Genomic DNA, 57671 nt, shown 5'->3' with positions numbered 1-57671 from the left:
CCCCCCAAACCGCATTCACTCCGGCGCCATCGCCAATTTTGGTGATAAGATTGGCTTTACCTTTAGCAAAACCCACTGTCGTCCCCTCGCCGACATGGGTCATCACATTACCCACATCGGAAATAAGCAGACCGACCGTGGTACCATCTCCTACTTTGGTCAGAATATTGCCTTTGCCAAGCAGGATACCGGCGGTCGTCGCGTCGCCGACATGCGTAATAACATTCGCTTTCGCCGCCGCAACCACCCCCATAAAATCATCACCCACTTTGGTGACAATATTGGCCTCACCCAGTGCCAACACACCGGTTAAACCCTTCCCGACATGGGTCATCAGATTGGCTTTACCAAACATGGCCGCCAGTGTCGTACCCTTACCGACTTTGGTCATCACGTTCAGTTCACCGGCAAACAAACCGATACTGGCGCCATCACCCACATGCGAATAGATATTGGCTTTCCCGATCATTAAGGCGGCGGTCAGATCATTACCGACTTTGGTCAGCACATTGGCGCCTCCAATCATGGCCGCGAAGGTATTGCCATCCCCCACATGGGTAAAGATATTGGCTTTGCCGACCATCGCCGCCAGAGTCATGCCATGACCCACTTTCGTGGCGATATTGCCCTTCGCCAGCATCAGCGCAACAGTTGTGCCATCCCCAATATGAGTAAACACATTGCCCGCGGCTACCATCAATGCCAGAGCGTTACCGTCACCCACTTTGGTAAAGACGTTCACCACTCCCCCCATTAACGCCCACGCATCCCCTTTGCCGACATGGGTAAACAGGTTGCCCGCGCCAATCATGGCGGCAATCGATGTCCCCTCCCCAACTTTGGTGAAGATATTGCCTGCGGCGGCCATCACGCCCAGTGTCAAACCGTCGCCAACATGAGTCAACACGTTGCCGACGCCGAACATGATGCCGGTCGTGTCACCCTTGCCGACTTTGGTTAAGACATTAGCGCCACCGAGCATAACGCCGGTGGTATTGCTGTCGCCGATATGCGTGAGGACGTTCGTACCGCCCCCCATTACCGCCAACGCATTGCCTTTCCCTTTCTTGGTCAAAATGTTGGCACCGCCCAACGCAATGGCGGTAGTGTCGGCTGTTTCGCTCTCATCACTAAGATGGGTGATAATATTGGCGCCGCCGAACATACCGGCAACCAGATCTCCCGCACCGAGTTTAGTCAGTACGTTAGCACCGCCCAAAAGTACAGAGGAGATATCCCCGGTTCCCGCCTGAGTGATGACGTTAAAACCACCCGCACCGAACCAGTTGCCATTGCCATTACCGATTTGGGTATGGGTGTTGTACCCGCCCAACATCAGCACCCGGCTGTTACCGTTGCCTTTGTGAATTGAAATATTGCCATAAGCCAGAAGGTGGGCCAGATATCGTCCATCTCCGACTCGCACAAGGACATTTGCTGCGCCGCCGGCGTCAATATCCATTTCTCCATGCTGGCTTTGGTGAATAAGGACATTGGCTAAACCGGCACCACGGAACAATAGATCGCCCTGTTCACCGTTTTTCACAATCACATTAGCACCACCACCCCCGTCAAAATAGGTATTACCGAATGTTGAACTGTGCAAAATAATGTTAGCTGCCCCCGCTCCGGTAAAATTAATATTACCGTGCGTGATATTGGATGTAATAATGTTTCCACCACCCGCACCGTTGAAATAAATATTACCGGAGCTATTACCGCCATTTCTTGATGATTTAATAAGATCTTGCTCAGAATAACCTTCAAGATCAGTTAAACGATCAGTAATATCATCTATTACATTTAAATCATAGTGAACCTGACTTAACGTATAACCAGCCCCTATTGTTCTATAACCACCAGGATAGGAAAGATTTTCATCAGCTAAACGACCGGTATGGTCACCTGTTTTATACCAAGATCTTGCAATATATTTCAGCTTCCCTGTTTCATAATCATTCGCCAACTTAACCTCAACCACTTTGGTATAAGGAGCCAGAAATGTTGCATATACATAAGTATTCGGTTGTTCGTTTGATTTTACCGGAGAGACATCTATTTTCAGTCCATTAGAAGAGATCGCATATCCTCCTATTTTGGCCCTGCCCAGTGTGACATCTTCCGCCTTAATGTTGGCGCCGCCAGCATAATTTACCCATTTATCGGTTAATAATACCTCCTCAACACCTTGTATCCTGGTTTCTTGTCGATATATAAGGTTAATATTGGCAAGCGTAATAGCACCTTCCCATTTAACCGGGATAAATCCATTATTTACATTGATATTTTCTTTGGCAATATCCTTAAGATGATTACCTTCCTTATACCAACAAGTGGCATAATAACGGAGCTTACCAGTATCAGGATCATTTTGTAGCCGTACAGCGACAACTTTAGTATTAACATTATTGGCAAAGGCAAAGAGATAAGTATCAGGCTCTACTGCGGATTTAATTGCTTTAACTTGCTGAGGTTGTTGAATCCAGCTTCCCTCCATTGTTGCTGATGTCATAACAATATCTTTAGCCTGAGCAAATTCTATTTCATTTTCCGTACCTGCTCGGGTAATTTCATTATAAGCCCCTGCGCCCGTAAAATGAATATTACCGTGGGCGACATCAGAATAGAGTTTGTTATAACCACCCACGCCTTCAAAAGTAATATCGCCCTGTGTCTGTCCATACCCATCTTCACTATAGCGTATACGTTCAATACGATTCGCTGCCCCCGCTCCGTCCAAGGTAATATCACCTTTTCTACCTCTACGTACGACATAATTATCAGCACCAACCCCATTCAAAATGATGTCACCGCTTTCTATCCGCGAGTCGATACTATTTGCCGCGCCTGCGCCGTTAAATGTCACATCGCCTTGAGTGCCTTCATAATGATTATACCAAGTACGGTCAATTTTATTAGCCACTCCTGCACCGGCAAAATAGACATCTCCCTGATCAGTTTCATGCCATAATTTATTGTATCCGCCAGCGCCTTTAAAACTTATATCTCCAGATAAGCCTTTACGAGTCAGTTTGTTATAACCAGCAGCACCCGAATAATATAAATCTCCCGTTTCACCCGTGTGATCAATAAAAGCCGCACCTGATGCACCGGCAAATGACAGACCGCCATTTCCCGTTTTGCTAATACCGGTATAACCTGAAGCCCCCTTTACTGAAAGTTTACCATTTGTATGATATACATCAACTTTTAATGAACCAACCGTAACATCATCATCTCCGCCATAAGCATAAACTTCACCACCGACACCAATAGCAGTAATACTGTTGCCGTCATTATCGTCATAATATTTCCCAGTAAAGAAGTACTCAGTACTTCTATTTGATGATTTTCCCATAAATAGCCCTTTAATTTATTATTGAGGTTAAGCAGAAAACCACTGCACCTAACGGATAGGGCAGTTATTTTGAATATTCAAGTTCTCATCTTCTGAATTTTTAATAGCAGAAAATTAAATAAAGGATAAAACCGCTATTAAAATTAACATCAGATATTGTTTACACGAATTTATCAGACATACTTTTTCCAAAAAGTAATTTATTAATAAAACGGATATAACAAGAAAAACACCCAGTTCAGAGAAGTTTCAATTTGATGCATTTACAAACACCTTAAAACAAATCCATTGAATGAGATAAATAAAAAATTCAAAAAAATCGTTAACGCAGATATTTTTTCCACGATAATATTGAAAATACAGAGAAGATAATAAAGTAATGACTAAACTAAGACATAAAATTTTATCAATTACGATCAATTATTTTATTCCATTTCCATAAATAACCACACAGATTATAACGATTAAAACAATATAAGTAAATGAGATAATAATATCCTACTTTTTTAGTCAGGAAATAATAATGATAAATAAAATTTACCAATAAATATATACCCTATGGATTTCAAGTTGCATCGCGACGGCAAGGGAGCGAATCCCCGAGAGCATAGAGAACTATGTGACCGGGGTGAGTGAACGCAGCCAACAAAGAGGCAGCTTGAAAGATAACGGGTATAACCATTAATCAACAAACAACCAATAATATAATGAACATTCGTTATTTAGCCGTAAAAATAGCTCACCAATTGTGTGAGCCATTTTTATTACTCATTTTACTTTTATTCTAGCGAATTAATTATGCAAACTGCACCTTACCAATAGACGTATCTGACCACGCCGTTGTAATGGCAATTGTCGCCTTATTGTCCAAATTTTCAATAAAACCATTGTCGCCCGCTGTCGGGGCAAAACTGCTCATTGATTGGATCAAAGTATCAACCGCATTATCCGATAGCGCCGTAAACTCACGCTCTCCCGATGCACTCTTATCCCCCATCTGCGCCACCAATTTGGCACGATTACCATTAAAGTAATTGCTAAAAGTGACTGAACCTATTGATTCAAATGCTCCCTGAGCGGTTTTATCCTCAGTATGACGGTTTACTAATAACACCAGATCATATCCGCTACGCTGGAACCACAAGTTTTGCCAGTCAATACCATCAAAGACAATCATATCTTCCGCATTGATATCATCAATCTGGTTGTCAATCACCTTACCGCTGACTACAAAGCTGTCTACACCTGTCCCACCCTGGAAGCGGTTCTGATAACCCCCTAATACCAGCAGATCCTGACCATCACCGCCATTAAACTGGCTGAACTTAGCAATAGTGGCCGCTATCAGGTGGTCATCGCCTTCTCCACCATTAATCATCGCATGGTAGCCCAACAATTTAATTACGTCGTTACCGGCGTTGCCGTCAATTTGGTTGTCATTACCAAATACCCTGGCAAAGTCATTCCCCTCACCTAGCTCAACCCGGTTGTTATTACCAATGGTCACGGCATAATCTTGATCTTCCCCGGTATCCACCCGGTTGTAGTTGCCAGAGGTGACGATGTAATCCTGGCCCTTATCGGTATTAATTAAGCCACCTTCACCAAAGACAAACGTCTGGTCATTACCGTCACCCATAAACACATGGTTAATACGTCCGGCGACCACCGCGGTATCATCGCCATTACCGCCAAACATCCAGTTCTCACGTCCCATCAGGACGCCCAGATCATTACCCGCACCGCCCGCAAAGATGTTGGAAGTACCGATTGAGTAATAAACATCATCTCCGCGACCACCCCAGAAGTTGTTGTTATCGCCCAGATAAGCGCCAAGATCTTTACCATCGCCGCCCCAGTTGAAGTTGTAGTTCCCCAACGATACATGGATATCGCTATCCCCTTGCAGATGGCCGCTGTTACGCAAGAAATCAAACGTTTTCCGCTCCATATTGAGCAAATCTGTGGTTAGATTCTCTTTCAGATTGGTCACTAATGACTTCATCTCTTCTTGTTTATCTTTGCTGAACATCGTCGCAAACAAATTAGGCAAATTCAGCGAATGAAAACCAAATGTACGCTCTGGTTTGACGCTCTCCGTCTCCATAGTCGCTGGCGTACTACTCTGCGCTTTTTCATTTTCATCAGGCTCTTTCTGTTTCAGGCCATGACTTTCAGCAAAGGATTTAATGCCATCTGTCCCCATATTGAGGTGAGATTTCAGGCCGTCGAGCAATTTATCTGGATCAGTGAAAACTTTCAGTTGTTCACCACCGAATTTTCCAATGACTTCAATCATCTCTTTTAGAATAGCCGCACCATCCACCGGCTCATCTCCACGGGAGACAATACAACCATCCGCGGTGTAATCCACACCAAAGATATCGGCTAAAGTGGTATCCGCATTCACACTGGCTAACCGACCAAGCAATTTGTTCTTAAGCTGACGTGGCAAATCCTGCGGATTATAGGTAAACGTTGTTTTCGCTATGCCGGTTGTCGAGTATTGCTGAGTCATTAAACTAAACAAGGAACCCAAGTTAGTGTCCAGAATCGACTGGATATTGTCACCGAACATAAAGTTCCAGTTACCCGTAGTGACCTGAATATCCGCTCCCTGGCCCCCTACCGCAAAGTTGAACGCCAGTTTTTCATTGGCCTGACGGAACTTATCCGCACGGCTCATTTTGCTCATATCAACGCTGTTGCCATTCTTGCTTAGCCACTGGTTGAATTTCTTATTTAGCGCCGCTTCCGTATCACTTCTCAAACCACGGCTACTACGTTCATGTTGAGAACCCAAATCAACCAGCGTCTTATAGTCAACACTGCTGGTTTGGTCCAAACCAGACATATCCTGAACAAATTTTTTCGCACCAGCGATTGTCCATTGCTGATCTTGCGCCGTTAGCCACGCTCGCTCTTCACCAGAATGGGCAATGCTTTGCAATACCCCGGAAATACGAGCCGCACCATCAAACGGATTAACCAACGGCGGCGTTGGCAGGGATTTATCCATCATCACAATAAGATCATTACTACGGCCCTTGTTGAAACTGACGTTACGATTGCCAATAAACATTTGCGCCCCTTCAAGCGCCTGGTAACCGGCAATATCGACGCTGTGTTTACTGTCGCCATTGCCGATGTGCACCATCACATTGTTATCACCAAAGGCCAATGATTTAAAACCTCCAGCACCTACTTTGATACCAACATTCGACGTCCCCCAATTAAGCGCAGTAAATTCACCATTCCCGACATTCACCTGAATATTACCTGAGTAACTTATCTGGTTATTCGATATATGGCTTGAGTCGGTTTCAATTTTATTTTTGCGCTTCTCTGGCGCTGTGAAAATATCTGCATTATCCACAATCGCACCTTTGGCTGGCATATCCGCATCCGCTATACCGACACGAGAAAGATTGATATCGCTTTCAGCAATATTGTGACGAACTCGTTCTGAATGCGTTTCAAGTTCGCCTTTTTCATTCCAACTCAAGATAACTTTGTTATCAGTCAGGTTATTGATCCATTGATTATTTTTATTCTGGGTAAATTTACGGCCAGTGACATCAATGGCAACTTCACTACGACGAGCCGAAACAGTCGTGTGAATATTTTGCTCTTTTAAGGCGGTGATAAAGTGATGAGCAAAACCATCTCGTTTGTCATCATTAATCAGCGAGCAACCCACGATGCTAATGTGGTCTGGTTTACCGACCTGACTAAAGTTCTGAGTAAACTGTTTGAGTTTTATTGCCAGCTCATCGGCACTGTAACCACTCAGACGGGTGTTATTCTGCTCTGATTCGCTACGACCATGCCCGACAATCTGCCAACGCAACTTGTCCGAGGGTTTAAATTGAGCTGAATCCCCATAGACAACACGGTATTTACCCTCAGAATCGAGCTGAACCACTACACTGGAATCTGGATGTTTACCCGCCAAATTTGCTGCTGCTTTAGCCGCTACAGGATCATCCTCCATCTGGATAATGATTTGACCATCAAATCGGGTTTCTCGACCATCGGTTTGTGGTGTGACTGAAATACGCTCCCAAGATTCGACATCTGTGTTTTTTAGAACAACGTCCGATGATAATTTTTCCAATACAGATACCGTAGCATCACCATTCTTCGAGCCTTTTAATGTCAATTTACTGACGGTTGGGTCAGCAAATATCTTATCAAGATTCAACTGTACCAAACTGGCTGCTTGTTTAAAGTTGTTGCTTTCAACTGCAACAAAAACCTTTTGGCCTTTCTTATCCATGACTTCCAAAGTGACGACATCTTTACGGTAATCCGCGATCCGCCCTTCGACACCTGAATCTAGCGAAAACATTATTCCCCGCTTTTTCAGTGCGCGTAATACATGACGTTGTTCACTCTTACGCGCCTGTTTCCAAGTATTGTCATAACCCGTAATAGCGCTATCTTCAAATGTATTATAGTTAATATAGAAGCTCGATTTTGCACTGTCCTCAGGGCTGGCAGATGCATATTTATAACCTATAGGAGATCGGTAACCCGTGATCAAGCCCTTATGGAAAGAATCCATAAAACGGTGAAAATCATCATAGTTATCAAACGATTTAGCACCAAAATTAGGATCAAAGAATGACCAGATTGTTTGAGCTTCATTCTTATGTACAACAACCGACATGGCATGATCTTCAGACATAAACATCATATAAGTCGATTGCTTCACATTGCGCAGTTGCTCCATAACAGACTCATAGCCATCAACCTCATAATTCAGCGGATTACCGATCCTCGCCCCTGTTAACCCATTTGCTTTTAGCCTTGCGCTATAATCAATATTCCCCTTCGCTTTCTCGATCAAACTGCCAGCATCAAGCTGTTGAAAATGTTGTATTGATAACAATTTTTCAATAGCCGGGCCGACTTTCTGACGGCGATATCGGTTAAGCAAAGAGGATTCAATAGAGTTGATATCCGTTTTCTTATTCACGGAATTGTCATTGTAGGCTTTAACTACCTCCTGCAACCACTCTATATAAGCTTTTCCCCCTCCCACGCCATTCACACGTTCTTCCATCATATAGCGGGAAGACAGAGCAAAGCATATTCCTTCCAGAAACTCTTTGGACTTAACGTCATTACCATTAGTCACGAGCACATTACTAATTTCTGGAATAAGCTTCTTAAGCCCCCCCAACAAATCCTCATTCTGACTAAAGTGGAATGAATAATCAGCCAATTGTTTTCCATCTGCTTTAAGGTCAAAAATGGTATAACCCACTTCCTGGAATAAGCTTTTCTTTTCCACATTATGATTTTTACTCTGAGATCCAGGAGGGGTCGATATATTCTCAATCGCCTGATGGATCTTTCTTAAACCAGACACGTCAATGCCTTTACCATCTTGTGATAAATCGCTGGCTTTCAGATTTGAAAAGACAGCATCTGAGACATCTTGACCATACTCTTTAATAACCGCCGCTTTGACTTGCTCAATCGCTTTATCAGCACTTTCCGCTTTCTGGTTAATATGAATATTTGCCTTACCGCGAGTGACAAAATCACCATTTTCATCAACATAAAGGTGTTTTGAATCCTTAAGATTGGCACTGCCAAGCTTATCGTACAGACTACTGAAATCGCCTTGTTCTGGGATTCTCACAGTGGATTCAGCAAGCGCCATCGACTCTTCAAAGCGTGTGTCAATTTGAGACAATAATGCCTTCATTGCCGGGACACGACCTGAGTCAGGATGACCTAAGAGATAGCCTTCAACCTGTTGGCGCAAATCGGATAATTTTCCTATCACATCCAATTCATCGTCTTTTCTTCCTTGCCAGACATGGTGATAACTCTCTAGTGCATCAATCACTTTTTGGTAACTGTCACCACGCATTTTACCTGCAATGGATGCGGCTTGATGGAACTCACTCACCGACATCAATTCTGGCACGGGCTTCCAGATGCCATTCACTTTATCAGCAAGAATTCGGGTATGCCCTTGATGATGAGATATAATCCGATTTTCCATGAAATATAACTCATCAGGTAACTGCGCATAATTGTCGTAATTAGCAAGAATAAAACGTTCAACTGCTTTAAGCAGATTATTACTGGTCGTGTTTTTTACAATAATTCTCTTAAATTCATTGCCATTGCCGGGCCATGAGCGCACCTCCAATCCTTCACCACTCTTTTGCACTAATAAGTTACGTTCTGTACGTAATCCATAAAACGGCAATGCTTGATTCAGCATAGTGTCGACGGCACTGAGCTTAATATCGAGATCAACAACGGTATCGGCTTTATAACCATCGGGGTTAACCGCCAGCCTTTTTTCCTGCTCTTCAATAGTCAAAGCATCAAACCGCGCCTTCACAGTAATACCCGCCTCGGTTAATCTGCGGCCAATCAATTCTGTAGGCAACCCTTTATATTCACTTGCCGGTTTATCCAACAATAGAATTTCACCTACTAATCCTTCACGTTGTAGTTTACGCAATACAGGTAATTCAACATTCCAGAAATAGTTGCCAAGACGTAAGCCCCCCTCAGAGATCAAATAAACATCACCACGTGATCCTGCGGCATAGATGGAGCTCCAGAAACCGGTGTTGCTATACGTAGCGGCATCAATTGCCGCTCTTAGCGCGTTATGCCTATTATTTTCATTATCGGAGAGATACGTAATTTTCCATTTCATGAGGTGCTGATTGAGCTGAATCGCAAAAGCGTTTCCCTGCACATCAATATCGTAAACGATTTTCTTACCATCCGGTTGGGCGGCCTCAAGAACATCTCGATGTCTTCTAAAACTCTTCCCGGACCAGAATGAAACAATACTTTTGTCATCGCGGGCAGCTTCAAAGCTATGACCATAACTGTCCAGTTTTGCAATAAACTCAACTCGTTTATCCCAGTCATAATCCAAAGTCGCGTCAACAAACAGTTTCGCTAAAGATGCGATTTCATTCTCAGGTACTTTGTGTTTGACTTTGGGATTCCTGAGATGCCGTTCAATAAAAGCCACTATATTCTGCCTGGTATTACCAGAAATCTCGGCATTAACACGCTTAAATCCGGGAATAGGAATATATTCGTCCGATGCATTATCGTTACCATTATCAAGCCAACGGTAGATGTGGGCGATTTTTTGTGCACGACTTAATACGGAAGAATCTATCGCCCTCTTTTTACTGCCGCCCAATCCTTCCAGATTAATACCAGAAATTGTCGACGCTTTTCTAATGAGTTCACGCGTCTGATGTAAAGGAGGTACCACAATGCTGTCAGATTGTGTTTCAACAGACCGAGGAATAAGCAAAGCATCGGTATTTTTTGCACGAATTCCCGCGTTGATCTGCAACCGGTTAACCGCTTGTTTAGCATTCTCTAACGCTTGCAATTCTTCTTCGGTCAGCCCTTGATAATATCTGTTTCTCGCTTCTAGCATCGATTCAGGATCAATATGGCTGCCGATTTCTCCCGCTCCGGTTGATTCATAGGCTTTTTCTCCTGACCAGCCGCTGCCGCTTGTACCAATGCGAGCCGGTCTGGAATCGTTTAGCTTCGCTCCTTTAGCATCCGCTTGAGCCTGAGCCGCTTTATTTTCCGCCGCTGCGGTATCACGCTTACCACGACGTTCAGCATTCTGATACGCAATATTGGCGCTATCCTTCGCCTTTTCTGCCTGCTGCTGTTGTGAAAGAGCTTCTTCTTTTCTCTGATCCGCTTTGAATTGCGCATCTACACCATCAAGAATCGCCTTGTCACGATTTTGTTTACCTTTTTCCGCGCCCGCTTCTGATAGCGCCACGGCATCTTTTACTTTTTGCTGTGTATCAATCGTATTCCGATGTATATCTGTCAGCCGTTTTTCTAATGTCGGCTTAACGTTATCCAACCGTTTCTGGATCTCCTCAGAGATTCCACCCGCATAGTCGAGATAATGGCTATCTAACTCACGACTATCATCGGTTTCATCTTTAAGTTGCTTAAAGTTGTCAGCTATTAAAGTCAGCTCTTTAGTCACTGCCTGAGCTTCCTCTTTTATCGCCTCACTCTGCTCTTGCCCATTCCGGCTAAGCGCTTCCTGATCCGTTGATTCCAATTGAGATTTTGATTTTTCAATCGCTGCCAGTTGTTTCTCTTTTTCTTGTTCCAAGAGCTGACGATCTTTTTCGGCTTTTTCTTTATCGCTTAACGCATTTTTGGCCGCCTGGTCTTGCCTGGCATGTTCAATAACACTATTGGCTGGCAATGTACCTACAGACTTTGCAACAACGTTATCCAAGATATAGCCAATACCATTATTATCGCCGATACCTTTAAATTCGATGCGGTTAGTACCTGCTTTGGCGATTAATTCCAGTGTTTTATTTTGCCATCCAGTATCACCATTAGTAATGGTAAATTTGCTTTCACCATTCCAAAGAACTTCCATGCCTTCATTATACGTAGTGCTATTTGCGCGCTTTGCAAAATCAAAGCTTAATGAAATGACTTCACCTTCCGACCTGTTTCTCAGATCCTGGTAAATAGTGGTACTGATATCCACATCAAGTTCACTGACCCGTGAGCCATGACCTGCGTTATCAAGGCCGTAAGCACTTGCCTCATGATAGGCTTCAACGCCATTAGTTGACTGCCAGCTTTGATCGCCTCGTTCAAAGTCACCATTCAAAATCAATGACATTTCAGATTTCACAACGACGTTATCTAAGATGTAACCTAATCCATCATCCCAACCTGTACCTTTAAATTCGATTCGATTAGCGCCTTCTTGCGCAGTTAATTGCAAAGCCTTGTTTTGCCATTCAACTTCGTTGCCAGAGGTTGAGAAGATACTTTTACCATTCCATAGCACGTCCATACCTTCACCTGAGGCAAGACCGGAACGTTTAGCAAAGTCAAAACTCAGTGAAACAACTTCACCCTCAGACAGATTTTGCAACTCCTGCGAAAGCGTAGTGTTAACATCCACATCAAGTTCACTGACTCGCTTTCCATGACCCGCATTATTAAGACCGTAAGCATTCGCCGGATTATATGCCTCAACACCATTAGTTGACTGCCAACCTTGATTACCTTGTTCAAAGTCACCATTGACGATCAGGTTTGCGTTCCGATCCGATACCGATCGCGTTTTTCGATTTAGCGAACCGGCTAAAGAACTTTCTATTGAGTTAATATCAGGCACTTCTACCGCTGTTACAGAACGACTCAGACGACTGCTTAAATCCGAACCAACTTGATCAATTTCCTCCATCTTAAAACCATCAATGGCAGAAACTTCGGTTAAGTTAATTGCACCTCTGCCCCTGTGAGTGCCTGATGTGCTAGCCTCATCCCCATGTACCAGATAGTTGATCGCCTGACTGCCTCCCACTCCGAGTACAGTTTGTTTGATATTATCGAAGAAAGAAGCAAGCTTGTTACTTTCTGTATTACTCGATGCAACAGCCAAGTTGTAAAAATCACCATCACCAATCTTAATCGCCACGTTGTTGCGTGCGTAAGAAGCATTAACATACAAGCCGTGACCAACCTGAATATTGGCATTACCCTGGCCTTTCATTACCGCAACATTGAGACCATTGCCAACTTTGGTATTGACATTATATTTCCCCCACGCCACGTTAACCGAAACACCATTACCCACATGGGTGTTAATGTTAGCGTCACCATGAGCAGCAGTGACATTTAAGCCATTGCCTACTGTCGTGGTAACGTTAGCTTTCCCTTTTGCCGCCGTCACCTGCATACCATCACCCACTTTGGTGATGACATTGCCTTCACTCCATAAGGCGTTAAAGCTGTCGCCCTTACCTACTTGGGTGACAATGTTAGCCCTGCCTTTAGCCAGCACCACATTACGTCCATCTCCTACCTTGGTGATAACGTTGGCTTCGCCCCAAGCTCCGATGTAATCATCACCGTTACCCACATGGGTGATAATGTTGGCATCGCCCTGAACCACCGCGACTTCTTGTCCATTCCCTACTTTAGTTATGAGATTAGCTTTACCTTTCGCGAAGTTGTAACGGTCGCCATTTCCCACTTGCGTCAGAATATTGGCCTCCCCCCAAGCCGCATTCACTCCGACTCCATCGCCAATTTTGGTCATCAGATTGGCTTTACCTTTGGCAAAACCCACCGTCGTCCCCTTTCCAACATGGGTCATCACGTTACCCACATCGGAAATAAGCAGACTGACCGTGGTTCCGTCGCCTACTTTGGTCAGAATATTGCCTTTGCCAAACAGGATACCGGCGGTTGTCGCGTCGCCAACATGCGTTATGACATTCGCTTTCGCCGCCGCAACCACCCCCATAAAATCATCACCCACTTTGGTGACGATATTGGCCTCACCCAGTGCTAACACGCCGGTTAAGCCATCTCCCACATGGGTCATAATATTGGCTTTACCAAACATGGCCGCCAGTGTCGTACCCTTACCGACTTTGGTCATCACGTTCAGTTCACCGGCAAACAAACCGATACTGGCGCCATCACCCACATGCGAATAGATATTGGCTTTCCCGATCATTAAGGCGGCGGTCAGGTCATTGCCGACTTTGGTCAGCACATTGGCGCCTCCAATCATGGCCGCGAAGGTATTGCCATCCCCGACATGGGTAAAGATATTGGCTTTGCCGACCATCGCCGCCAGAGTCATGCCATGACCCACTTTCGTGGCGATATTGCCCTTCGCCAGCATCAGCGCAACCGTTGTGCCATCCCCAATATGAGTAAACACATTGCCTGCGGCTACCATTAATGCCAGCGCATTACCGTCACCCACTTTGGTAAAGACGTTCACTGCGCCGCCCATTAACGCCCATGCATCCCCTTTGCCGACATGGGTAAACAGGTTGCCCACACCAATCATGGCGGCAATCGATGTCCCCTCCCCGACTTTAGTGAAGATATTGCCTGCCGCGGCCATCACGCCCAGCGTCAAACCGTCGCCGATATGGGTCAACACGTTGCCGACGCCGAACATGATGCCGGTCGTGTCACCCTTGCCGACTTTGGTTAAGACATTAGCGCCACCGAGCATAACGCCCGTGGTATTGCCGTCGCCGATATGCGTGAGAACATTCGCGCCACCGCCCATTACCGCCAACGCATTGCCTTTCCCTTTCTTGGTCAAAATGTTGGCGCCGCCCAACGCAATGGCCGTGGTGTCGGCCGTTTCGCTCTCATCACTGAGATGAGTGATAATATTGGCGCCGCCGAACATACCGGAAACCAGATCTCCCGCACCAAGCTTAGTGAGCACGTTAGCACCACCCAAAAGTACGGAGGAGATATCCCCGGCTCCTGCCTGAGTGATCACGTTAAAACCACCCGCACCGGACCAGTTGCCATTGCCATTACCGATTTGGCTATGAGTGTTGTATCCCCCCAACATCAGCACCCGGCTGTTACCGTTGCCTTTGTGGATTGAGATATTGCCATAAGCCAGAAGATGAGCCAGATATTGTCCGTCCCCGACACGTACAAGAACATTTACCGCGCCACCAGCGTAAACATCCATTTTCCCACTCTGGCCTTGGTGAACCAGAACATTGGCTAAACCCGCACCATGAAATGTCAGATCGCCCTTTTCGCCACTTTTTACAATGACGTTAGCTGCACCAGCTCCATCAAAATTCGTATCACCGAATTTTGAGCCGTGCAGAATGACATTCGCCGCCCCTGCGCCCTTAAAATTAACATTTCCCCGCGTGACATTAGATTTAATAACGTTTCCACCACCCACACCGTTAAAATTAACGTAACCACTGCTTGTAGGTGACTTTGCAAAGTCTTGCTGACTATATTCTTCGCTATGTACTAATCGATGGGAGGTACGGCGCACTGTATTAACGTTATATTGAAGCTGGCTTAACGTGTAACTGGGACCAATAGAGGTATATCCGTTAGCATAGGAAAGCTCTTTATTAGCCAAATTACCCGTATGATCGCCTGCTTTGTACCATGCTTCCGCTCTGTATTTCAGTTGCCCTGTATCAGGATCGTTTTTCAACTGAACTTTAACGATTTTGGTATATGACCCCATGACCTTGGCATACACATAAGTATTGGGTTGCCGGTTTGATTTGACTGCGGAAACATCGACTTTGCGACCATTAGAGAAGATCGCATATCCCCCCATTTTGGCATCACCTAACGAGATATCCTCTGCTTTAATCACCATGCCGCCCGCATAGGTTACCCACTGATCTATCAGTAGGCTTTCCTCGATAGCATGAATCTCGATGGGCTGCTGACGCTCAAAAACCAAACTAGAGAGACGGTAAGCGCCATTAGCGTTTACCGCGACAAATCCATTGCCTGACGAAATTTCTTTCGCGGCAAGATTTTTAAGGTGATTACCTGCTTTATACCAAGAAGTGGCATGATAACTGAATCTACCCGTGGTGGGATTATTTTGAAGCTGGACTTTGCTGATTTTAGTGTACATTTTGTCAGCAAACGCAAAAAGATAGGTATCCGGTTCGACGGTTGATTTAATACCTGTAACTTGCTGAGACTTCTGAATCCCACTTCCTCCCATCGTTGCCGTCTTCAATACGATTTCTTCGGCTTTGGCAAATTCCAATACTTCACCATCGAAATCGCTATCCGCACCTATTCTGGTGATTTCATTGTAAGCACCCGCACCGGAGAAATTAATATTGCCATGTGCGACATCAGAATAGAGTTTGTTATAACCCCCCGCACCTTCAAACGTAATATCACCGCAGGTCTGTTCATACCCATCTCTATTTTGGCGTACACGCTCAATGCGATTCGCTGCCCCCGCACCACGTAAGATAACATTACCTTCTTTACCTTTACGTACAATGTGATTATCAGCACCAGCCCCATTAAACGTAACGTTACCGCTCTCTACTCGTGAGCTGATGCTATTTGCAGCGCCTGCGCCATTAAAAGTCACATTTCCCTGTGAATCCTGATAACGGTTAAGCCAAGTATGATCAATGTCATTGTATGCCCCTGCACCGGCAAAATTTAAATTTCCCCGGTTAGTTTCATGCCATAACTTATTGTATCCACCGGCCCCTTTAAAATTTGTATCACCAGACAAACCTTTACGAACCAGTTTGTTGTAACCAGCAGCACCCGAATAATTTAAATTTCCCGTTTTACCTGTGTGATGAATAAAAGCCGCACCGGCGGCACCCGCAAATGACAGACCTCCATTTCCCGTTTTACTAATGCCGGCATAACCTGAAGCTCCCTTTACCGCAAGGTCACCATCTGTATGGTATACATCGACTTTAAGTGAACCAACAGTAACATCATCATTTCCGCCATAAGCATAAACTTCACCACCAACACCAATAGCAGTAATACTATTACCATCATTATCGTCGTAGTATTTCCCAGTAAAGAAGTACTCAGTACTTCTATTTGATGATTTCCCCATCAAAAAATCCCTTTAAATTAAACAAAAAACCACTGCACTTGACGAATACAACGGTTGTTTTGGGCATCAAGTTTCCCGCGGACAGTACACGCTTTTTGACCTTTCCACGGCAAAAAGACACGGCGGCGCAAATCCTTGGCAACTTCACGCCCATGACCAAAAGGCGCAATCATTTCAGGAAAAAAGATATGTGAACCTGAGCGCCAGTCTGTGTGGGTAAGCTCCCTTTCTCCTGAAAGAAGCTCCTCTCGATTCTGATCAGATAAAAAAGCCCAATTACAAAAGGCGATCGGATGCCCGTGTTCATCTTCGTAATAGCAAAACTGATTCAGCTCAAATGCAGGCAAGATACGCTGTTGCCACTCGGACACCAGGTATCTCCGATGCAGAGGAGAATGCTGACTCAGCAACATGACTCCTCCAATCATCGCTTGAATTTCTGCGTTATTCAGTTTTACTGGTTGATGTATAATCGCCATGCGCTAATCAACCATGAGATCTTATTTTGTATTTTTAGATGGGCGTTTTTTAGCGTTATCAGACTCTTCTACTACAGATTCTGATGCAATTTGTTCTTCGGCTACTTGTGGAGCTGGTAAAAATCCTGCCTCAATCAACTTGTCAAATTCAGCCGCCATCCGTGGATCTTCCAACATGTTTTTAACCATCGAAACCATATACATAAATCCCGATGCGGGCATATGGATAACTTGTTTTAATTCAAGTTCATTATCATTTTCCGCCATTATCCCATTCGCCATACGATTAGGCTCCTGACCAACGAAATAAAGAGAAAAAACACCTTTGTTATAATTAACGCTAGAGATAGTTTGTACGAATTTTTCAGACATATTTTTATTTACCAAAAATAAACAATTTTTTAATGAGACTATGCAATGTTTACAACAAGAAAAGCATTCAATTCAGGGATATCCTGAGTTTGTATATCTATAAATACATTAAAGCGTAAATGAATCAATAAATAATATAGAGACAAAACTCAAAATCAATATTTATATACAAAAAGTCCTTTTACCCCCCATATATAGTCCCATTTACCTACACTGGTACTGGCAATAAATATAAGATAATAATGCAATACTTAAATACCACACAAATCAACATAATATTTTGTTTTAATTAATATTTTTGTGAATTTTAAAGATGTTTTTTCATGAATGAAATTGAGAAATTGACCATAGCATCATTAAGATTAATATTGATGATATGTAATGGGAAAGAAAATATTACTGATATTGATAACTTAAAAAACTCTGGTTGTTACCATTCCTATATAAAGGATATAGAGAAAAAATTTAACTTATCTCTTTCAAATAAAAATTCCGTAAGCAAAAAGCATCATAACATACCTTTACCCGCAATCTTGTTTGATAATAATGGGCTACCTTTTGTTTTAGCCAAATCGAATAAAGAAAATTCATTAATACAGAGGGTTGATAAAGAAAATCCCGAAATATGGTCCGAAGAAAGGCTAATAAAAGAGTGGAATGGAAAATGGATTAAAATCAAGCAGAAACAAGCGCAATTTAACATCAGTTGGTTTATTCCAGAATTCCTGGCACAAAAGAAAAATTTGGGTGAAATACTGCTATTTTCCTTTGTGTTACAGATTCTTGCGCTAATTTCACCCTTAGTTATTCAGGTGGTTATGGATAAGGTCTTAATCCATCAAGCGTTATCGACACTTGATGTATTAGTCTTTGGCTTAATTATTGCCGGCATCATTGAGGTGATTTTACGTGGATTGCGCGAATACCAATACGCACATACCGCCAACCGTATTGATATCAAATTGGGATTAAAATTGGTCCAGCATCTGTTCGGGCTGCCTTTACTCTTTTTTAAATCCCGTCAGGTAGGGGCGATCGTCACACGAGTGCGTGAACTGAATACCGTCAGAGAATTTCTGACTGGTTCAATGTTCACCTTATCTGTCGATCTGCTGTTTATGTTTATTTTCATCTATGTGATGACGCTGTTATCCAGCACACTGACCTGGGTTTTTCTCGCCACCTTCCCTTTTTATGCCATTTTGGCATGGTGGCTGACTCCTCGCATGGAAAAATCGGTTGAACAACAGTTCACCCATGCAGCCATAAATACCTCTTTTCTGACTGAAACGGTTTCCGGTTCTGAAACCCTAAAAAGTCTGGCGGTAGAGCCAAGGTTCGTTCGTCGTTGGGATCGTCAGACTGAGAAGATGGTGGATACCAGTTATGCGGTACAGCAACTGAGTAACCGTTCAAACCATATTGTGATGCTACTACAAAAAGTCACCAATGCAGCGATTCTCTGGTTAGGCGCGTCAGAGGTTTTATCACTGCAAATGACTATTGGTCAGTTAATCGCCTTCAACATGATGGTAAATCACACTTCCCAACCCTTAGCCAGATTGGTGGAACTATGGGGGCAATTTATCAGAACGCGAGTAGCCGTCGATAAATTAGGAGATATGTTAAACCTGCCAACCGAACAGCAATCCGGTCAACAACGGATCACTCTGCAAGGAGCAATCTCGTTTAACCATGTTGTCTTTCGCTACCAGCCTGATATTCCACCGACGATTAAGGGCTTGACTCTCCATATAAGAGCCGGAGAAACCATCGGTATTGTGGGTGCTTCTGGTTGCGGGAAAAGTACGTTGGCTCGTTTATTACTCCGCCTTTATACCCCAGAAACAGGCGCGATCACCTTAGATGGGATTCCATTGCAAAATATCAATATTGCAACGCTCAGGCAGCAAGTCGGCGTGGTTCTGCAAGAAAATTTCTTATTTAACAAAACAGTATATGAGAATATCGCCCAATCAAAACCCGATGCTAATCTGGAAGCCGTCATTAAAGCGGCCAAACTAGCGGGCGCCCATGAATTTATTCTCAAGCTCCCAATGGGATATGACACAACTATCGCAGAAGGCGGGCAATCTTTATCCGGCGGTCAGCGTCAGCGGCTTGCCATTGCCCGGACTATCCTGGCTAACCCCAAAATTCTCATTCTTGATGAAGCCACCAGCGCCCTTGATGATGAATCACAATCACTCATTCAATCCAATATGGCGGAAATTGCCCAAGGCAGAACGGTTATTACTATCGCACACCGCCTTTCAACTGTACGTCATTGTGATCGCATCATTGTTCTTAAACAGGGTGAAATTATCGAACAAGGCTCTCACGCTCAATTGCTTAGCCTCGGCAAGCAATACCGAAAGCTCTGGCAGTTACAACAAGAATTAAAACAGGAGGCGCCTTGTCATGATTAAGGCTTTTAAGGATAAAATTAAAACTCGGTTGCGCCGTTGTCCGCGGCATTATGATTTTTTACCGACACACTTGGCGTTATCACAGCGTCCGCCTTCACCGTTCGCCCGTTATACCGCAATAACGCTCAGCATCGGTGTCATCATAGCCTTGCTCTGGGCCTATTTGGGTAAATTGGATGTTCAGGCTACGGCAACCGGCCGTTTGATCGTCTCAGGTCGCTCTCAGATAATTCAAGCTTATGAACAGAGCCGGGTGACAGCTATCCATGTTCAGAATGGACAGCGAGTAACAAAAGACGCCCCACTGCTGACATTGGACACACTCGGTGTTAATCAAGATATCGCTCGGTTACTCAAGCAGATCGAATATCAAGTCCATGAAAAAATTCGTTATCAGGCTTTAACTGAGGAACAGGCGCCAGAAGAACAAGCACTATTTCAAACATTGCCGGTATCTCAACAAGCACAAGTTGTTGAAAATTACTCCCGCGAGAAAAGAGAGTATGAAGCGAACGTAACAAATCTGAAAGCAGAGATGAACGTCAATCTCTCTTCTCAACAATCACGGAAAAGCGATATCAACGCGCTCACTAAACTCCGGCAAAATATTAGCCAGCGTTTAAAAGCGCGCCAGACTTTAAGTCAAAAACAGGTGATCAGCAAAGTTGAATACCTTGAACAGGAAAAAGAGTTTCTGGAAACAGAACGTCTGATTACTCAACAAAATGCAGAACTTAATGTGCTGCAATCGCAATATATCGGCCTGGAAGAGCGCTTAAATAGCCTGAAAACTCAAAAAGAGCGTGAATGGTTTGATAAAAGAAAACAGGCCGAAGTTCAATTGGTTGTTTTAGAGCAAGAGCTGGCAAAAGCTCAAGTGCGAGAACAGCTTGAAATTATTCGCTCTCCCGTGACAGGAACCGTTCAACAGCTCAGTGTGCATACATTAGGCGCAGTTTTGCAACCAGCGCAAAACTTAATGGTGATCGTCCCTGACGACAATGTGCAACTGGCAGAGGTGCAAATTCTCAATAAAGACGCCGGATTTGTACATCCAGGGCAACAAGTCACCGTTAAGGTAGATGCTTTCCCCTATACGCGTTACGGCACTATCGATGGCGAACTGCTGAGTATATCCCGAGATTCAACCACCGATGAACAGTTGGGATTAGTCTTCCCGGCTCAAGTAAGCCTCAAAAGCAATAATATCGTCATAGACAATACTCATGTCGACATTACCCCCGGTATGTCAATCGTCGCTGAAATCAAAACCGATCAGCGTCGCGTTATCGATTATCTCCTGAGCCCGATCAGAGAGTATCAATCTGAAGCATTGAGGGAGAAATAATCGTGAACATATTACCTTCTTATGCTGCCGATTCCGGTAACAACACCCATAATCAGGCACTGGACTGTATTGTCTATGTGGGAAAACAATTTCATAAGTCAGCCACTATCGATCAACTCCAACACAGCCTAGGTTTTGATTCTTTACATTTGAATGAATTACAACTCCGCGAAGCCGCCGACGCTATTGGGCTACACAGCAAAATTGAGCAATTAACTGCCAATACAGGGCCAACGTTACCCTTACCGGCACTGATTGAATTGGAACAGCAATGGTGGGTACTGATTGAAGTCAGCCACACTCATGTTACTGTTCTCGATCCTGCGACTGAACAAACGCGGTCACTCTCTTTATCTGCTGATAATAAAGAACGTGCCTATAAGATTCTGTTGATCGCCGATCAGGAATTAACTAAAAAACATGTCAAATTCGGCCTGGGCTGGTTTTACCCTTCTATTTTTCGCCAGAAAAGTCAGATAAGAGATCTCTTTTTATTTGCCATTGTTCTGCAACTATTTGCGCTGGTTAGCCCGATCCTGTTTGAAAACATCATCGATAAGGTATTGGTAGGACGAAGTTTATCCAGCCTGCATGTATTAGGTATGGCTATGCTCGCTATCGCCCTTGCCGAACCCTTGTATAGCTTTATGCGCAACACCGTGTTTGGGCATATGGCAAGCCAGATAAACTCTGAACTCTCCGGGCGACTGTATCGCCATCTGACAAGCTTGCCGCTGCAATATTTTAAGCAACGGCAAACCGGGCAGATTATCGCCAGAGTCAGAGAAATGTCTCAAATCCGCCAGTTTTTGACGGGTTCTACCCTGATGCTGCTGTTAGATCTGATTTTCGTTATCATGTTCATTGGCGTCATGTTTTACTATGCCAAGATATTGACCTGGATCGTTATTGGCTCACTCTTTATTTATTTCGTATTTTGGCTTATCGCCGGGCCAATTATTCGCCGCAAAGTGGAGGCAGAATATGAAACCGATGCGAATGCGACGAGCTTTCTGACCGAAGCTGTAACAGGCATTGAAACCATCAAAACCACCGCGACTGAAAATCGTTTTTTACATCAGTGGCAACGCATTCTCAGCCAACAATTAACTAAAAGCTTTGCGGCACAGAAAAGCGGTTTAATTGCCGGGCAAGGCATCGATTTTGTCCAAAAATTTACCGCCGCAATCCTCTTATGGTGGGGAGTGACAGAAGTTTTACGTGGTGAACTGACGCCGGGACAACTTATCGCTTTTAATATGCTAGCCGGACATGTCACCCAACCTATTCTCCGGCTGGCACAGGTTTGGCAAGATTTTCAGCATACGTTAATCGCTCTGAAACGTGTGGGGGATATTCTTGATGAACCAATGGAGAACAGTAAACAAGGATTAGCTTCTGTACCTGAGCTGGAAGGTCAGATTGAATTCAAAAACATTCGTTTCCGCTATCATGACGACACACCGGAGGTTCTGGCAAATTTATCGTTGTCAATAAAATCTGGTCAATTTATTGGTATAACCGGACCATCAGGTTCAGGTAAAAGTACGCTCGCCCGTTTACTACAACGGCTATATGTACCTCAACATGGGCAAGTTCTCATTGATGGTATGGATCTGGCTATCGCCGATCCCGTCTCTTTACGCCGCAATATGAGCGTTGTGCTCCAGGAAAGTATCCTCTTTTCCGGCAGCATCATCGATAATATTCGACTATGTAAACCCAACGCCACTGATGCAGAAGTCTATCGCGCCGCTGAGTTATCTGGCGCCATTGAATTTATCCAATCGCTTCCTCACGGTTTTGCTCATCCGGTCGGGGAGAAAGGGACAAATCTCTCTGGCGGTCAAAGACAGCGCATCGCATTAGCAAGAGCACTCTTGGTCAACCCTACTATTCTGATCCTCGATGAAGCCACCTCAGCGTTAGATTATGAATCTGAAGCCGCAATCATGGCGAATATGGATGAAATATGCCGTAACAGAACAGTTATTAGCATTGCCCACCGGCTCAACACGATTCGTCATGCCGACAAAATTTGCGTGTTAGATCAAGGGCAAATTGTCGAATTTGACTCACATGATCAACTACTTCAACAAGACGGCCTATACGCCCATTTATGGCATCAACAAATCGGTGAAAGCTGAATTGACATTCAGCTTAATTTCTTAAGAAGAGGAAAGCGTAAATTTTGACTCAAAATGAGTCTATTTTTATTTATTTGTTCAATAAATTAACAAAATGTAAATAAATTATTTAAACTGTAACTCTCAGTTATTAATATGTTAGATAAATCAAACATCTTTTTACATCTTAACTTTTAAGTTGGAGAACTCTTATGGATAGGAATCCAGTTTCGTTAAGCGCTTTGGCATTTTCAGGAGGATCTCTAACTTCGATTACCGGCCCGATAGAAATTTTAACCACCGCCGCTCACTTAGCCGGAGCGCCGGAACCAGAAATCAATATCATTACCCAAGATAATCAAGATGTTATCGGGCTAGGCGGTGTTAGACTAAAGCCCAATAAACTCATAGGAGAGATTAAACAAACAGATATTGTCTTGGTGGGGGCAATCGGGCTCCCTTACAACGATCTCGATTCTTGCACTCAAGAAACCTTAGATTGGCTGCAAATGATGGAGCAAAAAAATATCCCTATCGTCTCTATTTGCTCTGGTTCATTTATCCTGGCTAAAGCTAATTTACTCAATAACCGTAAAGCCACCACCCACTGGCTGTTTACCAACTTATTTAAGGATATGTTTCCACAAGTACAGTTACACTCGGAAATAAAAGTCACCAGAGATAACAATATCTTTTGTACTTCCAGCACCTATGAATACAACGATGTCATGATGCATATTGTTGAGCAGATATATGGTCAAAATACCCGGGAAACCTGTAGTCAGCTTATATTTGGCGATATGGAAGGTCTCCCTTCGCACACTCTCGCAAGTTTTGTCCCCTATCGCCAACATTCAGATACATTAATCCACAAACTACAAGACTGGATGCATTCCGCCCCATCGGACCGATTATCAGTTGGTAATTTGGCCGATAAAATTCATCTGTGTGAAAGACAGATGAAGCGGCGTTTTAAGACTGCAACCGGCCAGACGCCTATTCAATATATCCAACAGATTCGATTATCTCTGGCGAAATGCCGGTTAGAAAAATCGAATAAAACCATAGAAGAGATCAGCCATGAAGTTGGCTATGAAGATACTCGTTATTTCAGAGAGTTATTCAAGAAACTTAATGGGTTAACACCAGTAGAGTACCGTAGAAAATACCAGCACCGCTAAAACGGAAACTCAATCACAATCCTTTACGGATAAGCAATGGCGCCACTTTTATCTTTGTCAGGCAGTAGCGATACACTAGAAGCTGGGGTATCATGGCGTGCTATATTTTATGGTATACGCCCTTTATTAATTGAATTTATGGCAAAAGAACAAATGGATCGCACCACTCTGGATTTGTTCGCAAATGAACGCAGACCGGGGCGCCCAAAAACCAACCCACTTTCCAGGGATGAACAACTCAGAGTCAACAAACGTAACCAACTTCGCCGTGATAAGGTGCGCGGTCTACGTCGTGTGGAACTGAAAATAAATGCTGATGCAGTAGATGCGCTTAACTTTCTTGCACAGCAACGCAACATCAGCCGCAGTGAACTCATCGAGCAAATTTTGCTGGCCCAGTTAGCAGAAAGCAACATCGCGACTTGATAGCATTGAAAGCACGAAATCACACAAACTTGACAGAATTGTCCTGACCGTTTAGTCAAAATAGGATTTTATTTTTTTATTAATACAATCAGAACCTTTTTCACTGATTTTTAACATTTTATACGTATATCTCATACAGAAATACACAAATAAAACAAGAGGTTATATTATCCTATGGCAATTATAGGTATATTTTTCGGCAGCGATACCGGCAACACAGAAAATATTGCCAAAAAGATCCAAAAAATTCTGGGTTCCGACATTGCAGAAATCCATGATATTGCCAAGAGCGGCAAAGAAGATATCGAACAGTTCGATATTCTGCTACTCGGCATCCCTACCTGGTACTACGGCGAAGCTCAGTGCGACTGGGATGATTTCTTCCCTACTCTGGAAGAAATCGATTTTGAAGGGAAGTTGGTCGCTCTTTTTGGTTGTGGCGATCAGGAAGATTACGCGGAATATTTCTGTGATGCTATGGGAACTATCCGTGACATCATTGAACCCCGCGGCGCCATTATTGTTGGTCATTGGCCGACTGAGGGCTATCACTTCGAAGAATCAAAAGGTCTGGCCGATGATCACCATTTTATCGGGCTTGCTATTGATGAAGACCGCCAACCAGAATTAACAGAAGAGCGCGTTAATGCCTGGACCAAGCAGATCTACGAAGAGCTGAGTTTGTCAGAAATTCTTGCAGGATAGCGGCCTATCCCATTAACGCAATTTGTGCAGGCCATTCTTATCGATAGTGAACCCACGGTAGGTGAGAAGTGACTCGCTTCACTCGCTCTGTGGGATCGCGTTCAAAGGCTGTTGTTTTTATCAAAACACTGCTTAAATCCGCTTTTTATTACGAAGAATGGCAAAAAATATCCTAAACATGATAAATAGTAAGGTTATTCCTGCGTTTTATAAATGATTATTCTGGCAAAATGTGTAATGAAAGTTCGGGTTAACGTGGTTTTCATTTTCACTAGCCATGCCTATAATCATAATCTGATAACTAACTGGTACTTTTTGAAGTATCGCTAAGTTCACTTTACTGAGTAACAGGACTGAATCCGCATGACCGACAACAACAAGGCATTAAAAGATGCTGGACTTAAAGTAACACTTCCTCGTCTGAAAATATTGGAAGTGTTACAGGAGCCTGAATATCACCATGTCAGTGCGGAAGATCTCTACAAAAAACTGATTGATAACGGTGAAGAGATTGGACTTGCTACTGTCTACCGCGTGTTGAATCAGTTTGATGATGCCGGTATTGTCACCCGTCACAACTTTGAGGGTGGTAAATCGGTTTTTGAACTCACTCAACAACACCACCACGACCATTTAATCTGCCTGGACTGTGGTAAAGTCATTGAGTTCAGTGACAAATATATCGAAAGACGCCAGAAGAACATTGCTGAGCGTTATGGGATTAAACTTTCAAACCACAGCCTTTATTTATATGGTCACTGCTCCGCCGGTAATTGCCGCGAAGATAGTAGCGCACATGACGAGAAGTGATTCACGCCTGAACCGCTAATTTTTTATCTACCTAGAGGGGAACCCATCAGGGTTCCCCTCTTGCTACAACATTATCATGCCCTTACGTTATCAATTCGGCTGTAACGTTTACCATCCGGGCTGACAGAACGGATTAACACATCACCTCTCACTCTTGGGCGTTTATGGTTGTTATAAACTTCCCAGTTACGACCGCCATCAGTCGAATACTGGATGACCAACCCAGGCAGAGCAACATTAGCCCGCAAAATGCCGCGTTTCACCTTAGCCCCCGGAACCGGTAGACGATAAGCAATGCCTGCTTTATCCAGTTTACTCAGTTCACGTTGCCCTATCAGGTTAGCGAATCGAGTCCAGTCACGATTAAGCGCATCTATATCGACTTTATACGTTTCTCCACTCTTATATGCCTGACCCGGAATATAATCCAGCTCCCAACTAGCCCGGTGCCATGCTCGTTCTGCTAGCGGCAACAAGCGTGGATAAATCATATATTCCATCTGTTCATCAGTACGAACCGTTTCACTCCATCCTTGACCTGAAAGCCCATAAGCGCCCGGCCACGGTTTATCACTTTTCGCACGGAATGCATTACCATCACGGTCAACGGAAGTTTCAGCATTTTGTGGCATGTTATTAGGCGCAAAACTAAAGATCTTAGCTTCATCGTTAAAACGGGCCGCCCAATAATAGCCACGCTCCTGTGGATGAACTTCATATGGCATATCCAGATAAATATAATCTGGATTAGATATCACCACTTCATAGCCCTTATTTGCCCAATCATTGACTGAATCAAAACCGCCATCGTAGAGAGTGTCCCAGAAATTCACCCCAACGCGTTTAGTGGCAAACTCTTTAGCGCTGCCGGCATGTTTTAAACCATCCTGCCACGCCTGCATCCTCTCGATACCATTAGCGTTCACAATTTTGCTTACTTCAATTGCGAAATAACTGGCAATATGATCAATATCTTTCACAACACCCTGTTCTATTAACTTCTGACAAAACTGAGACTTAGACCACGGTTTATCTTCCGCGCTTTTATCAATAATGCCCTTACCCGGTACGATAGGACCATTTTTATCCTGGAACCCGTCTCCCAAACGGATATTCTTCGCTTCATCTCCGCCGAAATGCCAGGTCTCCAATGGTGAGCCCGCCGCTTCATGCATAGCGGCAATTTCACCTATGACTTTTTCAACAAATCGTTTTGAAGAATCCATACACGGGTTCAAATAACTGCGACGATCATAGAGCTGAACAGAGGTTGCTCTGGTGGTATCCGTTGGGTCCAGTAAACGATACTCATTCGCTCCTTTCACATTCCCCTGAGCGATCAATTTCTTATAGCGAGCTTCCATAGAAACAACGGCGGCACGAGCATGGGCTGGCATATCAATTTCAGGAATAACGTCGATATAACGCGCTTTGGCATATTTCAGAATATCAATATAGTCTTGACGGCTGAAATAGCCGCTACCCATATTGTTGTTATCAGGACCTGAACCCAGTTGTGGCAACAAACATTTAGTTTCACTTAAATCATGACACCGTTGGCTGCCGACCTCCGTCAACTCAGGTAATCCAGGAATTTCCAAACGCCAACCTTCATCATCAGACAGGTGAATATGGAATTTATTCAGCTTGTAACTTGCCATTTGGTCAAGCAAACGCAGAACAGCCTGTTTACTGTGGAAATTACGCCCCACATCAAGGAGAGCACCACGATACTCAAAGCGGGGCGCATCTTTTACCGTCAAAGTAGCAATCTTCCTATCGCCATCAACAGGAATTAATGACAACAGAGATTGAAGACCGTAAAACACCCCTGATTGGTCAAAAGCAACAATTTGTGCCCCATTCTGGGTAACATTCAGACGGTAAGCCCCTTTAACCTGCCAATCTCCGGTAAAATCGGAAGAGACAATCTGGGTCGCAACAGGATAGCCACTATTCTCTAATTTAATTCCTTGATCCGTAAAACGTTTTCTGACAAGAATAACTGCCTCGTCATTTAAACCACCTAATTCCAGCCTCACCCCGCCAGATAAATCAACATCCTCGGTAAAAATCTGAATCTCTTTTGGTGTCGGGATAATTTGCCCACGCAATTTTTCTGATCCAACCTTTTTGACCTGCAAGTTCTTCATATAACGATTTTCAGGCGTCATCAGAACATTGTTATCTGTCTGCGTGCGTTTCCACTGATCGCCGGTAAAAGCAGATAAAAATTGGCTCAGATCTTCTGTATCCGTATTAACAAGTACTTTAGGTTTCGCATTACCCGACGTCGTATACCAGCGAGGTAAAAAATCAGTGCTGTAAATCTGCCAGTATTCTCCAATAAGCGGCAGTTTTACCTGCTCATTAACTTTAATGCCGGTGAATTTTTCGGTTGGCTCCAGTCTATGTAAATCGCCCGTAATGCGCGTGATTTTGAACTGTTCATTATCCACGTTCAGGACCTGACGGATACTGTGGAAATAAATCGCCCAGTCAGAAGAGTCAATCGCCTGATTACCATTGGTTAAAGTAATATCCACTCGATTGCATTTAGCCCAATCTGCCCCTAGTACCGCACAGTTAACGCCGTGATCTCCCGCCTGATTATCAATAACCTTATAATTAACTTTTAATTGACTCAGCGCATCAACTACTTGCTGCGCTGTTTGAGAAGCATATACAGAACCTATAAGTCCAACTGTCGCAGTCAGTGCCGCTAATGTATGCAATTTAAATTTCTTCATTATTACCTCTTTCAAACACAAAAGTTATGTAAGGTAAGCCACTACCCAGAAACACTAAGAGTAGTAACAACGAGCCATGAGAAGACAATAAATGGCATGATGACGTTGAATTTAATCTCTTTCTTATTTTAGAAAAATAAATACCAATCTTGTGCCATATGTAACCATAAAATTACTGCCAAAAATGTAAATCGATTTATAAAATAAAAAATATTACATTAAGAAAGAAAATTAAAATCACTTAATCAACACCTATAAAGATTATTTTTCGCATCACGAATTATCAATGGTAAAAAAGGGATTTTTTGTAAAACATGACAGAGAACACATTACAAAGAAACGAAAGTAAAATTATATACATCATTGATATAAAAATAAAAAATAATACAAGACCGAAAGATTAACAATATAAAAAACGTACTAAAAACAGATTAATTAATAAAAACATTATCCAACTAAAATAGATGCAAAATTATTTACCAATGATAATATTTAAAAAAATAAACTATCAATTGTAATTTTTACATTATAGACAATAGTTAAACAATCCTAATTTAATTAAATAAAAACTCAGTAATTGAGGTGAAACCCCTATTTTCATCGGAATTAAATTAGAGAAAATTAATACATATAAAATACCGGAATATTGCTAATAAGCTTTTATCCCGGTTAAATCACTCTCTGTTTTTAAATACAATCTATACAACCTATATTTACTTGAATTTAAAGCTCTTCACGAACAGCAAGACCTAAGTTTTGCAACATTGGCGCATTCTCACATGCAATATAGAATACTTCATCAATAGCACTACTGTTGACATGTTGATGCCATGCCCACACAGGCACATATATCGCATCACCAGCTTTCCACGAAACATGTTGTTCACCAATGAGTGAATACCCCTCGCCATCAACAATATATATTATGGTTTCATAACTGTGTCTGTGTTTACGGGTTGATTGTCCAGGTTGTAATCCTCCCAGAGTCATACTGAGAACTTTACTGGGTAAATTAACCATAGCCACTTTATGGCGCCTTTCATTTGAGAAATTCAAATCTTGACTCAATTCAGAATTCAATACATCTTCATGAATCAATTTAGCAGGCTTATCTTCAAGTAATTCTCCGGGAACTTTGCCAAAATCTCCAGATGAGAAAAACGTTTCTTTCACTATAATTACCTCCAATATTGTAGTTTATTGTAAAATTTGCATTCTGAAATAACACCCAAAATATTTCATCTTACAAATATCTTAGGCGCCATTTCTGCCTATGCTCCATAATTATCCTGGTAATACCATGTTATATATCCGTTATCTTTCAAGTCGCCTCTTTGTTGCCTGCACTCGCTCACCCCAGTCACATAGTTATCTATGCTCCCGGGGATTCACTCCCTTGCCGTCGCGATGCACCTTGAAATCTTTAGGGTATATATCTATTAGTTCTGACAAAAGTGCAAGAGATTCCATCAAAATTACCGATAAATATTTTTAATAACATTAACTATATTATTCTGCGTAATAACAGTGGTGGTTGAACTATATTATCGTTCTATACACCCAACCACCCTTTCCACAGGCTCACCTCTCTTAATACGCTAACACCAAACCCCAATGATATTTCGATTGTTCGCTAATTTTTTATATGCACACCAAATAACCATCAATGCTTTGCTATGACAATTATATTAGTCCTATCGACATTACCAGAAGGACCGTTACCTGCCGACAATTTTATCCAATATTGAACCTATATTGTCAGGAACCTTATCACCTCTCCAAGCAATATATTGGTCAGGGCGCACTAATAGGAACCTGGTTTGATATAATCGCCAAGCATCATGACCGGGAAGATCAACAATCTTGACCGGAATCTTACGTTGATATGCTTGAGCTAATAATTCAGATATATCTGGAAAATGAGATCCTATCCGCAGCAAACTAAATCCGGTACCTAAAATATCGAACAGAGATACCCTGGCGCCAGGAATAGGTGTAAGCCATAAGTGCGGCAATCTCCCTCCGGGTACACTACTTGGTTTATAATTAAGCCAATCATCATCCGGTACTGGATCGCTATTAATAATATGAGGAGAATTATCATATCGGGCGCCAAGTTCAACACCGATAGAAGTAAATTGACAGCGAAAATTACTCAGCTCAATACCAATCTTTTCACGCGCCAAATCACCCGCAGAATCTGCATCTTCCAGATTTTCAGGCACATATAGTGATGCTGTCTGCCGGGTATAAGAGCGTGCAGCGGCAGTATTTCTCAATGCAATTGGGCGACGCTCGCTTTCATAAGAATCCATTAGCTCATTACCCGCCCAACCATTTATAGACGCAACAATTTTCCAGGCTAAATTGCTAGCATCGTCGATCCCCGTATGCATGCCAAAACCACCAGTAGGCGAAAATAAGTGAATAGAATCGCCTGCTAAATATACCCTACCCTCAGAATATTTATTAGCAACGAGAGCAACACCACCTTTCCATATCGTATTGCCAAGGACTAATACCTCAACATCTGAACCGATTCCCGCCTGCGCTATGCGAATGACTTCCGAATCATCGATAACTTTCCCATCTTTACTTTGGGTCACAAATAAAAAATCATCTTCACCGTCTAAGCAGATAAATAACATATGCTTCCCAGGTGAGATAATATGGTACATCAAGGATTTTTTGTCTCGTAATAATCCTTGATGAATTCCAGGAACACGGATATAGCTGGACACCATTCCACCTGTTAGAAAACCTGCCTTAGCTTCAACTGTTCCTTCGTATGCGATACCAAGCTTAGATCGAACAAAGCTCTGCCCGCCATCGCACCCAACCATATATGCCGCCTGCCAGACTTCATTAGCATATTTTCCATCAACATGCTCCGCATAAAGTTTTACTTTGTCTTGATACTGGATAAAATCTTTAACACGCCAACCATATCTTATTGTAATATTCGGACGACTCCTTGCATGTTGTAACAAAAACCGTTCAGCATACATTTGATTTACACGTAATATGGGCTCTGGTACCTGATCTGTCGAAGCCGCATTGTCGCGCATAGCCATTTTCTGCATTTCCGACGGTAAGGAGATCCGTGCAAGTTCCCACCCATTAAACTTGGTAAAATATGACGCATCCAAAGGGAACTCTTTTGGCAATCCTAATGACCGAATAGGCTGAGATATACCTACACGACGATAATGCTCCATAATACGGGCACTATGGGTAGTGCCTTTAGGTTGCCATCGAGTTTCTTCCTCCAAATTAAAGATAACGGAACGAACACCATATAAATCCAAGAATAAAGCTAACATTAGGCCAACGGGTCCACCACCAACAATGGCAACAGGTGATACAGAAATATTTTCCGAAGTCAAAATATATTCTCCTTAATAATGATTTATAGCAATAAACACTTCAGTCCCAAAGATATCAGTTAAAAATTTTTGTATGTTTGTGAATTATCGTCTTTTCTTCTCTCTTCATATAAAAAATAGTTATAATTATGCTTTATAAATTATTCATTAAACATTATTTTATTTCCCTAACAGCTAACCCCCACAAGCCTCTTTCCGTATCAATTGAGATACTTACTTTGTTACTTTCTTAAGAAAAAATTTATATGTTACATCTTCTGGATTGTTAAGCGTATAATCAGTTTCCTCTCGAAAAAAGTCACTTTCAAGAATAAACGGAAGATTATAATTCAAAATAAATAGCATCAAAGTTTTCACAATTTTCTAATATTTCATATATATTGCCATTTCCCACAGAAACGAATTATGTCGCATTATACTAAACAAGGTATAGTTCATCGTTTCTTCAATATCAGAAGCAACAAATGGACAATATTCTTCTAATGCTATCATGGAAACAATAACTCTTACTCTGTAGCCTAATGCTCAAAAAGAGGTATCTCAAATTCTTAGTAAGAATACCGGTGGACTGAAAATGAGTTGGTGGGAACACATCTTTGTGAATGTTAAAGAACCGCTCCATACGTTCAAACTCAGAGACATCGGGAGATTCAACAAGAATCAACTTTTTTTACAACTTTGACAACAGCATTTTCATGAAAAACTCAATTCACAATATGTTATTTTATTTATAATCAATTCTAATTACTGGATATGTAATTAGCGGTTTTTATAATCCTATATGAAACTTTTTTATTTCTTTAGTATTTATCAAGAATTTTAGCAGAAATACTCCTTAACTTATGTTTCATAACCTTACTTATCGTCCTCGTAGGCATTTTGATCCAAGTTATTCACAACAACCACACATTCTCTAATATAGTATTTCTTCTTAGACTTTTCCAATATTAGTTACATAATTTGTCGCCAAACAATATTTACATTTAAAATTAATTTTCATTCAAAAAAATCGATAATGACTAATTTCGATTTTTATTTTTGACATCATATGAATTCAACCAAATAACTATTACATTATATATGATTACAAATGTTTTTATTATTTCTTTCGCCAGAAATATAGCTATCAACACTTTATGCTAATATTTCACCACTAGAAACCATATCAAGTACTTTTGCTACACATGTCATTATGACGCAAAGTATCTCAATCACATTCGGATAAAAGCGTTACATCTGTATTTACCCCAATATTACTTTGATATAGTTCATTAAGCATCGCAATGCGAAAACGCACCATTTCTTCACCCACGGCAATAACATCCACCCTCCGGTAAGGTTTCTCTTCAACCATCCGATCAATAATTTTCCTCATCGCAATGGCATGATCTTCATCTTCTTCAACATGAATTCTAAAGAAATGCAATGCATCATCAGGTGCCTTTATGAATTGCAAGGCATCCAAAATTGGGCCATAAACCAAAGGCACGATCGCCTCAGCTCCTAAACACAGTGCCGCAAGCCCTCTTAGAGAATCATCACTGCGGCAATGGCGAAACATAGCATCAATCAGTTGCTGAGTGCTGTTAAGAATCGGATCACTTTTAGGAACCGCGTTAATAGCAGCCATCGCCTTTTTATATAACTCTGCGTGAGATATCTTTGCAGCATCGGTTCCTGTTAGCTCTTCCAACAAATTGTGAGAAAGCAACACAAAATCTTTTTGGTCTGTTAAACCTCCCATCAATGAACAGAGATAGCGGGTGAAATATTGTGAATAGTAATGGTGCTGGATCATAAATTTTCTTAATAAATTCTGCTCCACCTGTCCAGAACGGCAAGCGACCAGAAATATATTTGAATTAAGCTCCTCCAATAACTCTTTAGAGAAAACGTCTTCCCATAGTGGAGATAAAAAATAACCGGTTTCTTTTCTAAGTTTGTTTTGAGTGTTGATAGCGAGTTCCATAATAAACCCTTTTAGTAACATTCAACCGATGAAATAGATGATATATAGGCTCTTCTCAAGCCAAAAATAGTCGTTCTATGTTTATGCAATCCTATCAGTCTGTTAGCACAGATTGTCGCAATACCACAGGTAAAAATATAGATGTTAATGGCCAAACTCAGCTCTACTGTGCTCCCATTACGCACGGTATTCAAAGGAATGACCACGGTCATAAGACAAGACGAGTGAAATTTTATTTACACTCGATCCCGTATCTATTTTGGTTTTCACGACCATTTCGATTTTCGCCCTTAAATATGTACTGTGCATCGCTATATGGCAGCGAGAGCAAAATGAATTTTATTTCATACTACAGATTCGCTAATAGTGGATAAATAGACCTAAAATCACTTCTGAAGTGACTTTCTTGTCACCAATAGTGACCTAAAAAAATCCCAGGAGGCCAAATGAATAATTTGAGTGGATTTATAATCTTCATCCATGTAGCCGAAGCTCGTAGCTTCGCGACAGCAGCCCGGCAACTCGGACTCTCTCCTTCGTCCGTTAGCAAAAGCATATCCCGCTTAGAAGAGAAATTAGGTGTCCGCCTGCTCCAACGTAGCACACGTAGTGTCAGTTTGACGGCTGAAGGCACACTGTTCCTTGAGCGCTGCAAACGTATCCTGGACGAGATTTCCACTGCGGAACATGAACTATTAAGCTCCATCTCTGCCCCTCAAGGCCGCCTGCGAGTGAGTTTGCCATCGCTCAGTAACCTGATGTTGCCCGTATTATCCGCTTTTGCCACTTGTTACCCACAGATAGAACTAGAACTGGATTTTAGTGATCGATTAGTTGATGTTATCGATGAAGGGTTCGATGCTGTGGTTCGCACTGGAGAACTCAACGATTCACGACTAATGAATAAACGTATAGGGTCTAGCCGTCTTGTCTATGTTGGCGCTCCAAGCTATTTTGCACAACACGGTAAACCATCACATCCCGGAGAGTTATTACACCACGCCTGTTTGATGCACCGTTTTCCCACTACCGGCCTGTTGGAGAAATGGCCTTTGCGTTCAGGAACATCCGAAGTAGACATTCATCTTCAGGCAAAGATCACCAGCAATCATGTCGAAACATTGCTGCACATGGCGATCCAAGGTCACGGCATCGCCTGTTTGCCTGATTTTACCGTTAAACAAGCCTTGGTTAGCGGTGAATTGTTAACCATCCTGGATAAGTGGGCGGGTACTTCAAGCACCTTCCGTGTTCTCTGGCCATCTAACCGTTGGGTATTACCTAAAGTCAGAGCTTTTGTCGATTTCATGGCAGATAATTTATTCCCAAAAGAAAAATAAAAATATTTATCAATAACTTATAGAGGTGTTTACGTATGAATTGATACTTTTGATTTTATCCTGCAATCCTGATAACTCGTTTACCCATAATTTAATTTTCTCTAGTAATGACAAATTTAGCCACAAAAAAACTGCACCTCATGCTGGATTAAACGTCCAACTTGTGAGGTACAGTTCATTATCTTAATTAATCCTGAGAAATTTTTGCCCAGGTATCACGCAGACCAACGGTACGGTTAAATACCAAATTTTCTGCACTGGAATGACAGCAATCAGCGCAGAAATAACCTTCACGTTCAAACTGGTAAGTTTGTTCTGACTCAACATCAGCTAAACTTGGCTCAACAAAGCCCTGACGGATCACCAGTGATTCTGGGTTAATTGTCGCCAGAAAATCATCTTCTGCCCCTGGGTTGGGTACGCTGAATAGACGATCATACAGACGGAACTCCGCAGAAACCGCATGAGCTGCACTAACCCAATGAATAACACCTTTCACTTTCCGACCATCCGCTGGATCTTTATTCAACGTTTGATCATCGTAGCTGCAATAGATTGTCGTGATATTATCGTCAGCATCTTTCTCAACACGCTCCGCTTTAATGATATAAGCGTTACGCAAACGGACCTCTTTACCCAATACCAGACGCTTATATTGACGGTTCGCTTCTTCACGGAAATCTGCACGGTCAATATAGATCTCACGGCTAAATGGCACTTCACGGCTGCCCATCTCCGGTTTGTTCGGATGATTAGGCATACTCAAAATCTGCTCCCCTTCCGGCATGTTTTCGATCACTAATCTGACCGGATCGAGAACAGCCATTGCGCGAGGGGCATTTTCGTTCAGATCATCACGGATGCAAGATTCCAATGCTGCCATTTCCACATTGTTGTCCTGCTTGGTGACACCAATACGACGACAGAATTCACGAATAGACGCGGCAGTATAACCACGACGACGCAAGCCCGAGATCGTTGGCATACGGGGATCATCCCAACCTTCAACAATCTTATCTGTCACCAATAGATTCAGCTTACGCTTAGACATGACTGTGTATTCAAGATTCAAGCGCGAGAATTCATACTGACGCGGGTGACAATCAATGGTGATGTTTTCCAGCACCCAGTCGTACAGGCGGCGGTTATCCTGGAACTCCAGTGTACACAGCGAATGCGTAATACCTTCAAGGGCATCAGAAATACAGTGAGTAAAATCGTACATTGGGTAGATGCACCACTTGTCACCGCACTGATGATGTTCTGCAAATTTAATCCGGTACAAAACTGGATCACGCATCACAATGAAAGGTGATGCCATATCAATTTTGGCGCGCAGACAAGCTTTACCTTCGTCAAATTCACCGGCACGCATTTTTTCGAACAACACCAAGTTTTCTTCAACAGTGCGGTCACGATATGGGCTGTTTTTACCCGGCTCTTTCAACGTGCCACGATATTCACGGATCTCTTCCGGACTCAATTGATCAACATAAGCCAGACCTTTATTGATCAATTCAATAGCATATTGATACAACGTATCGAAATAATTAGAAGAGTAGCGAATATCGCCGCTCCACTCAAAACCTAACCACTGAACGTCATTTTTAATAGAATCGACGTATTCAACATCTTCCTTAACTGGGTTGGTATCATCAAAACGCAGGTTACACTGGCCCTGATAATCTTTTGCAACACCAAAGTTCAGGCAAATAGATTTCGCATGACCAATATGCAGATAGCCATTGGGTTCAGGCGGAAAGCGAGTATGTACCGATGTATGTTTACCAGTTGCCAAATCTTCGTCAATTATCTGACGAATAAAGTTTGTCGGGCGGGCGTCTGCCTCACTCATTTCTTATACCTCAATAATGCAAAAACGCGTCACATAACCGCCTATAATCCAACAAGCAGTGCTGAGAAACAACCGTTTGTTCATGTAAAATGGCGATTCAGTACAAAGTTGGAGCGAAAAAACAACTCTCTGCCGAAAAAGGAACTGCTTTTATAATTTTTTACTGAAAAATAAGCATGATACTTAGCAATCCAAACCCATTTATCCATGCTTCCACAATCTCATATATAACAAATAGTTACGAATAAACCTTTATTAAGATCGAAAAAGCGCTCAACAGCGGCATAGTCAACAATACAGCGCGCTTTATTTATAATTATCCGTAAAAATGAAGGAGCATTGAGTAATTTGCAATATGAAATAACTCATGAAACTATTTTCAATCAATATTTCATTCAACCATAAAAAACATTATCGAATAATAACCATCCAATTTTAAGGAATAAATAATTGACACTATGTTTTTCATAAATAACCACTTGATAAAATGAACATAAATCTATAATTTAAACCTCTAAATTACTCATTAATCGATGATTTCACTCTGTAAATATAAAAAATAATTATACATATCAAATTTATGATTGAAACACCATTAATGATATTCTAAATTAAATTTTTATATACAAAAAATCCAAAATAACAATAAATTAATCTCATAATCAATTCTGATAATTCAGGTATTTCACCATCATGATTTTATCTAAATTACATCACTATTCTCTAACCGGTATTTTTTGAAAATAAATTTATAATCAGGCCAATAAACTAAACTAAACTAAACTAAACTAAACTAAACTAAAGAATAATAAAGGGTTACGTTATATACACGCATTTTAATGTTTAAACCATCGTAAATAAACAATAAAATCAAATAAATCACTATGTTAATTCAATTGAAAATTTGAATCCGTTTACCACACCTGACTTAATTTATGCAATTTTAAACAATATCGCTACAGTGATCACAATTACTCATTTATGTGTAGCTTTTTATTATTTTTCAACTAAAAATAAGTTGTATTGCTGTTGTTCATAGCGAGCTATTTTTTCAATAAAACATCCTACAACTAAAGGTAAGCATTATGGGTATATTCAACTACTTGCAGCGATTGGGAAAAGCATTGATGCTTCCCATTGCTACACTTCCCGTAGCCGCGCTTTTGCTACGTTTCGGCCAACCCGACGTATTTAATATTCCTTTCATCGCCAGCGCTGGCGGTGGTATTTTCGAAAACCTCCCACTGTTATTTGCATTAGGTATCGCAGTGGGCTTAGCAAAAGATAATGCTGGCGCTGCTGCACTGGCAGGTGTAGTTGGCTTTTTAGTACTCACTAAAGCCACGTCAGTCATAGACTCGACTATCAATATGTCTTTTTTCGCCGGTATTATCGCGGGTATTGTCGCCGGTCATTGTTATAACCGTTTTTCAGATACACGCTTGCCAGAGTTTCTTGCTTTCTTCGCAGGCAAGCGATTAGTCCCTATCATGACAGGCATTATTTGTCTGTTCATTGCATGGATATGTGGCTATGTCTGGCCATATGTCCAGCACGGTATTGATTCTTTCAGTCTGTTAGTATCAAAGAGCGGCATGGTCGGATGGTTTACTTATGGTGTACTCAACCGCTCTCTCATTCCATTTGGTTTGCACTATATTCTGCACTCTGTTTTCTGGTTTAGTCTGGGTGACTGTTTGAAAATTACTTATGATTTAGCCAGCTCTGTACATAATATCTGCCTGGCGCCGGATGTTGTCCGTTCTCTGACCATTGGCGCAGCGGTTCCAGGCATTGATGGCTCAACCATTACCCAAATCGCCACCGATATGAGCCGCGGCGACTTGAACCGTTTCTTTGCCGGTGATCCACATGCCGGAGTTTACATGGCCTGGGCTTATCCCATCTTTATGGGCGGTTTGCCCGGCGCTGCGCTGGCAATGTATTTCGCAGCGCCAAAGGAACGTCGTCCTCAGATTGGCGGAATGTTATTTTCCGTCGCGTTGACAGCATTCTTAACCGGTATAACTGAACCAATAGAATTCTCATTCTTATTCCTGGCGCCAGCTTTATATGTTCTGCATGCAATATTGGCTGGCGTTAGCATGGTTATCGTCAATTCATTGGGTATTCTGCATGGTTTTGGATTCTCCGCCGGATTAATTGACCTTGTATTGAGCTGGGGTCTGGCAACCAAGCCGTGGTTGTTAATCCCATTAATCGCCTTGTTCTTTGTGCTGTATTTTGTTTGTTTCACCCTCATGATTCGTATTTTCAACTTACGTACCCCAGGCCGCGAAATTGGAGAGACAACTCAAGCGATCTCTGCCGCCCAAGATAACGAAACAATCCAACATTACATTACCGCTCTTGGCGGCGCACAAAATATTCATACGGTAGACGCCTGCATTACCCGTCTTCGCTTAACCATTGGAGACAACACTCAATTGGATGAACACCGGTTAAAACAATTAGGTGCAAAAGGCGTCCTGAAAATAGGTAAACAGAGCGTTCAAGTTGTATTGGGTCCCCAAGCAGAAAGCATTGCCGGGCAGATACGCATTCAACTACATTCAGATAGACCAAACAAAAGGCCATAGCTAAAAACACCTTGAATTTAAAAGGGAACTCATCTCTTGTTCCCTTTTATTTTTCTTGCAAAATAAGGTGGCTTAATAAGTGACAAAAACCGTAAAACTCATAACTTTTTCTATTAATTCCCTGGCTATTCTTTATATCTTATTTTAAGATAAAAAATATCTTTGAGGTACAGCATATCTCTGCTCATACAAATGATTTAGTATTCGCACGATAAGAAGATTAGTTAATCAGTTAATTTATCCAACCGCTATAATTTCTTGTTTTAAGAGGCACTTATGAGGCTGATCCCCCTAACGAATGCAAGTGACGTTGGTAAATGGTCCGCACACTATATCGTTAGCAAAATCAATGCATTTAACCCCACCGCCGAGCACCCTTTTATTTTGGGATTGCCAACCGGCAGTACACCACTGGCAACTTATAAAGAGTTAATTGTTCTGCATAAAGCAGGGAAAATCAGTTTTAAACATGTTGTAACATTCAATATGGACGAATATGTCGGTATCGCCGAAAATCATCCACAAAGCTACCATAGGTTTATGTATCAAAATTTCTTTGATCATATTGATATCCCGAAAGAAAATATCAATCTGCTCAATGGTAATGCCTCTGATGTCGAAACGGAATGTCAACGTTATGAAGACAAAATTAAATCTTACGGTCAAATACATCTATTTATGGGGGGTGTCGGTAACGACGGTCATATTGCCTTCAATGAACCGGCATCATCTCTGACTTCCCGTACACGCATTAAAACACTTACCGTAGAAACCCGCACAGCTAACTCCCGCTTCTTCGATAATGATATTAATCAGGTGCCTAAATACGCCCTAACCGTCGGCGTAGGCACGTTAATGGATGCAGAAGAAATTATGATCCTTGCAACAGGTCTCAATAAGGCTCAAGCCATTCAAGCGGCAATTGAAGGCAATGTCAACCATATGTGGACGATAAGCTGTCTGCAAATGCATCCTAAATCCATCATTGTTTGTGACGAACCGGCAACAATGGAATTGAAGGTAAAAACAGTCAAATATTTCCACCAACTGGAAGCAGATACTATCGGCGAATTCGCCAGCAAAAACTAACAATCTACACAGCCTGACGCCTCTCTCGCAGGCTGATTACCGTTATTATCTTCAATCATCATCTCCCGATCCCATAGGAGGCTAAGATGTATGCTTTAACCAACTGCATTATATATACCGGTCACAACAGATTAGATGAGCATGCCGTTATCATTGCGGACGGCTTAATTAAACGAATTTGCCTAACACAAGCGTTACCCGAACAGATTGAAAAACGTGATCTAAATGGCGCAATTCTTTCCCCCGGTTTTATTGATCTACAAGTTAACGGCTGTGGTGGCGTTCAGTTCAACGATCAGTTGGAAAATATTTCAGAAAAAACGCTGAATATCATGCAAAGAACCAATGAGCGCTCCGGTTGTACCAGTTACTTACCCACTCTGATTACTAGCACAGACGAATTGATGATGGCCTCTGTTGAAGTCATGCGCACTTATCTTAAGCATCATCAGCATCAGGCTTTGGGCCTGCATCTGGAAGGTCCTTATCTCAATCCGGTAAAGAAAGGCACTCATAATCCAGAGCTTATCCGTAAGCCTACATCTGAAATGATAAATTTCCTGTGCGATAACGCTGATGTCATCGCTAAGTTGACCCTCGCACCGGAAATGGTCGAACAAAAATATATTCAGCAGTTGGTAGAGGCCGGTATTGTTGTTTCCGCCGGTCATTCAAATGCCAGTTATGAAGAGGCCCGACAGGGATTCCAACACGGAATTACTATTTCAACTCATCTTTACAATGCCATGCCAGCTATTTCAGGCCGCCAACCCGGCTTGATTGGCGCTATCTTTGATACACCTGAAATTTATGCTGGAATCATCGCTGATGGTTTACACGTTTCATGGCCAAATATTCGTAATACTAAGCGTTTGAAAAACGATAAGTTAATTCTAGTAACAGATGCGACGGCCCCAGCCGGACTCGATCCGACTTCCTGTAAAATGGAGCATTTCACCTTCGCAGGTAAGACCATATACTATCGCAACGGATTATGTGTTGATCAAAACGGCGTTCTAAGCGGCTCTTCTCTCACTATGATAGATGCCGTTAAAAATATCGTTGAACATGTTGGTATTGCACTAGATGAAGCACTGAGGATGGCAACTCTCTACCCTGCTCGCGCAATTGGCGTTGATAAATATCTTGGCGCCGTTGAAACCGGGAAAATCGCTAACCTCGTTGTTTTCAGTCACGACTTTAAAATCTGCAAGACCATCGTTAACGGAAAAGAAACTGAACTTTGACGGACTAAATAGCTGATGAGTTATAACAACACACAAAAACAAATTGGTAATATCGACCTTGTAAAGCAACTTAACGGAGCCGTGGTATATCGGCTGATTGATCAACAAGGGCCAATCTCTCGCATTCAAATTGCTGAACAAAGTCAACTTGCGCCGGCCAGTGTGACTAAAATTACTCGTCAGCTACTCGAACGGGGCTTGATTAAAGAAGTCGATCAACAAGCCTCTACCGGAGGCCGCCGCGCCATTTCCATCGTTACTGAAAATCGTCACTTCCATACTATCGGTGTCCGCCTTGGTCGCCATGATGCTACTCTTGCCCTTTATGATATGAGTGGCAGGGCCTTGGTTGAAGAACATTATCCACTGCCTGAAGCGACTCAGCAAAAAGTTGAAGACCGGCTCATCAACGCAATAGAAAACTTTATTCAACAAAATCAACGAAGGATACGTGAGCTCATCGCCATTTCAGTTATCCTCCCCGGATTAGTTGACCCAGATACCGGCATCGTCCGTTATATGCCTCATATTAAAGTGACTCACTGGACTCTGGTCGATAATTTGAAAAAGCATTTCAACATTACCTGTTTTGTGGGTCATGATATTCGCAGTTTGGCATTAGCTGAACACTATTTCGGCGCCACCCGTGATTGTGAAGATTCAATATTGGTACGTATCCATCGAGGTACCGGTGCCGGGGTGATTATCAATAATCAGATACTTCTCAATAATAGAGGAAATTTAGGTGAAATTGGCCATATTCAAATTGATCCACTCGGTGAACGCTGTCACTGCGGCAATTTTGGCTGCCTGGAAACTATCGCCGCTAACTCAGCGATAGAAGCGCGAGTCCAGCATCAATTAAAGCAAGGTTTTCCAAGCCAGCTAACATTGAATAATTGCAATATCAGAGCTATCTGCCAAGCCGCTAATCAAAATGATCCATTAGCCTCTGAAGTGATAAAAAGCGTCGGCCATCACCTCGGCAAAGCCATCTCTATCGCGATTAATTTATTTAACCCACAGAAGGTTGTGCTGGCAGGAGAAATTATTGAAGCTCAGAAAGTGCTCTTACCCGCTATTCAAAGTTGTATCAACTCTCAAGTTTTGAAAGAATTTCGTCAAGATCTGCCAATCGTGGTTTCTGAATTAGTCCACTGTTCTGCTATTGGCGCCTTCGCTCTGACTAAACGTGCTATGCTTAATGGTGTCCTGTTACAACACTTACTCGAAGGGTAATGTTATTTTTTGTTGCTTTTGACAGCAAAATGCTTATATGCCAATCAAACAAGCGACTTTAAGCAGATTTCGAGAAAAAAGCAGTTGACGCATTTAGCTGATATACGCATAATGCGCCCCGCAACGCCGATGAAGGTAATGCAAAAAAGATGGCTACGTAGCTCAGCTGGTTAGAGCACAGCACTCATAATGCTGGGGTCACAGGTTCGATTCCCGTCGTAGCCACCATCTTTGCGGGAGTGGCGAAATTGGTAGACGCACCAGATTTAGGTTCTGGCGCCGCAAGGTGTGCGAGTTCAAGTCTCGCCTCCCGCACCATTCATTCATCGAGTTGTCGTTATTCAGATGGGGTATCGCCAAGCGGTAAGGCACCAGGTTTTGATCCTGGCATTCCCAGGTTCGAATCCTGGTACCCCAGCCATAATCCTGATAACACAATTCTGACAACATGTTGTACAGTGACCACTTTCAGTTGGGGTATCGCCAAGCGGTAAGGCACCAGGTTTTGATCCTGGCATCCCCAGGTTCGAATCCTGGTACCCCAGCCATTAGCTGAATGTCGCTCACTGATATTTTGCAGTAAATTTTCTCGCATCAAAAATAAGGCTACGTAGCTCAGCTGGTTAGAGCACAGCACTCATAATGCTGGGGTCACAGGTTCGATTCCCGTCGTAGCCACCATTTTATTGGGGTATCGCCAAGCGGTAAGGCACCGGATTCTGATTCCGGCATTCCCAGGTTCGAATCCTGGTACCCCAGCCATATTCATCAATGTGTTACGTGAAGTGATGTGTTGAAAAAATATACAGAAAGAATAGAAAAAGAATATACAGGTAGAATATTTTTTGATGTACAAGCCACCATTAGAAGTGGTTTTTCTGTTTGACGCCTCAAAAAAACCACATCATTTACCGCCTATCAATGAGATAATCTAATAATTTCAACACGCAACTTTTGCTTGCCGCTGTCAAAAATCACATAGCCATCACTTCGGCACTTCCGGCCACTTCACATCAGGCGCTTGATTCAAATCTGTATGAGTGAGTAGTACTCTGTATTTTCTCCATTCGAGCAGAGATGCTCTTGTTTCATCTGTAGCCATCTCTAAGTCAACAGAATCTTGCAACAGTGAGATTGTGTAATTTGCTTGCTGTAACAGTGTTGCTTGTTTCTGTTTTGCTTCGTTGATTTGATGAGCTTTGAGTAAGTCTTTATCAACTACCCATTCTTTACCATCCCATTTATCAAAATCAGTGGGTGGTTTCTTGAATGTCAGCGTATTCGGCAATTCCCCAATTTCCGTTATCTCAATCGGTTCCCGTGTTAACGTGTCGTAAGCGATTTTTCCTCGGTAATCGGGGCGGATTTCCCAGCACTTACCATCTACACTACGACACACGGCTTCGTCAGGAGATTTCGGCAGTTCTGGCGCATCAGGATAAGCACCCGCTGATAAACTGATACCCAACATCACATACTCAATATCAGAGTTTGTGAATTCTCTCGTTATCTGATTCGAGTGATAAACCTTAATCCACCCGGCCTGAGTGGCTAAACCATCTTTACCCAATACGGCGGTTTCATGTTCTAAAGAGTATTTCTGTTCTGTCATTATGCTGCTCTCACTATGTAGTTAAATGCTATGTTACGGGGGCGGGTTTCATTGCCACCTGTATTGTTAGCAATTGATGTATCAGTTGCGTTGCCTTTTACATCCCTGCCAAGTGGGTACCAATATCCGTTCACTGGCCCTTGATTTGGTGACATATAACGGCTATCTGCGTTACCCTCGGCAAGCTGTATTCTTTTTGTGCTATCAGCCTGCCACGTCCCACACACTCTACCCGGATCTACTCCGCGACTATCGTCCCAACCTCGGATAAATTCGCCTCTTAAATCAGGTACTCTACCGTCAGGATAAGCTTCTGCTAGCTTCGGGTATAAGGATTTGTCAAACGTTTGACCGTTGCATGTTAGATAGCCGGGTGGTGTGTATCGGTGGGGGTACGGAAGTGGGACGCCGACTGGGACGTTAATATCATCAGTTGTTGCAAGCGTGCCCGATTTTTCTGGTGTTAATAAGTTATATCTGCGATTGCCATCATCATCATTCGCCCAAATTGTTAGCATTCGCCCGACAGTCCCCTCTATCCCTATTTGATAACCGTCTGACGAGTGGAGCCACATCCCCGGCCATTTATTTTTAGCATCGATGTGCAGAAAGCTGACGTATGCGGTACCGTGTTTACGTAAAAAATTTTCATCTGACTCTTGTCTTGAGTACGACCCTACATCCCCCGCATTCAAACTGACATCCCCACTCAACGCCTTGCCGTTCACTTTCCGACTATTCGGCACCGCATTATTCGCCTTATTCACAGTCTCCACCAACCCGAGGTTTTTCACAAAGGCGTTTTTGTCGGGGATGTCTGCGCCGTTTTGGGATTTCTTGAGAAAATCAGATTTTGAATATTCTACTTCTAACCAAATTCCATTATCTAACGAGCCATTTGGGCTTATATTTGAGTTCGCTGACAATGCAACCCAATTTTTTCCGCCATAATTTACCAGTGCCCCTTTTGTATATTTTGCGTCAGAGAACCAAGCAAGCGCACCGCTATTTTGGATTTCAAGTAGAGCTTCATCTAAACGATTGTGCCACCAATTTTCCCATTTAGCTTCGGGCGGATCTTCTGATGCTCCACCAGCCCAGCCGCGCTCAATTAATGCATCACCGGGCTTTTCGAATTGAGCCGGATTACTGGCCCATGTTTTATTAAAACTGTCTTTTCTAGCCATCTATTATTACTCCGATTATACGTATGCGCCTACGCCGTAGGGTTGTGCATCATAAGTGCCTTTATATGCAAAGGGATGATGATTAACCCTGACTAAATGGGCTTTTACTCCCTGTGGTCTGGGTATTAAATCAAACATTTCAATCAGTACGCGAATATTTGCAGCGATAGCTTTATCTATCCAGATTGTTTTCATTGTCATATCCTGCCCGTCAATAATTGCAGAATTAACATTAAAAATATAATCAACAGCACTTTTTACATCGTCTATTGTTGCTATTGAGTTATTTTTTTGTATTTTCGATTTAATTAATATCCGGTACATGAAATCAGATACTGGTGCTATTTTAATTTGTTCGCCGGGAGATTTATACGGTGCAATATTATATGGCTGTGCTCCACCAGTACCATTATATGCAAAAATAGAAACAAAGTCAGTACGGATAAGTGGTCTCTCTGCAAATCCCGCAATTCTCCCGCATATATCTAATTGATCACCCTCAGCTTTATCTATATCAAGAATGTTATTTATTTTTTCTATCTGGTCCTCAATGGAAGATTGAGCAATATCAGGTAACGAGGTTATCCAGTTGATAAGTTTTGGTGAATTTTTATATTGCCAGTAAATTCTAGATAATGCTTTACTTTTATGGTCATACATATACAACCTCTATATTCTCAGTGGCAAATACACCAAGTTGATTAAATTTAACATTAACTACCCCTCTCGTTTGATCCCAAGATTTACCGACTGTAATTGAATTTACAAACCCATTATCAGCAATGATATAGTTCACCGGTGTGAATATTCTTCCAGCCCCAACACTCTCACCGATTCTAAAGCCAAGCTTTGAGAATCCTCTAGTTTCGTCAAATCCATACGTTGTGTAGTGAACAATGGCCCGTTTTATATTTTCATCATCAAATTTATTGCTACTCGATATCTCGACGCGAACATAAATAGGAACAAGTTCCGGCCTGAAAAATGTCACTGATACAGGGTTTCCCAGTGGGGTTTTTGTATCCTCAGTAATTTTATTGGGAAATGTGTTATATTTATTTAACCCGCAACCCGGATTCTTTTTTGCTGCAATGGCGTTGATAATATCATTGACCGATCCACCGTCTGCAAATATTGCCATTGAGTGCTCTTTCACCCCGTTTTCATCAACCTGACTATTGTCATTTTCATAAATACGGGCTTGCTTTACGCCGTCTATATTAACCAGCGCAGCATACATATTATCAACTTGATTGGAGCCGGGCAGGGCTACAGATTCGTTACGGCGGATTCGAAAAGCATTATCTGATTCAATATCTCTGCCCGGCGATTCTGATGTTTCATTGTTAACAGCCGTTACACCCCCAATGGGCGTAGCAATAATGGTTAAAGTACCAATATTGGCAGTTTGTGATCCCGATGTTGTGCACGTTACATTGACAGTAGCAGTCCCACTCTCATCTATTATTACGTTATTATCTGTAGCCCACAAAGTGTTAGTAATGCGATTTCTTACAAGGGTTCTTTCTTGAATTAATGTTGTCGGAACGCCTCTGAAAATTACCGTCGATGTTGAAAGCGTGGCTTTATTGCGCTTAATACCCGCAAATGCCGCTATTCTATCTAGTTGCTGTCCTGCTGCGGAATTCGGATCTGCTGAGTGATAAGCGGCAATTACTCCTTCATCGAGATTAGCCAATGCCTCGCACCATGCTGCTATTGCAAGTCCATCGGGGGATTCAGGGTTAATATTCCAGCCGTCATCAATCGCCAAATAACGCTGACGCATCACAGTTAAATATTCATTCAGCGTCTGCCCCTTTGCGCCATTTCTCGTTATTTCAGCCATTAAACAATCTCCTCATTGAACAGAAATTCAAATTGTTCATTGTTGATATCAATCAATGATGCATAAATTGTGATTTTTCGATTTTGCATATCTGTTTTAAATTCGAATTTGGTTAACCCCAATACGCCCGGTGCAGTGATAATGCGTTCCTTGACATTGGCCGCCGCAATATCAAGTGAGGTTTTCCCTAATATGCTTTGAAACCACGGCGTACCTTCGGTGATATTTAGAAAGTATTCACCCAAGAATAAGCGTAAGCGCCTGATAATAGCCTGCTTTGTCGCTTCTTTACTTGTTGCAAATTGGGTGCAGTGTGTGACGATATCGCCATCTATGAAATTTCGTATCATGCGATCCCCTTCAAAAAAAAAGCCCTAGTATTCACCAGGGCAAGAGGTTGGCTAAATGATATCTTTGTAGTTCTCACACAACAAAGAAGGAAGCCAAAATGAAAATAGATTTAACCCTCTGCGGTAAAATCCTTACCAAACTAGCAGAATATTATCCCAAACCAGCGAACAACAGCCAATTTACCGATATAGAAAATCTTGCTGGAGATGAGGATGTTCTTATTGCCAATTTAACTTATATGGAACAGCATCATTTGCTAATCAGTGGTATTAAGCGCGGACTCAACAACTCTGTTTATACGGGAGGACTAGTACTCACTGAAAGGGGTATTGACTATATTCGTGAAGATGGTGGCCTATCCGTAATGCTGGATAAATCAACAATCAACCGTCAAATGTATGACGCCTTACTTCAAGCATTGCTTGATCAAATACAGGCGTCACCCGAAGCTCAAAACCAAAAAGAGGCGCTGACATCTCAGCTTCAAGCGCTTCCCGCCGAGACCATAAAACATTTGTATATGAAATTGCTGGATCAGGGTGTTTCATATCTGCCGGGAGTATTTCAGCTAATTCAAAAATGGCTCCACCTGGAGTAAATTCATCATGGGGACGCAGCATGGTAAAGCGTCCCCAACCTATATTTTTTCCAAGAAAAGCCCAGAAATCATGCTGCACACTGGCACTGACATAAAAACCATGTGGCTGAAAGATAGCGGTAAATATTTTAAGCTTTTTCATGCTACAACCTTAATTTTTGTTATGAAATCATCAAATTAGCTACCAAAATCAATTCCCTGAATGATTTTATGGATACCACCATTTTTTCATCAGTCGTCATTACTGTGGGCCTCGCGTTGTACCGTTACCAGTCTGAATCCCGCCATGAATATGTTTACCAAACTCAATACCTTCAACAGATAAGCCACCCTGATTAACTGTGGTTCTGCCATTGAGCGTAGTTTTACCGCTATTCGTAAACTCCGGGCCGTTATATGTCATACCTGAGCTTGTCAGTGATAGTGACGTTCCACCGACTGATAACGCTATCCCTCCATCAGTCATATGAATGCGCACAGAACCAGATCGGTTACTCATTCCCATACCCGATGTTGGCAAGCCAGGAATAACAGTTTGCATTGAACGATAACCGGGTGAGAAAAAGGCATCGGTGGCACTGAACATTCTCATTTCGTGAGGAGCAACAGGACCTCCCTGATCTATCCATGTATCAATAGCTCTCTGGCTAAAATGAATAAGCCCTTCTGTACCGGGTGGTAATTCATGGAATAGCGTCCATTCTTGAGTGCCTGAAAACTGGACCGGGACATTGCTAATAACAGGCATGGTAATAAAATCGTTGCCTATTTTTCTCTGAATGCCGCACTCAATTTGTGCCCGCTGATTAGCTGGGTTATAAGAAATAATTTTCCCCGGCAAGCAAATCATTAGCGGTGATAATGCAGACTTTTTAAACTCCTTCATTGCTTCCAGCATTGGATTCAGCTTTGAGTCTATAATTTTCATTATATTATCCTTTAAGCAATAATGCTTTGACCGTAGTTTTCCATGTGTCGTGATAGAAGTCACCTTGGTGCGAAATACTTAACACTGAAAATCTTCCGGCAGTAAGAAGGTCTTTATAGGGTGTTGTATACATACCACTAAAATTAAACTGATCATACATCCGATAGACTTCTACCCAATCTGCTGGTCTAATCAAATGATTAAGCTTTATATCAACCTCTAAAGATTGTAAGTAAACTCTCGGTATCCCTTCCATACCATTGAGAGATGATATTTTATGTGTATGTTCTCGTGATGCTTTATTTCTGATAACGACTAATTTTGTACTTTCGAAATTATATTTAAAATCAAACGTTTCTGATAGTTCGGTTAAGAATGTTATAGAATTTACGCCACCCGCAGTCTTTCCTTTAATTGCTAACGGTAAATCAGAAAAATCTCCTACTACTTCTAAAGTAGTCCCAAATGTTTCGGCAACATCCTTTATGATTTCTAATATTGTCGTGTTTTCGCCCCAAGACTTATTTATATATGCATTAACCCATTTTCTAAAGAATGACCGACAATAAAACCTGATATATGTATTTACACCATCTCGACCCGTCTCGAAGTTGTTTATTTCACCTTTAAATATAACACCAACATCATCACCATAGCCGGCAGATAAGGAAACTGAATCATATTCATTGTAAATTCGGCTTCTAGTTTCTGCTGATACGCCGTATACGGTGATGCGTCCCAATGCGTCAGCGTTATTTGGTATCCCTTCTATATTAAATGTAACTTGCATCGGTGGACTAAAAATAAGGTCTTCTCCACCACCGCTTGATTTTATGACCAATTTATAATTTCTTCCAAACAGATCACCATTCATATTGGATACCACTTTAATTGATTTTTAATACCCAAGTTACTGATAGTTGGGGTTTCTCCTTCCAGAATAATTTCCCCAATATCTGCATTCAATCCGGCAAGTAAATTTACTCCAACATGTAATGCCCGGCCTAATGCTATCGGACTATTATCAATATTCATGATATCAACAACAAAATATCTATATCGAGTCAACCAACGTAGATAAAATACTAGTTGATGATTATTTAGTGTAATAGAAAATTTTTGGTAGGCTGCATTTCTTGTAAGAGGAATGATATTCATTGCAATAAAACCTCTCCGTGATTAACAGTAGCTTGCCCCTGCGTGCTTACACTATCTCCAGCCGGGAGATTAGCATTGATAAGTGATGCGTCCTTGTTTTTTCCATCTTTGTTAATAATCAAAAGCTGCCGCATTTCAACAACTAATTCCAGCCCATCTTGATTCTCTGTATTTGTTACTTGTCGGGTATTTGTAATAATCATATTCGCATATGACGCACTTTTGGTGCCAATGACAGTCATTACAGTGTGACTACTCTGTAGCTCCCTAATCTTATCAAGAATATTCATTGATCGTTTGGTTCCATACTCACCAGCAATGCCAAATCCTACAGAAGCACCCAGTCCAGCCAATGCAGCAATACCACCAGGCAATACTGACGCGGCCAAGCCAGTAGCAACGCCAGCCCCCATCCCCAATATCCCTGAATATTGACCGGTTTCAGCAATCAGAGCTTTGATCGGATTATCTGACAGCGCAACGGTCATAGTGACATATAACGGGCGTGTGACTGCGTTGTCATTTGCTGTCATTGCATTTTCTAATGGATATTCGCTAACATCCGTTCTCATTTCTGATGACTCTTCAAGAACTGCGTCAAAAAAAATACCGCCAATTTCTGGGCGGGATTTGGTAAAAATACCGACAATACTCATTGTGCTGTTGTCCTCACAGATACGGCTAATTCGTTACATGCGTCATTGATACATTGCTGAACAATTTCCTTTGTTTTTTCTGGATTACCAGCTTCATTTACTGTCACATTGGCATTAACGGTAGCGTTGATAGGGGCACCATTATTGCTAGATTTAGACTTTATAGGGGGGGTTGGTATTGTATTTCTGCGAGCAGCATAGTCTTCCATAGCCAGGGAATAGTTACCAACTTTTCTCACGTAATCCTCTGTTTTTTCTCCCCATAATTTACGATTTGGTCCGGCATGATGTTCCGCAACAGCCTCTTCCATACTTTCACCTTTATTCAGGCGCTGGCGTAATTGCATTGCAGCAGCATTTATAGCTTGATCAGAATTAAGCGGATCTATGCCTAGGGATTGAGCGGAGCTATCAAGATATTGCATTATTCCTTTTGCCTGTCCCCATTTTGTTTGTGGGCCTGTAGCATTAGGGTTAAATCCTGATTCTTGTTTTGCCATTCCCAATAAAACGCTGACTGGAACATTATATTTTTTTGACGCTTGAGAGAATGATTCAGCCAATTGTTCACGCTGAGATGAATTATTGACACCCGACATTGTTAAATAATTTTTTATATAATCCATATTGTTCAAAGGATCATTACCGGGAATATCCAGCGCATTCGGATTAATTGAGCTTACTTTCATTCCATGTTTAATTTTATCCGGTATTGATTCATCTTTACTATCGAACCAATCACTCATGTTTTTATAAAACAGCCAATCAGGTAATTTAATTCCCCAATTTTCTTTTACATCCTTTGAATCCCAATCCCACATATCCTTTTCAATTACCTCATTAATTGCATATCCCGTTATTCCAGCTCTGATAAGTGATTTAAACCCTCCCATTTTGCCAAAAATTCCACTAACTCCTTTTGATGCGGCAATAGCAGTTATTCCTATAGCCATAGTTTTTAGAAGTGGCATAGCTTCATCAAGTTTTTCAATAATTCCTTGTTTATTATCAATAAGCCATTTATCGGCTCGATTAGCTAAGTTAGTGATGCTTGCTGTAAGAGGTCCGCTTAATTCACTAGCTAAGCCATTTAAATTTGTCGTTAACTTCTGAACAGCATCATTATATTCATTCGCTATTTTTATTGCTTCAGGAGTGATTATTTGACCACGTTTATTGTATTCATTGAATTGTTCCTGTACCCAGTTTGGACCCTTAGAGAACACATCTTGTTCGAATTTATTTAACCCCAATCCGTTACTAAACCTTCTCCTTTGATCCATATTCATCTTGGGCATATTTTCAGCAGCCCACATCATTGCAGAATGAGGATTATCCTTATTAATCAATTCATAAGGATTAATACCAGCCTGCCTGAGAGCGTTTTCGTCAATTCGGCCATCAGCAGCTTTATCTCTAAGATTATTAAATTTCTCAATTGTACTCATTGCATCCTGAACTTTACCGCCCATCTGTTCATACGCATAACCCCAACGCAATACATTATTGGGATCAATAAGATGGCGACGAGAAAATCTATCTATCTCAGAAACAAAACCAGCGAAATCTCGCGTTAGCTTATCAAAGCCAAATCCAGCAGCTACAGTAGCCGCTAATTGCATCATATTGTCAGTAACACCTTTAAATGCAGCGTTAGCTATATCAAAACTCTTTTTGTCTGTTTCCAAACCAAGAGATACAAGTAATGAATCAATTGTTTCTGCCATTTGTGACCTCATTTTAGGTATGAAAAAAACCCGCATGTGGCGGGTCTCAAACTATATATACGATAGTAAATAACTACGTTATCTCATTCAAAAGACACTATCTATCTTTATCACTTAAATCGCTTCCACAATGCTTACATTTCACAGCATCATGAATTATTAACTCGCTACAATATTTACACCTTTTTTTCTCTGTGCGGTCTGGGAGTAGTCCAATTAAGAGGTTTATTATAAACCAAGCTATAGCATTAATTATCAAAATAACAATAATGCCAGCAATCCCCTCTATCTCTGGCACTCCAAAAACAAAGGATATTGTAGCAAGTAAATATGATATTATTATGTACAACATAATTATTAGAGCAGCACTTAATCCTATCTGCCACCCTTTTTCACTTGCTTTTTTGGATGTAGATTTCCAAGGGATTATCACAAATGCATAAATTAATACTATGATCACAGCCGCAACAATCACATTCCAAACGCTAATACCACCCATTTCTTACCCTTACTCAATGACAAAACCACATTCTATCACGTTCGTAGACAGGCTAAAAATCGTCCGTTACTGGCCCAACTTAGCCCTCTTTTATATTAATTTATAATATTTTGATTTTTAATGAAATTTTCAAGAGGTTGTAAAAAAGGGGTTTCTGATTTTTTATGGCTATACTCTTTAAAGATTAGAGAGTTAAGGTTAGTATATAACAGTCTACTGCCGTACAGGCAGCTTAGAAACGCAGCTATGATGAAATGGAAAGTTATTATGCGTCTACTGCCGCACAGGCAGCTTAAAGCCCCGAAAGGGGCTTCTCATACAGGCTAACAAGTAAATCATTAGATCTTTTCTTTAATGCCCGCCTGTCTCAGAATTGCATTAGCGGTATGCTTGGAGACTATTGTATATGGCACACTAAATGCTTTATTGGTTATGTCGCTGCGCCATATTTCATGGCTACCTTTTCCTTGTCTAACAAAATAGCATCCATGCGCCAATAAGATTTCTTTCAGTTGTGGATACAAGCCAGATCCCATATCAGAGTGCCATCCTTGAATCGTAAGATTGTTCCTGAATAAACCTAATGCGAATATCCTCAGAATTATTGCCTAAACCATTAAGCTCATAAAGTTCAGGCGCTATTTCCCAAACTTTTTCTGTCAATTCATCATAAGTTTTGGCTTCTGTAACCAATCCAAGCTCATCGCACTCAGCAATCCACATATCATCATGGATAACATTCACAACAAAAGGTGTGCTAAACCTATCTAATCTTTTACTAACTGAATTAAGCATATCAAAAACCGTTATACCGAAATGTTCATTAGCATGATGAGAAGCATCAGCAAACCATATAAAAATAGTATGTATCCTACGCCCTGTCTCTATCAGTTCGTCACTTTTAGACTCGTTAAAATCAGACATAGCATGAAGCAAATCAGCCGTAGCATGAAAGTGTATAACTGGCCCAATACTACTTTTACCTAGCATGGCTGACTTTTTATCATGAACATCTGCTGCCATTTCTAACCATTTGTCCACTAAAGTATCAACCACTGGTTTTACATAATCAGTTGCGCATTCTCGAATAATTTCGATAATATCAGCACGCGACACATAAAGCTCCATTTTAAGCGTAACAAACCTGACCGTCTTATCACCGAATTTTGCGCTATAGATAACGCGATCCATGTATGCCTCCTTAATGCTCGCTAACTGGTTAATAATAACCCACACAATAATGCAAGAAAAGGTGATTATTTGAGCCATCCCTGACTTGGGGGTTGTAACCTTTTAAGCTACCTGACAGCAGTAAACTGAATATTTACAATTAATTACATTTCTTCAAACAAATTCAGCGGCAAAGTGTAGTTATTTCCAATTTTTTTCATTTATTTCAGTATGTTATAGAGATTTCTGCGGCAGGCTTCGCAATTTCGCCTACACTTCTATAGCCGAATATTCATCTTTAAATTCCGAAATTATCCAATTATTAATTGTAATTTTTAAAATTAAAAAAATAATATTTTTAAAATAGTGTTGATTTTAGCATAAAAATGCGATTATTAATCTACATTATTTGCCTATATTAACAAGCCGGTTAATTCCATGAGAGTAAAAAAGTGATATTGTTGTTCCCTCAAAAGAGGGAAACCCCAGCCGCGCCAACGACTGAGGTTCCTAATTTGTCCAAAACCGACTAAGGAATACAGACATGTTAAGTATAGTGAAAAGCAGTCAACTTGTCATTTATGAAGTACTACGTAACGTAAATGTAGCAACATACCAGCAAGAAATATTGTTGACAGGATCACTCTCTGGGGTTATCGTGCATTTACGAGGCTTCGAAACCTCAACAAACACGGTCAAAACCAACCCCGTTAGCGTTGGATTTTTTATGCCTATCATTCAGTGGACGCAGTGCGCGGCCACGCACCGATCAAGGTCGGGAGGGCGACGAATACAACACCCAGTAATGGGGAATAAGTCCGCAGCTTTGTTTGTGCTGTTTCGAACCTCCCGGCACCACTACAACAGTGGCAATTCGAAGAAAACAAACAGAGGAGTCAGCAATGGCTAATCAAATTTCAGCCCAAAATCTCCAGGCTATCATTCATAACAGCATTCCGGTGATCACTACCGAGTTATTAGCTCAATTGTATGAAACCAGCACCAATAACATCAAAGTGAACCATTCACGAAATACGCAAAGATTCGTTGAAGGTAAGCATTACTTTAAAATTATTGGGAAGGCTCTAAAAGATTTGCGGGTTACTTTAAGTAACCTACAAATTTCACCCAAGACAAGAAGCCTTATCTTGTGGACAGAACGCGGCGCAGCCCGTCACGCCAAAATGCTCGACACTGATAAAGCTTGGGACGTTTTCGAAGCACTGGAAGATTTTTACTTTAGCCAAAAAGGTGCGGCAGAAGTTAAAAAGAAAACTCGCCGCTCAACCGCGAGCCAGCTAATACCTCTCCGCCAGACAGCCGAGCGTTTAATCACTACCGGCATTGGTAAGATTTACCCTGATATCTGGAAGCTGGTCCATGAGCATTTCGAGGTTGAGCATATTCACCAGCTTGAGCCAACTCAGATAACGGAAGCAGTAGAGTTCTTAAATGCACTTGAAGGTGAATTCCTAGGTAAAGAAGAACTACCTGCGCTGGAAATTAAACAACAAATATCCGATGACGACTTGCAAACCCTCTGCTGGTTATGGCAACACTCAATTAATATGGCTCGCTATATGATCGATATAGAACCGTTACTTAAAGTGGCTGAACATAAGTTGGCTGCAACATATTATGGATATCCCCGCAACTCTATCAGGTGCGCCAACAATGCAAGGCGGATACTGGAAAAGGCAACTGAGCACATTCAGATTAAACAAATTCAACTTGATAACTGGCGAGTATTGCACAGTCTGAGAATCCCTAACAGTCCATTCTAAGCCCCAAGCCA

37 protein-coding genes, 6 tRNA genes and 1 pseudogene (1 of these 44 cut by a window edge) are annotated in these 57671 nt (G+C 41.9%); 22 read left to right on the top strand and 22 right to left on the bottom strand.

Going from position 1 to position 57671, the window contains the following annotated elements; translation table 11 throughout:
• The 4 genes from rtxA (Phpb_RS15380) to rtxH form a co-directional block, all read right to left on the bottom strand.
• A protein-coding gene (rtxA, locus tag Phpb_RS15380) for an MARTX multifunctional-autoprocessing repeats-in-toxin holotoxin RtxA (RefSeq protein WP_065391091.1) crosses the window boundary here: on the bottom strand, window positions 1-3358 show its 5' end (the start). Its footprint begins 8903 nt before the window's first position; only the first 3358 of its 12261 coding nucleotides appear in the window; the start codon lies at window positions 3356-3358; its stop codon lies beyond the left edge, outside the window.
• 796 nt (window positions 3359-4154) lie between these two features.
• Window positions 4155-16790: an MARTX multifunctional-autoprocessing repeats-in-toxin holotoxin RtxA gene (rtxA, locus tag Phpb_RS26935; protein ID WP_065391090.1), complete on the bottom strand. Its 12636-nt coding sequence runs from the start codon at window positions 16788-16790 to the stop codon at window positions 4155-4157.
• 17 nt (window positions 16791-16807) lie between these two features.
• Window positions 16808-17269, bottom strand: a complete 462-nt coding sequence (rtxC, locus tag Phpb_RS15370; RefSeq protein WP_065391089.1) for an RTX toxin-activating lysine-acyltransferase RtxC — start codon at window positions 17267-17269, stop codon at window positions 16808-16810.
• Between the two features lie 21 nt (window positions 17270-17290).
• Complete coding sequence (rtxH, locus tag Phpb_RS15365; protein ID WP_065391088.1) at window positions 17291-17641, bottom strand: protein RtxH; 351 nt, start codon at window positions 17639-17641, stop codon at window positions 17291-17293.
• A 323-nt stretch (window positions 17642-17964) separates the two neighbouring features.
• On the opposite strand from rtxH, the gene Phpb_RS15360 reads away from it, so the two are divergent.
• From Phpb_RS15360 to fur, 7 genes are all read left to right on the top strand, one after another.
• Window positions 17965-20070: a peptidase domain-containing ABC transporter gene (locus tag Phpb_RS15360; RefSeq protein ID WP_065391087.1), complete on the top strand. Its 2106-nt coding sequence runs from the start codon at window positions 17965-17967 to the stop codon at window positions 20068-20070.
• Window positions 20063-21418, top strand: coding sequence for an HlyD family type I secretion periplasmic adaptor subunit (locus Phpb_RS15355; protein ID WP_065391086.1), 1356 nt, complete (start codon window positions 20063-20065; stop codon window positions 21416-21418). The genes Phpb_RS15360 and Phpb_RS15355 overlap by 8 nt, the downstream gene beginning before the upstream one ends.
• Before the next feature lie 2 nt (window positions 21419-21420).
• Window positions 21421-23565, top strand: coding sequence for a type I secretion system permease/ATPase (locus Phpb_RS15350; RefSeq protein WP_065391085.1), 2145 nt, complete (start codon window positions 21421-21423; stop codon window positions 23563-23565).
• A 191-nt stretch (window positions 23566-23756) separates the two neighbouring features.
• Window positions 23757-24725 carry a GlxA family transcriptional regulator gene (locus tag Phpb_RS15345; protein WP_065391084.1) on the top strand — a complete coding sequence of 323 codons (969 nt, stop codon included), beginning with the start codon at window positions 23757-23759 and terminating at the stop codon, window positions 24723-24725.
• Window positions 24726-24863: 138 nt separating this feature from the next.
• Window positions 24864-25151 (top strand): LexA regulated protein, encoded by a 288-nt coding sequence (gene ybfE, locus Phpb_RS15340; protein ID WP_036776802.1) that lies wholly within the window; start codon window positions 24864-24866, stop codon window positions 25149-25151.
• Window positions 25152-25325: 174 nt separating this feature from the next.
• Window positions 25326-25856, top strand: coding sequence for a flavodoxin FldA (gene fldA, locus Phpb_RS15335; protein WP_065391083.1), 531 nt, complete (start codon window positions 25326-25328; stop codon window positions 25854-25856).
• A gap of 363 nt (window positions 25857-26219) precedes the next feature.
• A complete protein-coding gene (fur, locus tag Phpb_RS15330; protein WP_036776678.1) occupies window positions 26220-26666 on the top strand; it encodes a ferric iron uptake transcriptional regulator in 447 nt (148 codons plus the stop codon).
• A gap of 74 nt (window positions 26667-26740) precedes the next feature.
• Here fur and Phpb_RS15325 read toward each other — a convergent pair whose 3' ends face one another.
• From Phpb_RS15325 to Phpb_RS15310, 4 genes are all read right to left on the bottom strand, one after another.
• A complete protein-coding gene (locus tag Phpb_RS15325; RefSeq protein ID WP_065391082.1) occupies window positions 26741-29416 on the bottom strand; it encodes a beta-N-acetylhexosaminidase in 2676 nt (891 codons plus the stop codon).
• 723 nt (window positions 29417-30139) lie between these two features.
• Window positions 30140-30589 (bottom strand): cupin domain-containing protein, encoded by a 450-nt coding sequence (locus tag Phpb_RS15320; protein WP_082302600.1) that lies wholly within the window; start codon window positions 30587-30589, stop codon window positions 30140-30142.
• Window positions 30590-31134: 545 nt separating this feature from the next.
• Window positions 31135-32802: an FAD-dependent oxidoreductase gene (locus Phpb_RS15315; protein WP_165603307.1), complete on the bottom strand. Its 1668-nt coding sequence runs from the start codon at window positions 32800-32802 to the stop codon at window positions 31135-31137.
• Between the two features lie 1207 nt (window positions 32803-34009).
• Complete coding sequence (locus tag Phpb_RS15310) at window positions 34010-34771, bottom strand: iron-containing redox enzyme family protein (protein ID WP_165603306.1); 762 nt, start codon at window positions 34769-34771, stop codon at window positions 34010-34012.
• A gap of 446 nt (window positions 34772-35217) precedes the next feature.
• Here Phpb_RS15310 and Phpb_RS15305 point away from each other — a divergent pair, with 446 nt between their 5' ends.
• Window positions 35218-36111: a LysR family transcriptional regulator gene (locus tag Phpb_RS15305; protein ID WP_046395526.1), complete on the top strand. Its 894-nt coding sequence runs from the start codon at window positions 35218-35220 to the stop codon at window positions 36109-36111.
• A 187-nt stretch (window positions 36112-36298) separates the two neighbouring features.
• On the opposite strand, the gene glnS is transcribed toward Phpb_RS15305, so the two are convergent.
• Window positions 36299-37966 carry a glutamine--tRNA ligase gene (gene glnS / locus Phpb_RS15300; protein WP_065391080.1) on the bottom strand — a complete coding sequence of 556 codons (1668 nt, stop codon included), beginning with the start codon at window positions 37964-37966 and terminating at the stop codon, window positions 36299-36301.
• Window positions 37967-39051: 1085 nt separating this feature from the next.
• Here glnS and nagE point away from each other — a divergent pair.
• From nagE to Phpb_RS15250, 10 genes are all read left to right on the top strand, one after another.
• Window positions 39052-40566 (top strand): N-acetylglucosamine-specific PTS transporter subunit IIBC, encoded by a 1515-nt coding sequence (gene nagE / locus Phpb_RS15295; protein WP_065391079.1) that lies wholly within the window; start codon window positions 39052-39054, stop codon window positions 40564-40566.
• A 276-nt stretch (window positions 40567-40842) separates the two neighbouring features.
• Complete coding sequence (nagB, locus tag Phpb_RS15290; protein ID WP_065391078.1) at window positions 40843-41655, top strand: glucosamine-6-phosphate deaminase; 813 nt, start codon at window positions 40843-40845, stop codon at window positions 41653-41655.
• A gap of 86 nt (window positions 41656-41741) precedes the next feature.
• The gene (nagA, locus tag Phpb_RS15285) at window positions 41742-42902 is read left to right on the top strand and encodes an N-acetylglucosamine-6-phosphate deacetylase (protein ID WP_065391077.1); all 1161 of its coding nucleotides are present in this window, start codon (window positions 41742-41744) and stop codon (window positions 42900-42902) included.
• A gap of 15 nt (window positions 42903-42917) precedes the next feature.
• Window positions 42918-44141, top strand: a complete 1224-nt coding sequence (gene nagC / locus Phpb_RS15280) for a DNA-binding transcriptional regulator NagC (RefSeq protein WP_065391076.1) — start codon at window positions 42918-42920, stop codon at window positions 44139-44141.
• A 151-nt stretch (window positions 44142-44292) separates the two neighbouring features.
• Window positions 44293-44369: transfer RNA gene (locus Phpb_RS15275), tRNA-Met, on the top strand.
• 5 nt (window positions 44370-44374) lie between these two features.
• Window positions 44375-44459, top strand: a tRNA-Leu gene (locus Phpb_RS15270).
• Between the two features lie 28 nt (window positions 44460-44487).
• A tRNA-Gln gene (locus Phpb_RS15265) sits at window positions 44488-44562 on the top strand.
• A gap of 52 nt (window positions 44563-44614) precedes the next feature.
• Window positions 44615-44689 (top strand) — tRNA-Gln (locus Phpb_RS15260).
• Window positions 44690-44745: 56 nt separating this feature from the next.
• Window positions 44746-44822: transfer RNA gene (locus Phpb_RS15255), tRNA-Met, on the top strand.
• 6 nt (window positions 44823-44828) lie between these two features.
• Window positions 44829-44903, top strand: a tRNA-Gln gene (locus Phpb_RS15250).
• A 223-nt stretch (window positions 44904-45126) separates the two neighbouring features.
• Here Phpb_RS15250 and Phpb_RS15245 read toward each other — a convergent pair.
• The 5 genes from Phpb_RS15245 to Phpb_RS15225 are packed head-to-tail and all read right to left on the bottom strand — an operon-like array spanning window position 45127 to window position 49139.
• Complete coding sequence (locus Phpb_RS15245) at window positions 45127-45753, bottom strand: tail fiber assembly protein (protein WP_065391075.1); 627 nt, start codon at window positions 45751-45753, stop codon at window positions 45127-45129.
• The gene (locus Phpb_RS26930; protein WP_065391074.1) at window positions 45753-46940 is read right to left on the bottom strand and encodes a phage tail protein; all 1188 of its coding nucleotides are present in this window, start codon (window positions 46938-46940) and stop codon (window positions 45753-45755) included. Before Phpb_RS26930 ends, Phpb_RS15245 begins: the two co-directional genes overlap by 1 nt.
• Window positions 46941-46955: 15 nt before the next feature.
• A complete protein-coding gene (locus Phpb_RS15235; RefSeq protein ID WP_040152935.1) occupies window positions 46956-47600 on the bottom strand; it encodes a baseplate wedge 1 family protein in 645 nt (214 codons plus the stop codon).
• The gene (locus Phpb_RS15230; RefSeq protein WP_065391073.1) at window positions 47593-48789 is read right to left on the bottom strand and encodes a baseplate J/gp47 family protein; all 1197 of its coding nucleotides are present in this window, start codon (window positions 48787-48789) and stop codon (window positions 47593-47595) included. Before Phpb_RS15230 ends, Phpb_RS15235 begins: the two co-directional genes overlap by 8 nt.
• Window positions 48789-49139, bottom strand: coding sequence for a contractile injection system sheath initiator (locus Phpb_RS15225; protein ID WP_065391072.1), 351 nt, complete (start codon window positions 49137-49139; stop codon window positions 48789-48791). The genes Phpb_RS15230 and Phpb_RS15225 overlap by 1 nt, the downstream gene beginning before the upstream one ends.
• Window positions 49140-49237: 98 nt before the next feature.
• On the opposite strand from Phpb_RS15225, the gene Phpb_RS15220 reads away from it, so the two are divergent.
• Together Phpb_RS15220 and Phpb_RS26095 are read left to right on the top strand one after the other, a co-directional pair.
• Complete coding sequence (locus Phpb_RS15220; protein WP_065391071.1) at window positions 49238-49738, top strand: hypothetical protein; 501 nt, start codon at window positions 49238-49240, stop codon at window positions 49736-49738.
• Between the two features lie 7 nt (window positions 49739-49745).
• On the top strand, window positions 49746-49919 hold the full coding sequence (locus Phpb_RS26095) for a hypothetical protein (RefSeq protein ID WP_165603305.1): 174 nt from the start codon (window positions 49746-49748) through the stop codon (window positions 49917-49919).
• Between the two features lie 60 nt (window positions 49920-49979).
• On the opposite strand, the gene Phpb_RS15215 is transcribed toward Phpb_RS26095, so the two are convergent.
• From Phpb_RS15215 to Phpb_RS26925, 8 genes are all read right to left on the bottom strand, one after another.
• Window positions 49980-50666: a Gp138 family membrane-puncturing spike protein gene (locus Phpb_RS15215; RefSeq protein ID WP_205634787.1), complete on the bottom strand. Its 687-nt coding sequence runs from the start codon at window positions 50664-50666 to the stop codon at window positions 49980-49982.
• A 4-nt stretch (window positions 50667-50670) separates the two neighbouring features.
• A complete protein-coding gene (locus Phpb_RS15210) occupies window positions 50671-51540 on the bottom strand; it encodes a phage protein (RefSeq protein ID WP_065391070.1) in 870 nt (289 codons plus the stop codon).
• The gene (locus Phpb_RS15205; protein ID WP_065391069.1) at window positions 51537-51824 is read right to left on the bottom strand and encodes a phage baseplate plug family protein; all 288 of its coding nucleotides are present in this window, start codon (window positions 51822-51824) and stop codon (window positions 51537-51539) included. The genes Phpb_RS15210 and Phpb_RS15205 overlap by 4 nt, the downstream gene beginning before the upstream one ends.
• A complete protein-coding gene (locus Phpb_RS15200) occupies window positions 51821-52480 on the bottom strand; it encodes a phage baseplate protein (RefSeq protein WP_065391068.1) in 660 nt (219 codons plus the stop codon). The genes Phpb_RS15205 and Phpb_RS15200 overlap by 4 nt, the downstream gene beginning before the upstream one ends.
• Window positions 52477-54207, bottom strand: a complete 1731-nt coding sequence (locus Phpb_RS15195) for a transglycosylase SLT domain-containing protein (protein ID WP_065391067.1) — start codon at window positions 54205-54207, stop codon at window positions 52477-52479. The genes Phpb_RS15200 and Phpb_RS15195 overlap by 4 nt, the downstream gene beginning before the upstream one ends.
• A 97-nt stretch (window positions 54208-54304) precedes the next feature.
• Window positions 54305-54706 (bottom strand): Sec-independent protein translocase family protein, encoded by a 402-nt coding sequence (locus Phpb_RS15190; RefSeq protein ID WP_065391066.1) that lies wholly within the window; start codon window positions 54704-54706, stop codon window positions 54305-54307.
• 338 nt (window positions 54707-55044) lie between these two features.
• Window positions 55045-55242: a type II toxin-antitoxin system HicA family toxin gene (locus tag Phpb_RS15185; RefSeq protein WP_065391065.1), complete on the bottom strand. Its 198-nt coding sequence runs from the start codon at window positions 55240-55242 to the stop codon at window positions 55045-55047.
• Between the two features lies 1 nt (window position 55243).
• A complete protein-coding gene (locus Phpb_RS26925) occupies window positions 55244-55897 on the bottom strand; it encodes a DUF1902 domain-containing protein (protein WP_240492565.1) in 654 nt (217 codons plus the stop codon).
• Window positions 55898-56778: 881 nt separating this feature from the next.
• Here Phpb_RS26925 and Phpb_RS27405 point away from each other — a divergent pair.
• Window positions 56779-57126, top strand: a pseudogene (locus tag Phpb_RS27405) (ORF6N domain-containing protein); the annotation flags it as partial.
• A 279-nt stretch (window positions 57127-57405) separates the two neighbouring features.
• Window positions 57406-57660 (top strand): P22AR C-terminal domain-containing protein, encoded by a 255-nt coding sequence (locus tag Phpb_RS27720; protein WP_489739827.1) that lies wholly within the window; start codon window positions 57406-57408, stop codon window positions 57658-57660.
• The last annotated feature ends 11 nt before the right edge of the window (window positions 57661-57671 follow it).

The sequence above is a fragment of the Photorhabdus namnaonensis genome, from assembly GCF_001684335.1.
GTDB lineage: Bacteria > Pseudomonadota > Gammaproteobacteria > Enterobacterales > Enterobacteriaceae > Photorhabdus > Photorhabdus namnaonensis.
This window is presented reverse-complemented; position numbering and strand designations above follow the sequence as displayed.

Excerpts from the sequence above, each read along its gene's own strand:
- Phpb_RS15235 (WP_040152935.1), bottom strand. The coding sequence starts at position 47,600 with ATGTATGACCATAAAAGTAAAGCATTATCTAGAATTTACTGGCAATAT.
- nagA (WP_065391077.1), top strand. The coding sequence starts at position 41,742 with ATGTATGCTTTAACCAACTGCATTATATATACCGGTCACAACAGATTA.
- Phpb_RS15190 (WP_065391066.1), bottom strand. The coding sequence starts at position 54,706 with ATGGGTGGTATTAGCGTTTGGAATGTGATTGTTGCGGCTGTGATCATA.
- Phpb_RS15200 (WP_065391068.1), bottom strand. The coding sequence starts at position 52,480 with ATGAGTATTGTCGGTATTTTTACCAAATCCCGCCCAGAAATTGGCGGT.
- rtxA (WP_065391090.1), bottom strand. The coding sequence starts at position 16,790 with ATGGGGAAATCATCAAATAGAAGTACTGAGTACTTCTTTACTGGGAAA.
- Phpb_RS15325 (WP_065391082.1), bottom strand. The coding sequence starts at position 29,416 with ATGAAGAAATTTAAATTGCATACATTAGCGGCACTGACTGCGACAGTT.
- Phpb_RS15220 (WP_065391071.1), top strand. The coding sequence starts at position 49,238 with ATGAAAATAGATTTAACCCTCTGCGGTAAAATCCTTACCAAACTAGCA.
- Phpb_RS26925 (WP_240492565.1), bottom strand. The coding sequence starts at position 55,897 with ATGGATCGCGTTATCTATAGCGCAAAATTCGGTGATAAGACGGTCAGG.
- Phpb_RS15195 (WP_065391067.1), bottom strand. The coding sequence starts at position 54,207 with ATGGCAGAAACAATTGATTCATTACTTGTATCTCTTGGTTTGGAAACA.
- Phpb_RS15215 (WP_205634787.1), bottom strand. The coding sequence starts at position 50,666 with ATGAAAATTATAGACTCAAAGCTGAATCCAATGCTGGAAGCAATGAAG.
- ybfE (WP_036776802.1), top strand. The coding sequence starts at position 24,864 with ATGGCAAAAGAACAAATGGATCGCACCACTCTGGATTTGTTCGCAAAT.
- Phpb_RS26095 (WP_165603305.1), top strand. The coding sequence starts at position 49,746 with ATGGGGACGCAGCATGGTAAAGCGTCCCCAACCTATATTTTTTCCAAG.
- Phpb_RS15360 (WP_065391087.1), top strand. The coding sequence starts at position 17,965 with ATGAATGAAATTGAGAAATTGACCATAGCATCATTAAGATTAATATTG.
- Phpb_RS15210 (WP_065391070.1), bottom strand. The coding sequence starts at position 51,540 with ATGAATGGTGATCTGTTTGGAAGAAATTATAAATTGGTCATAAAATCA.
- rtxH (WP_065391088.1), bottom strand. The coding sequence starts at position 17,641 with ATGTCTGAAAAATTCGTACAAACTATCTCTAGCGTTAATTATAACAAA.
- Phpb_RS15225 (WP_065391072.1), bottom strand. The coding sequence starts at position 49,139 with ATGATACGAAATTTCATAGATGGCGATATCGTCACACACTGCACCCAA.
- Phpb_RS15205 (WP_065391069.1), bottom strand. The coding sequence starts at position 51,824 with ATGAATATCATTCCTCTTACAAGAAATGCAGCCTACCAAAAATTTTCT.
- fur (WP_036776678.1), top strand. The coding sequence starts at position 26,220 with ATGACCGACAACAACAAGGCATTAAAAGATGCTGGACTTAAAGTAACA.
- nagB (WP_065391078.1), top strand. The coding sequence starts at position 40,843 with ATGAGGCTGATCCCCCTAACGAATGCAAGTGACGTTGGTAAATGGTCC.
- Phpb_RS15185 (WP_065391065.1), bottom strand. The coding sequence starts at position 55,242 with ATGGGATCTGGCTTGTATCCACAACTGAAAGAAATCTTATTGGCGCAT.
- nagC (WP_065391076.1), top strand. The coding sequence starts at position 42,918 with ATGAGTTATAACAACACACAAAAACAAATTGGTAATATCGACCTTGTA.
- Phpb_RS15305 (WP_046395526.1), top strand. The coding sequence starts at position 35,218 with ATGAATAATTTGAGTGGATTTATAATCTTCATCCATGTAGCCGAAGCT.
- Phpb_RS15355 (WP_065391086.1), top strand. The coding sequence starts at position 20,063 with ATGATTAAGGCTTTTAAGGATAAAATTAAAACTCGGTTGCGCCGTTGT.
- Phpb_RS26930 (WP_065391074.1), bottom strand. The coding sequence starts at position 46,940 with ATGGCTAGAAAAGACAGTTTTAATAAAACATGGGCCAGTAATCCGGCT.
- Phpb_RS15345 (WP_065391084.1), top strand. The coding sequence starts at position 23,757 with ATGGATAGGAATCCAGTTTCGTTAAGCGCTTTGGCATTTTCAGGAGGA.
- Phpb_RS15230 (WP_065391073.1), bottom strand. The coding sequence starts at position 48,789 with ATGGCTGAAATAACGAGAAATGGCGCAAAGGGGCAGACGCTGAATGAA.
- Phpb_RS15310 (WP_165603306.1), bottom strand. The coding sequence starts at position 34,771 with ATGGAACTCGCTATCAACACTCAAAACAAACTTAGAAAAGAAACCGGT.
- rtxC (WP_065391089.1), bottom strand. The coding sequence starts at position 17,269 with ATGGCGATTATACATCAACCAGTAAAACTGAATAACGCAGAAATTCAA.
- glnS (WP_065391080.1), bottom strand. The coding sequence starts at position 37,966 with ATGAGTGAGGCAGACGCCCGCCCGACAAACTTTATTCGTCAGATAATT.
- nagE (WP_065391079.1), top strand. The coding sequence starts at position 39,052 with ATGGGTATATTCAACTACTTGCAGCGATTGGGAAAAGCATTGATGCTT.
- fldA (WP_065391083.1), top strand. The coding sequence starts at position 25,326 with ATGGCAATTATAGGTATATTTTTCGGCAGCGATACCGGCAACACAGAA.
- Phpb_RS15245 (WP_065391075.1), bottom strand. The coding sequence starts at position 45,753 with ATGACAGAACAGAAATACTCTTTAGAACATGAAACCGCCGTATTGGGT.